This window comes from Leptospira limi, from assembly GCF_026151395.1.
In the GTDB taxonomy this organism is placed as follows: domain Bacteria; phylum Spirochaetota; class Leptospiria; order Leptospirales; family Leptospiraceae; genus Leptospira_A; species Leptospira_A limi.
This window is the reverse complement of sequence record NZ_JAMQPV010000001.1, coordinates 1614802-1672472: the sequence shown is the minus strand read 5'-3', so window position 1 is coordinate 1672472 and position 57671 is coordinate 1614802. Positions and strand designations below refer to the sequence as shown.

The 57671-nt window shown below is 37.6% G+C and carries 51 protein-coding genes (2 of these 51 only partly in view); 21 read left to right on the top strand and 30 right to left on the bottom strand.

Annotated features, from left to right (window positions below):
• The 4 genes in view from ND812_RS07730 to pyrB are tightly spaced (at most 52 nt apart) and all read right to left on the bottom strand, a layout consistent with a single transcriptional unit that may run on beyond the window.
• Positions 1-293, bottom strand: partial view of an adhesin OmpL37 family surface protein gene (locus tag ND812_RS07730; RefSeq protein WP_265358459.1) — the beginning only. Its footprint begins 697 nt before the window's first position; 293 of the gene's 990 nt are visible here — the first part of the coding sequence; its start codon is at positions 291-293; its stop codon lies off the left edge, out of view.
• Positions 294-345: 52 nt separating this feature from the next.
• Positions 346-1572, bottom strand: coding sequence for an LL-diaminopimelate aminotransferase (locus ND812_RS07725; RefSeq protein WP_100726387.1), 1227 nt, complete (start codon positions 1570-1572; stop codon positions 346-348).
• Positions 1556-1924 carry a DUF2203 domain-containing protein gene (locus ND812_RS07720; RefSeq protein ID WP_100718723.1) on the bottom strand — a complete coding sequence of 123 codons (369 nt, stop codon included), beginning with the start codon at positions 1922-1924 and terminating at the stop codon, positions 1556-1558. The genes ND812_RS07725 and ND812_RS07720 overlap by 17 nt, the downstream gene beginning before the upstream one ends.
• A complete protein-coding gene (gene pyrB, locus ND812_RS07715; RefSeq protein ID WP_265374970.1) occupies positions 1917-2849 on the bottom strand; it encodes an aspartate carbamoyltransferase in 933 nt (310 codons plus the stop codon). Before pyrB ends, ND812_RS07720 begins: the two co-directional genes overlap by 8 nt.
• Positions 2850-2915: 66 nt before the next feature.
• Between pyrB and ND812_RS07710 the strand changes: the two genes are divergently transcribed.
• Positions 2916-3329 carry an acyl-CoA thioesterase gene (locus ND812_RS07710; RefSeq protein WP_100718725.1) on the top strand — a complete coding sequence of 138 codons (414 nt, stop codon included), beginning with the start codon at positions 2916-2918 and terminating at the stop codon, positions 3327-3329.
• Here ND812_RS07710 and ND812_RS07705 read toward each other — a convergent pair.
• From ND812_RS07705 to ND812_RS07685, 5 genes are all read right to left on the bottom strand, one after another.
• Entirely contained in the window at positions 3313-3909 is a 597-nt protein-coding gene (locus ND812_RS07705) for a UbiX family flavin prenyltransferase (RefSeq protein ID WP_265374969.1), read from the bottom strand. The genes ND812_RS07710 and ND812_RS07705 overlap by 17 nt on opposite strands.
• Positions 3906-4817 (bottom strand): UbiA-like polyprenyltransferase, encoded by a 912-nt coding sequence (locus ND812_RS07700; RefSeq protein WP_265374968.1) that lies wholly within the window; start codon positions 4815-4817, stop codon positions 3906-3908. The genes ND812_RS07705 and ND812_RS07700 overlap by 4 nt, the downstream gene beginning before the upstream one ends.
• 793 nt (positions 4818-5610) lie before the next feature.
• Positions 5611-6261: an endonuclease III domain-containing protein gene (locus tag ND812_RS07695; protein ID WP_135604815.1), complete on the bottom strand. Its 651-nt coding sequence runs from the start codon at positions 6259-6261 to the stop codon at positions 5611-5613.
• A 23-nt stretch (positions 6262-6284) separates the two neighbouring features.
• Positions 6285-6569 carry a 50S ribosomal protein L28 gene (gene rpmB / locus ND812_RS07690; RefSeq protein ID WP_100718729.1) on the bottom strand — a complete coding sequence of 95 codons (285 nt, stop codon included), beginning with the start codon at positions 6567-6569 and terminating at the stop codon, positions 6285-6287.
• Between the two features lie 18 nt (positions 6570-6587).
• Positions 6588-7352 (bottom strand): LOG family protein, encoded by a 765-nt coding sequence (locus ND812_RS07685; RefSeq protein ID WP_265374967.1) that lies wholly within the window; start codon positions 7350-7352, stop codon positions 6588-6590.
• A 34-nt stretch (positions 7353-7386) separates the two neighbouring features.
• On the opposite strand from ND812_RS07685, the gene ND812_RS07680 reads away from it, so the two are divergent.
• Entirely contained in the window at positions 7387-8235 is an 849-nt protein-coding gene (locus ND812_RS07680; RefSeq protein ID WP_265374966.1) for a hypothetical protein, read from the top strand.
• Here ND812_RS07680 and ND812_RS07675 read toward each other — a convergent pair.
• Positions 8186-8395, bottom strand: coding sequence for a hypothetical protein (locus ND812_RS07675; RefSeq protein WP_100718732.1), 210 nt, complete (start codon positions 8393-8395; stop codon positions 8186-8188). The two genes, ND812_RS07680 and ND812_RS07675, sit on opposite strands and share 50 nt — an antisense overlap.
• 60 nt (positions 8396-8455) lie before the next feature.
• Positions 8456-9352, bottom strand: a complete 897-nt coding sequence (locus tag ND812_RS07670) for an aldose 1-epimerase (protein ID WP_265374965.1) — start codon at positions 9350-9352, stop codon at positions 8456-8458.
• Positions 9353-9407: 55 nt separating this feature from the next.
• Between ND812_RS07670 and sppA the strand changes: the two genes are divergently transcribed.
• The 3 genes from sppA to ND812_RS07655 are packed head-to-tail and all read left to right on the top strand — an operon-like array spanning position 9408 to position 12533.
• Positions 9408-10406: a signal peptide peptidase SppA gene (gene sppA / locus ND812_RS07665; RefSeq protein WP_265358463.1), complete on the top strand. Its 999-nt coding sequence runs from the start codon at positions 9408-9410 to the stop codon at positions 10404-10406.
• Between the two features lie 20 nt (positions 10407-10426).
• The gene (locus ND812_RS07660; RefSeq protein ID WP_265374964.1) at positions 10427-11854 is read left to right on the top strand and encodes an MBOAT family O-acyltransferase; all 1428 of its coding nucleotides are present in this window, start codon (positions 10427-10429) and stop codon (positions 11852-11854) included.
• Entirely contained in the window at positions 11820-12533 is a 714-nt protein-coding gene (locus ND812_RS07655; RefSeq protein WP_265374963.1) for a hypothetical protein, read from the top strand. Before ND812_RS07660 ends, ND812_RS07655 begins: the two co-directional genes overlap by 35 nt.
• Before the next feature lie 62 nt (positions 12534-12595).
• Here the strand turns inward: ND812_RS07655 and ND812_RS07650 are convergent, their stop codons facing one another.
• From ND812_RS07650 to ND812_RS07640, 3 genes are all read right to left on the bottom strand, one after another.
• Complete coding sequence (locus ND812_RS07650; RefSeq protein ID WP_265374962.1) at positions 12596-13036, bottom strand: tetratricopeptide repeat protein; 441 nt, start codon at positions 13034-13036, stop codon at positions 12596-12598.
• Between the two features lie 268 nt (positions 13037-13304).
• Entirely contained in the window at positions 13305-15722 is a 2418-nt protein-coding gene (locus ND812_RS07645) for a penicillin-binding protein 1A (protein ID WP_265358466.1), read from the bottom strand.
• Between the two features lie 5 nt (positions 15723-15727).
• Positions 15728-16681 carry an MBL fold metallo-hydrolase gene (locus ND812_RS07640; protein WP_174705069.1) on the bottom strand — a complete coding sequence of 318 codons (954 nt, stop codon included), beginning with the start codon at positions 16679-16681 and terminating at the stop codon, positions 15728-15730.
• Positions 16682-16739: 58 nt separating this feature from the next.
• Between ND812_RS07640 and ND812_RS07635 the strand changes: the two genes are divergently transcribed.
• From ND812_RS07635 to glyA, 3 genes are read left to right on the top strand one after another with little or no spacing between them, the layout of a single operon-like run.
• The gene (locus ND812_RS07635) at positions 16740-17564 is read left to right on the top strand and encodes a rhomboid family intramembrane serine protease (protein ID WP_265375926.1); all 825 of its coding nucleotides are present in this window, start codon (positions 16740-16742) and stop codon (positions 17562-17564) included.
• Entirely contained in the window at positions 17561-18430 is an 870-nt protein-coding gene (locus ND812_RS07630) for a lipoate--protein ligase family protein (RefSeq protein WP_108959582.1), read from the top strand. The genes ND812_RS07635 and ND812_RS07630 overlap by 4 nt, the downstream gene beginning before the upstream one ends.
• Positions 18427-19677, top strand: coding sequence for a serine hydroxymethyltransferase (gene glyA / locus ND812_RS07625; RefSeq protein ID WP_265374960.1), 1251 nt, complete (start codon positions 18427-18429; stop codon positions 19675-19677). Before ND812_RS07630 ends, glyA begins: the two co-directional genes overlap by 4 nt.
• A 3-nt stretch (positions 19678-19680) precedes the next feature.
• Here the strand turns inward: glyA and ND812_RS07620 are convergent, their stop codons facing one another.
• A complete protein-coding gene (locus ND812_RS07620; RefSeq protein WP_265374959.1) occupies positions 19681-20475 on the bottom strand; it encodes an NRDE family protein in 795 nt (264 codons plus the stop codon).
• A gap of 104 nt (positions 20476-20579) precedes the next feature.
• Here ND812_RS07620 and ND812_RS07615 point away from each other — a divergent pair, with 104 nt between their 5' ends.
• The 3 genes from ND812_RS07615 to ND812_RS07605 are packed head-to-tail and all read left to right on the top strand — an operon-like array spanning position 20580 to position 23297.
• Entirely contained in the window at positions 20580-21191 is a 612-nt protein-coding gene (locus tag ND812_RS07615) for a DUF4254 domain-containing protein (protein WP_265374958.1), read from the top strand.
• Positions 21188-22246, top strand: a complete 1059-nt coding sequence (locus ND812_RS07610) for a glycosyltransferase family 9 protein (RefSeq protein ID WP_322113656.1) — start codon at positions 21188-21190, stop codon at positions 22244-22246. Before ND812_RS07615 ends, ND812_RS07610 begins: the two co-directional genes overlap by 4 nt.
• 46 nt (positions 22247-22292) lie before the next feature.
• On the top strand, positions 22293-23297 hold the full coding sequence (locus ND812_RS07605) for a hypothetical protein (RefSeq protein WP_265374957.1): 1005 nt from the start codon (positions 22293-22295) through the stop codon (positions 23295-23297).
• A 90-nt stretch (positions 23298-23387) separates the two neighbouring features.
• Here ND812_RS07605 and ND812_RS07600 read toward each other — a convergent pair whose 3' ends face one another.
• The gene (locus ND812_RS07600; RefSeq protein ID WP_265374956.1) at positions 23388-24677 is read right to left on the bottom strand and encodes a glycosyltransferase; all 1290 of its coding nucleotides are present in this window, start codon (positions 24675-24677) and stop codon (positions 23388-23390) included.
• A gap of 49 nt (positions 24678-24726) precedes the next feature.
• Between ND812_RS07600 and ND812_RS07595 the strand changes: the two genes are divergently transcribed.
• The 3 genes from ND812_RS07595 to ND812_RS07585 are packed head-to-tail and all read left to right on the top strand — an operon-like array spanning position 24727 to position 29890.
• Positions 24727-26064 carry an O-antigen ligase family protein gene (locus ND812_RS07595; RefSeq protein ID WP_265375924.1) on the top strand — a complete coding sequence of 446 codons (1338 nt, stop codon included), beginning with the start codon at positions 24727-24729 and terminating at the stop codon, positions 26062-26064.
• The gene (locus ND812_RS07590; protein ID WP_265374955.1) at positions 26061-28037 is read left to right on the top strand and encodes a glycoside hydrolase family 5 protein; all 1977 of its coding nucleotides are present in this window, start codon (positions 26061-26063) and stop codon (positions 28035-28037) included. Before ND812_RS07595 ends, ND812_RS07590 begins: the two co-directional genes overlap by 4 nt.
• Entirely contained in the window at positions 28034-29890 is a 1857-nt protein-coding gene (locus ND812_RS07585; protein ID WP_265374954.1) for an adenylate/guanylate cyclase domain-containing protein, read from the top strand. The genes ND812_RS07590 and ND812_RS07585 overlap by 4 nt, the downstream gene beginning before the upstream one ends.
• A 3-nt stretch (positions 29891-29893) precedes the next feature.
• Here the strand turns inward: ND812_RS07585 and ND812_RS07580 are convergent, their stop codons facing one another.
• From ND812_RS07580 to ND812_RS07535, 10 genes are all read right to left on the bottom strand, one after another.
• A complete protein-coding gene (locus tag ND812_RS07580; RefSeq protein WP_265374953.1) occupies positions 29894-30544 on the bottom strand; it encodes a hypothetical protein in 651 nt (216 codons plus the stop codon).
• On the bottom strand, positions 30528-36419 hold the full coding sequence (locus tag ND812_RS07575) for a TIGR04388 family protein (protein ID WP_265374952.1): 5892 nt from the start codon (positions 36417-36419) through the stop codon (positions 30528-30530). The genes ND812_RS07580 and ND812_RS07575 overlap by 17 nt, the downstream gene beginning before the upstream one ends.
• 33 nt (positions 36420-36452) lie before the next feature.
• Positions 36453-39122 carry an AcrB/AcrD/AcrF family protein gene (locus ND812_RS07570; protein ID WP_265374951.1) on the bottom strand — a complete coding sequence of 890 codons (2670 nt, stop codon included), beginning with the start codon at positions 39120-39122 and terminating at the stop codon, positions 36453-36455.
• Positions 39119-42100, bottom strand: coding sequence for an efflux RND transporter permease subunit (locus tag ND812_RS07565; RefSeq protein ID WP_265374950.1), 2982 nt, complete (start codon positions 42098-42100; stop codon positions 39119-39121). The genes ND812_RS07570 and ND812_RS07565 overlap by 4 nt, the downstream gene beginning before the upstream one ends.
• Positions 42097-43494 carry an efflux RND transporter periplasmic adaptor subunit gene (locus ND812_RS07560; RefSeq protein ID WP_265374949.1) on the bottom strand — a complete coding sequence of 466 codons (1398 nt, stop codon included), beginning with the start codon at positions 43492-43494 and terminating at the stop codon, positions 42097-42099. The genes ND812_RS07565 and ND812_RS07560 overlap by 4 nt, the downstream gene beginning before the upstream one ends.
• The gene (locus ND812_RS07555) at positions 43491-44108 is read right to left on the bottom strand and encodes a hypothetical protein (RefSeq protein ID WP_265374948.1); all 618 of its coding nucleotides are present in this window, start codon (positions 44106-44108) and stop codon (positions 43491-43493) included. The genes ND812_RS07560 and ND812_RS07555 overlap by 4 nt, the downstream gene beginning before the upstream one ends.
• On the bottom strand, positions 44105-44518 hold the full coding sequence (locus tag ND812_RS07550) for a hypothetical protein (RefSeq protein ID WP_265374947.1): 414 nt from the start codon (positions 44516-44518) through the stop codon (positions 44105-44107). The genes ND812_RS07555 and ND812_RS07550 overlap by 4 nt, the downstream gene beginning before the upstream one ends.
• Positions 44519-44622: 104 nt before the next feature.
• Positions 44623-45144: a hypothetical protein gene (locus ND812_RS07545; RefSeq protein ID WP_265374946.1), complete on the bottom strand. Its 522-nt coding sequence runs from the start codon at positions 45142-45144 to the stop codon at positions 44623-44625.
• Complete coding sequence (locus tag ND812_RS07540) at positions 45141-46505, bottom strand: Ig-like domain-containing domain (protein ID WP_265374945.1); 1365 nt, start codon at positions 46503-46505, stop codon at positions 45141-45143. Before ND812_RS07540 ends, ND812_RS07545 begins: the two co-directional genes overlap by 4 nt.
• Positions 46492-47988, bottom strand: coding sequence for a TolC family protein (locus tag ND812_RS07535; protein ID WP_265374944.1), 1497 nt, complete (start codon positions 47986-47988; stop codon positions 46492-46494). Before ND812_RS07535 ends, ND812_RS07540 begins: the two co-directional genes overlap by 14 nt.
• A gap of 178 nt (positions 47989-48166) precedes the next feature.
• On the opposite strand from ND812_RS07535, the gene ND812_RS07530 reads away from it, so the two are divergent.
• From ND812_RS07530 to ND812_RS07515, 4 genes are read left to right on the top strand one after another with little or no spacing between them, the layout of a single operon-like run.
• Entirely contained in the window at positions 48167-48889 is a 723-nt protein-coding gene (locus ND812_RS07530; protein ID WP_265374943.1) for a FecR family protein, read from the top strand.
• 2 nt (positions 48890-48891) lie between these two features.
• Complete coding sequence (locus tag ND812_RS07525; RefSeq protein ID WP_265374942.1) at positions 48892-49809, top strand: DUF4384 domain-containing protein; 918 nt, start codon at positions 48892-48894, stop codon at positions 49807-49809.
• A gap of 41 nt (positions 49810-49850) precedes the next feature.
• Positions 49851-50054: a hypothetical protein gene (locus tag ND812_RS07520; protein ID WP_265374941.1), complete on the top strand. Its 204-nt coding sequence runs from the start codon at positions 49851-49853 to the stop codon at positions 50052-50054.
• 3 nt (positions 50055-50057) lie between these two features.
• Entirely contained in the window at positions 50058-51263 is a 1206-nt protein-coding gene (locus ND812_RS07515) for an LIC_12337 family protein (protein WP_265374940.1), read from the top strand.
• A gap of 146 nt (positions 51264-51409) precedes the next feature.
• Here the strand turns inward: ND812_RS07515 and ND812_RS07510 are convergent, their stop codons facing one another.
• Entirely contained in the window at positions 51410-52555 is a 1146-nt protein-coding gene (locus tag ND812_RS07510) for a phosphoesterase (protein ID WP_265374939.1), read from the bottom strand.
• Positions 52556-52673: 118 nt separating this feature from the next.
• On the opposite strand from ND812_RS07510, the gene ND812_RS07505 reads away from it, so the two are divergent.
• The gene (locus ND812_RS07505; protein WP_265374938.1) at positions 52674-54137 is read left to right on the top strand and encodes an ArnT family glycosyltransferase; all 1464 of its coding nucleotides are present in this window, start codon (positions 52674-52676) and stop codon (positions 54135-54137) included.
• On the opposite strand, the gene ND812_RS07500 is transcribed toward ND812_RS07505, so the two are convergent.
• Positions 54134-54538 carry a thiol-disulfide oxidoreductase DCC family protein gene (locus ND812_RS07500; protein ID WP_322113684.1) on the bottom strand — a complete coding sequence of 135 codons (405 nt, stop codon included), beginning with the start codon at positions 54536-54538 and terminating at the stop codon, positions 54134-54136. The genes ND812_RS07505 and ND812_RS07500 overlap by 4 nt on opposite strands.
• Positions 54539-54605: 67 nt before the next feature.
• On the opposite strand from ND812_RS07500, the gene ND812_RS07495 reads away from it, so the two are divergent.
• Positions 54606-56552: a M3 family metallopeptidase gene (locus ND812_RS07495; protein ID WP_265374936.1), complete on the top strand. Its 1947-nt coding sequence runs from the start codon at positions 54606-54608 to the stop codon at positions 56550-56552.
• On the opposite strand, the gene ND812_RS07490 is transcribed toward ND812_RS07495, so the two are convergent.
• Both ND812_RS07490 and ND812_RS07485 read right to left on the bottom strand, forming a co-directional pair.
• On the bottom strand, positions 56523-57098 hold the full coding sequence (locus tag ND812_RS07490) for an SCO family protein (RefSeq protein WP_265374935.1): 576 nt from the start codon (positions 57096-57098) through the stop codon (positions 56523-56525). The two genes, ND812_RS07495 and ND812_RS07490, sit on opposite strands and share 30 nt — an antisense overlap.
• The gene (locus ND812_RS07485; RefSeq protein ID WP_265374934.1) at positions 57095-57580 is read right to left on the bottom strand and encodes a copper chaperone PCu(A)C; all 486 of its coding nucleotides are present in this window, start codon (positions 57578-57580) and stop codon (positions 57095-57097) included. The genes ND812_RS07490 and ND812_RS07485 overlap by 4 nt, the downstream gene beginning before the upstream one ends.
• On the opposite strand from ND812_RS07485, the gene ND812_RS07480 reads away from it, so the two are divergent.
• Positions 57540-57671: the 5' portion of an alpha/beta hydrolase gene (locus ND812_RS07480; protein WP_265374933.1), read on the top strand. 888 nt of this gene lie beyond the right edge of the window; the window shows 132 of its 1020 coding nt (coding positions 1-132); it begins with the start codon at positions 57540-57542; its stop codon lies beyond the right edge, outside the window. The two genes, ND812_RS07485 and ND812_RS07480, sit on opposite strands and share 41 nt — an antisense overlap.

Sequence of the window (57671 nt, the reverse complement as noted above, 5' to 3'; positions counted from 1 at the left end):
CACATGTTTCCACTAAAGTCAGATTGGTTTGCTGCTTTTAGGAGTTTGAAATAATCAAAATCCAAATTCTTTTTGGAAGGATCTGGGGTTTGGGTTGTTCCTGGTTGGGCAGTGCTTTGTGCTTCTTCTTGTGAAGGAGCCAAATTACTGAGTGCCACATTGATAAAATTTAAGTTTTCTTTGTTTTCAAAGATCAAAATCCCCAAATTCGTTTGTTCTGGAGATACTGCATTGATGTGGGAGATATGTCCCACAACCATTGCAAAAAAGAGGATGAATTTCCATTTTCCCATAGCTCTACCTTGTTTTATATATCGGAGCTATGGAAAAAACCAGGACTAAATTTTACATTTTTTGGATGCGTTCGATGGCAGAAATGACGTCTTCCCGTTTTCCAAAGGCAGAAAGACGGAAATACCCTTCCCCAGCCGGTCCAAACCCAGATCCAGGAGTTCCTACCACTTGTGCGTTTCCAAGGAGTTCGTCAAAAAATTCCCAAGATTTAAGTCCCCGTGGGGTTTTTAGCCAAATGTATGGAGCATTCGTTCCGCCAAACACTTTGTAACCTGCCTTAGCAAGACCTTCGCGAATGAGTTTTGCATTTTCCATATAGTAGGAAATTTGTTCTTTGATCTCTACTTGTCCTTGGGTGGAAAACACAGCTTCCGCCCCTTTCTGTGTGACATACGATACACCATTGAATTTGGTTGTGTGGCGTCTGTTCCAAAGCGAATTAAAACTCACCTCTTCTCCTGATTTTGTTTTTCCTTTTAGGTCTTTCGGGATCACAAGGTAGGCACAACGTGTTCCCGTAAACCCTGCAGTTTTGGAGAAGGAACGAAATTCCATTGCCACTTCTTTGGCTCCTGGGATTTCATAAATGGATTTTGGAATCTCTTTGTCTTGGATAAAAGATTCATACGCTGAATCATATAGAATGATACTTCCCATTTTTTTAGCATAGTTCACCCATTCTGTAAGACGGGCCTTCGTTGCGACCATTCCTGTTGGGTTATTCGGATAACAAAGATAAATGATATCTGGTTTTTCTTTTGGAAAATCAGGTTCAAAATTATTTTCTTCCGTCGCTGGCATATAAATGATGTTCGCATAACGTCCATCAGGTCCCACTTCGCCAGTTCTTCCTGCCATTACATTGGTATCCACATATACTGGATACACAGGGTCTACGACGGCAATTTTACTATCGAGGGAAAAAATCTCTTGGATGTTTCCACAATCACATTTAGATCCATCAGAAACAAATACCTCGTCTTCTGCGATTTGGACTCCACGTGCAGTATAATCGTGAGCGATGATTTTTTGGATGAGGAAGGAATACCCTTGTTCCGGTCCATACCCATGGAATCCACCTGCACTTCCCATCTCTTTTGCTGCATCTACCATGGCATTGACAATGGTTGGTGCGAGTGGTAGAGTTACGTCACCAATCCCAAGTCGGATGATTTTTGCATTTTGGTTGGCTTCGGAATAAGCCTTTACACGTCTTCCAATCTCAGGGAATAAATATCCCGCTTTTAATTTTAAATAGTTTTCATTTATCTGAGTCATTTTCTTCTTTATTTTCCTCTATGAGTTTTCTCGATCTAAATCCTTCATGATAACCATGTTCGTATAACACATCTTCTTCGCCCCAAGTCCAACAGTAAAATCCATTGCCATGATCGAAGTCTACGAGCCACAATCCCTTAACATCAATTTTCAAATTTAAGATTTCGTTTGTCCAATGTTTGATGATATCTCCAATTTCTTCTTCTTTGGATTCCAAAACATTTTCTGGTAACATTTTGTTTCGCACATCATCTGCGAGAACACTTGCCTTAACATAGTATTCTTTTGTGATATCACGGACAAGGGGTAAGATTTCCCTCGCTTCTTCCAAAGTCCAAATTTTTTTAGTCAAAATTGACACCAAGACTTAAGCAGAGTAAAACCATTCTGACAACAACTCCATACTTCGCCTGTCGAAAGTATGCTGCATTTGGTAAATCATCCACATCAGTGGATAGTTCATTCACACGAGGGAGTGGATGGAGGATGGTTGTGTCTTTTTTGGAAGCAAGGACAAGTTCCTTATTCACTTTATAGATATCTTTTAGTTTTTCATACTCTCTATGATCAGGGAATCTTTCTTCCTGGATCCTTGTCACATACGCAACATCTGCATCCCAAATTGCTTTGATATCGGTTGTTTCTTCCCAAGTCATAGGAAACCCTTCTAAGTTCTTTTTGTACTTTTCAGGGAGTTTTAATTCTTCGGGACTGATGAGATACAAATGCACTGGATAATGGCGTAAGAGGTTGATGAGCGAATGGATGGTCCGTCCATACTTTAAGTCCCCGATGAAAGCAATGTTTAACCCATCTATTTTCTTCTTTTCCGAAAAGATAGTATATAAATCGAGAAGTGCTTGTGTGGGGTGTTGCCCTGCCCCATCTCCTGCATTGATCACAGGGATGTTCACAGCACCTGCGGCAATCCGAGAAGAACCTTCGACGGGGTGGCGGATCACAGCAATATCACAATAGGCTTCAATCATCTTCATGGTATCATACAAAGTTTCCCCTTTGGAGATAGAGGAAAACTGAAACCCCACCGTAGAGATGAGCCTTCCACCAAGTCTTTCCATAGCAGCTTCAAAACTCATCCGAGTGCGGGTACTTGCCTCAAAAAACAAGGAAGCAAGGAGTTTCCCGTGAAGGATCCCAAACGCCTTTCCCGATTCATGTAGGGCACTCATTCGATTTGTTTTTTCGATTAGGAAATTGAGGTCTTCTTTGGAAAATTGTAAGGTGTCTAAAATGTTTTTGTGGGAGTATTCATACATAGGGCGGAAATCTTTTCTCTAGGGTTTTTGGTATCGAATAAATCGAAAACATATTTTTTGGTATTTATGGTCGAGACAATTCAGAACAAACTGCGGGATATGGAACTAGTCACCCAACACTTGGTCCAACCAGACGATTTAAACTACCATAACAATCTTTTTGGTGGGAAAATGCTCTCCTGGATTGATGAGGGAATGGCGATGTATGTCATGAACAAAATTCGGTACACCAATATCGTCACGATGAGTATGGACAATGTGGTGTTTCGTTCCCCAGCGCGGGCAGGTGACATCATCCAAATTTATGGAAAGATTGTAAAATATGGAAAATCTTCCATCACCTCAAGAACTCTTGCCATTACTAACCACCCCCAAACAGGGAAAATGGCCGCCGTCATCGAAAGTGATATCACCTACGTATGCTTAGGTGAAAATGGAAAACCAACTGCGTATTTTAGAAACTTTACCCCTCCCACTTAGGGAACAGAGTTTGGGGGAGACCGATTAGATTAAAAATCCTCCCCGTGATAAAATCACCAAGGTCATCCAAAGTTTTTGGCATTTGGTAAAATCCAGGGGATGCAGGTAAGAGGATGGCCCCTGCTTCATCTAAAGCTAACATGTTCCTGAGGTGGATGCGGTTGTAGGGAGTTTCTCTCGGGACTACAATGAGACGCCTTCTTTCCTTTAAGGTCACATCGGCGGCTCGTTCGATTAAGTTTTCCGTTAACCCTGCAGACATCGATGCCACTGTTTTCATACTACAGGGGATCACAACCATGGCATCCCAAACATTGGAACCACTGGCTATGTCAGAACCGATATCAAAAAAATTACGAACATGGAATTTGTGTTTGGGTTTTACCTTCCACTTCTCTTCCACAAAAGACAAAATATCTTCAGTGGTTTTCACCATTGTTTCATATTCTTCTGAAAAGATACGTAAGGATGCGGGACTTGCCGTGATGTAGGTTTCCCCTTCGATCTCATACAATGCTTTTAAAAATCGAGCAGCATAAATGCTACCACTTGCACCCGCAAGGCCCACAACGAGTTTCATCGAAAACTAATTCCAGAGGAAATCTTCAGTAAAAACTCATTCCATTTATCAAAGAGGATTGCCAAAAACAAAACCACACTGATCCAGGAATTGATTTGGTAAAAAATGAGAGGGAGATCCTTTTGTTTGTATTGGTAAGAGATTTTATGTTCATACAACACCAAAATCCCAATCACAGAGAGGATTAAAAAATACATAAACCCAAGTTCGGCACTAATCCCTGCGAGGATAAAAAATACAAACGAAAGAGTATGTAAGATAACAGCAATGATACGGGATTTGGTTTCCCCTAATTTGGAAGGAATGCTATGGAGTTTTTCTTTGGCATCAAAATCCATATCCTGAATGGCATATAACACATCAAATGCGGAAATATGAAATAAGAGTCCTAGTGAAAATAAAATGGGAACTACATTCACTGTTTCTGTGATAGCAATCCAAGCACCGAGTGGCGCAAGAGAGATCGCAAAACCGAGAACCAAATGGCAAAACAAGGTAAATCGTTTGGTGAGAGAATACAAAAACAAAATGAAGAGTGCCGGGAAGGAAAGTAGGAAAGCCAGTTTGTTCACAAAAAAACTAGCAAAGATAAAAATGAAAGCGGAAAGCCCGATGAAGAGTAACGCCGATACTTTGGAAATTTTTCCAGCAGGGATTTCTCGGTTTTGTGTGCGGGGATTTTTTTCATCAATTTCTGAATCCACATACCTGTTGAAACCCATGGCAGCACTACGAGCACTGACCATACAAACAAGGATCAAAGCTCCAATCCGCAGCAAATCACCCGTATCGAGACTCGACTCGAGGTAAGCGAGGACAAAGCTGATCCCAGCAAAAGGCAAAGCAAAAAGTGTGTGGGAAAATTTAACCATTTTAGCGTAAAGAAATAGATTTTTGAAGAAGTTCATGGCATCCTTTCTGCACTTAGTTTAGACAGAGATCAGGTTTTTTGGTTCATTCTGTTTCGAATTCTTCCGTTCTTAGAACCAAGGTCACAAAATATGAATATCCGTCTTTCCTTTCTTGGAAGAAACCTTTGGTCTATTTTGACAATTGGATACTTTCTTTCACTTTCTTCCAGTTTCGCCCATGAAAGTCTGGAAGACCGACCTTTACGTATGTTTTTTCACTGTGGGAAGGAACTTTTCACAAAAATGGATGAGGAAGGACGTGGGGGACTCAGTGCCCTACTCGGTTTTGTGGAACGGGAAAAAATGGATTTGGATCTGAAACGAGGAAAAGGGTACATGTTGTACCCTTTTTCACCCAAAGACAAACCATTAGAATTCCCCTTCGATGGATTTAACCTGACAAAAACCATCGAAATGGACCATGGCCCCGTCAAACTCGGTTTAGGTTCCATAGACGGGCTCTTAAATGCGAAAAACACTGATGACTTTGACGGTTGGATCGTATATGTCAGTCCAGAAGAAGAAATCAAAATCCCTCTCATCTCAGTTCAAAACAATCCCGAACTCCCAATCTTTTTACTCGTCGAAGGGAAACCACAGGCAAGTTTTCGTTACATTTCCAATGTCCACCAAGTGGAATGCCCAAAAGACTACGGAAAACTTGGTACTTTAAATTTATACTATCGCAAACGAAACTTAATCCGTTTGGATTACAAAGTAGAATCCATCAATTTAACAGACCGCAATCGGTCTTGGAAACAGAGAAAGGAATCAGAAACAGAAGAAGGCCTTATGAAACCGACTCCGAATAAGAAGGACATAGGGAAGAAAGTGGACAATCCGAACAAAACGTCCGGCGCGCCTGGCAGTACTTACGACCGAGAAATATTAGGTAAAGAGATAGGTTTCGGCAAATTTCCTTAGGGGTAATTTTCATCATCTCCCGTTCAATTTGTACGGGATCAGTTTTTTTTGTGAAACCAAGTCGTTTGGTTAATCGTTTTACGTGGGTATCCACCACAAACCCTTCCACGACTCCATAAATTTCAGCAAGCACCACATTGGCTGTTTTCCGTCCGAAGCCAGGGAGTTTGATTGCTTCCTCCATTGTTTTAGGAATCTCACCACCAAATTCTGCTAACACCATTTTTGCAAAACCTTGTATACTTTTGGCTTTGTTTTTATAAAACCCAGTGGAAAAGATTTTTTTCTCAATCGCAGATAAAGGTGCTTTCGCAAAAGACTCAAGAGTCGGAAAGGTACGAAAGAGTTCGGGGGTGACTTGGTTTACACGTTCATCCGTACACTGTGCACTGAGGATGACAGCGATTGCCAACTCATAAGGTTTTGTAAATGTAAGGGGGGTTTCGACGACACCGAATTCCGCCTCAAGGAGACGGTATACTTCGGTGATATTGGGAGTTTTTTTGGATCGTTTCAATCCAGAACAACGAAATCTGAGATTTAAGTTGCTGGTTGTGCTTTTGGAGTGATTCCTACGTATTTTTTAGGAGTGATTGCGGAGATATCACCGCCGTGGTCTTTGATTGCCACTTTCAAACCTTTTTTACGAAGGGTTCTCAAAGCACGTGTAGAAATCTTAACGCGAACCCAACGGTTCTCGTCTTCCAAGAAGATTTTTTTTGTGATCACATTCACCTTCCAGATACGGCGATTCTTTTTATGAGAATGGGATACGTTGTTCCCTGCCGTTGTTCCTTTTCCGGTTACTACACATGTTCTAGCCATAATTATTACCTTGTTTCGCTATGTTTTTGTACCCTCAGAATGGGTCAATTCGAAACGAATCTTTTCCTGAAAGAATCGAAGTGCTTCAACTGGACTGTCAGCAAATCCAAATAAATGGAGGTCTTCTTCCGAAATCAGCTTCATCTCCGCTAATTTTTTGAAATTGATCACTTCCGTCCAAAATTTAGTTCCATAGAGAAGGATGGGAATCCTACTTTTTTTTCCAGTCTGGACAAGGGTAAGGGTTTCAAATAATTCATCAAAGGTCCCAAATCCACCAGGAAATGCAATCATCCCTCGGCATGTTTTCATAAACCAAAGTTTACGCATAAAAAAGTAATGAAACTCAAACGTAAGTTCTTTGTTCACATACGGATTCGGGTGTTGTTCGTGAGGAAGGACGATGTTTAACGCAACCGATTTTGCCCCTGCTTCTTTGGCACCTCGGTTCCCTGCTTCCATGATCCCAGGTCCACCTCCTGTGCAAATGAGCAAATTCCGATTCGGGACATCCAACTTTAAAACTTCTGCCCATTCTGAAATCAATCGGGAAAATTCTCTGGCTTCTTCGTAGTATGGGCTAAGACCTTCTAAGGGAGAAGGATTTTCGGTTTGGATTTTTTCCTGAGACGGGATCCTCGCAGAACCAAAAACAACAATGGTATCGGTAATTCCATGTTCATTGAACTCCGCCTTGGGATGTAGGTATTCCGAAAGGATCCGTATCGGCCCTGCTTCATTTCCCCATAAAAAACTTTGATTCTCAAAGGCTAAATCATTCATCTTGTTATCATAGATCGACCGATTGGTATAAAAGATGTGGAAATTCCCAAAAACATTTGAACTCTCGATTTCCTTAGAACATCTCCCTATGGTAGAAACCAAATTACAAAAAAGGATTCTCGATTGGGAAGAATCGGGATTTCAGAACTTCTTTCCCTACCAAGTCACTTCATGGAAAACCAAACCAGAAGCATTGTCTCATTCGAGTGTTTCCTTCGATTTTTTGTATGCGTTCTCAATTTTGGATTCGATTTCCTTTTTTTTATTTCCCAAGTCATTTGGAAAAAAGAAGAAGTCTCACTTAACAGACATTTTACGATCAAACATCGAAAATAAAACAAAGCCGAAAACCAAACCAAAGGTTTGGGAATCCATAGAACAATGGTGGAAGGAACCTTTACAATTAGATTTAGGCAATGTAATCATTGTGAATGCCAGTTTGGATATGGATGGGTTCAATAGCCCAATCGAACATCGCCATTTACAAATGGTTTCGGGGGCATCCAAACTGATACTCAGGCTTGGGTATTTAAAGGGAATCCAATACAGATTTCATAAAAAAACGTTTAAAGCACCTTACCCAAAATTTGGTGAGTGTTACATCAAAACTAGAGACACTCATTTGGACAAAAGCTTAGGTAAGGTTTATTTTAGTTTTTTAGGTTATCTATTCGAAAACCAAACTGACGAATACTTGTTACCTTTTTTTGGATTAAAACCACTGGTCCCAACTTCTATCCGATCGCTGATTCCAAATGAAATTTGGAACCAATGGAATGAAGGAGAAACAACAGATTGGATTGAATCCAACTTACATGGAGAAGAATTTGAATTTAGGCCTGTCTACCAGGTTTCCATTTCTTCGCAGCATCATCTAAAATAATGAAACGTGAATTTTTTCCAATCACTACTTCATTGATTTTTTGGTCTTGTAAAGCTCGGTAAACAGAAGTTCTACTAGTGTTTTTTTTCTCTGCGAAATATTTGATTTCCAAAAGGTTTTTACTAATTTGTTTACAAGTATTCACTAGGGCATCTGACATTGGGGAACTATCCTCTTTTTTTTTGTTAGACAGTTTGTTCGATAAAGAGAATATTTTTTTTTAGAATTGATCCAAACGAATCGAAAATTCGATTTTTTTTTCGGAATGTGCTTTGATTAGACTAGGATTTGCACCAGGGAAATGTAAAAAATTGCCAGTGCTTGTCATCGGTTCAATCGCAATTGACCTTCTATCTTGTGGAGTGTATACTTGGTAAAAGTTCCCACCTGAGATAAGTAACTTCTCCTTTTTGTTCATCGAAAAAAGACCAATGTAAGGAGTTTCATTTCCAGTCGCTCCATACAAATCATCCAAACTTTTTCCCATCAGTGGCAACTCACCATTGAGTAACAACTCACCACCTAATACGCGTTCCGGTAAAAGGTAATCTCCCAGTTTGATTTGGTGGAATCCAGATCCGATGAGAAATAGATCATCGATACTTTCTTCTTCGTTCCAACGGAAATAGGGATGGATTCCAAGTGAAAAGGGAAATTCTTCTTCTGATTGGTTCTTTAATTCATAGATGATTTTGAGTTCTGAAGGGGAAAGTTGGTACACTTCCGTCACTTGGATTTTGGAAAGTAAGGTCCCTTCCCAAGTTTCCGGAATGTCCATGGAAAATTTGACAGTGGATTCCAAGTCCCCTTGTGTATCGGAAAGTATGGTTCTTGGTAGGTTATGAAATAGCCCATGGAGTGGGATTCCGTTCCCATCTGTCAACCAATGGATACTGGGATAAAATGGCTCTCTCGCCCATGGATTTGGTTCCAATCGATTGACCCAGGGGAACATCAAAAACGAACCTGAGGCAAAAAATGGATCTGGGGCTTTATGGCCTGCAACAACAGAGACTGTAGAGCCATCTACGGGAGAATGGAGATTCAAATGCAACCATTGCCCCCCTCCAGTGGGTTCTGTCCCAAAACTAGAGTATTTTGTTTTCAGTTGGTGCAAGATTTATCTCCCAAAAATGATTGAAGTCAGAGTTTGCCATCTTAGAAAGGTTTGTATGCCTTTAAGAAAGTTTGGTCTAATTAGTTCCGTCGTTCTTCTTTCGATTCTTTTTACAGAATCATGTGTCATTGGGAATAGTATGAATTTATTCCCTCCAACAGCTAAGTCTGAATTCGAAGAGAAACTCATTGCTGGAAAGGATCAAGAAAAAATCGTAATTATCTCAATCGAAGGGATGATTTCTGATGAAGGAAAAGAATCCTTTTTTGGACCTTCTTCTGATTCGATGGTCGTCCGAGTGAAAGAATCACTCAAACGTGCAGAGAGAGACCCTGATGTCAAAGGTGTGATCTTAAAAATCAACTCTCCTGGTGGAACTGTTACGGCAAGTGACATCATCTACCAAGAAGTGAAAAAATTCAAAGAACGTAAAGGGATCCCTGTTTTTGCAGGATTTATGGATACAGCTGCTAGTGGTGCTTATTACATTGCAATGGCAACAGATTCCATAGGTGCCCACCCAACAACTGTTACAGGTTCTGTTGGTGTGATCATGTCGGGGATCAATGTGAAAGAAGGTTTAGACAAAATTGGAGTGAAAGACCAATCCTTTACCTCTGGTCCAAACAAAGCCCTTGGTTCACCTACAACAGAAATGACTGCGGAACAAAGAAAAATTTTACAGTCAATCATTGATAGTTTGTATGCTCGCTTTTTTGATGTTGTGAAAAAAGGCAGACCTAAAGTTTCTGAATCCAGACTCAAAGAAATTTGTGATGGAAGGATCTTCACAGCGGAACAAGCACAGAAAGAAGGGATGATTGATTTTATCGGTTATTTTGATAATTTTGTAATCGAACTCATGAAACACCCTAAGTATGAAGGCAACCCACAAGGATCACCTCGTATTGTTACTTACCAAAGAGGAAAAGTACCTGTGGAAAATATTTACCAAGCAACTGACGTGAAAGGAAATCCTATTTCATTTGGTATCGCTGATAAACTTCTTGGAACAAATACGAACTCGAAGTTTTTATACCTCTGGGATATCTAAATTTTAAGGTTACCTAATTCATGTTATTCAATTCGATTCCGTATTTAATTTTATTTGCGCTTACCTATTTAATCTATTGGAACATTCCACAAAAGGGGAGAAAACCCCTTCTTGTGGTTTCTTCTCTTATTTTTTACGCCTATTTTAGTTTTCCTTTTTTATTCCACTTCCTTTTAGTCATTCTTGTTAACTATGCGTTTAGCGAATGGATGTTTCGGAAAAAAGAAAAAGGAGAAAATCACAACAGTGTTTTATACACAATTGTCATTTTAAACGTTCTTAATTTAGCGTTCTTTAAGTATTTTTACTTCATTACCGATTCATTATATTCTTTAACGGGGTATCCTAGTTTCAAAGAAATTGCTGGCTCATGGAGCATCTTTTTACCACTGGCGATTAGTTTTTATACCTTCCAGATCATTGCTGTACAAGTGGACATCCACCGCGGAATCATAGAAAAAAGAATGTCCACTGTGGACTACTTCTTGTTCATTTTGTTTTTCCCACAACTCATCGCTGGTCCGATTATGAGGTCACAGGATTTCCTCCCTCAACTCGACCACCCCACCATAGACCAAGACCGAATGAAAAAGGGAATATTCCTCATCATTGGTGGTTTGTTTAAAAAGGTCATCATTGCAGAAAACATCGCACCAATCATTTCTCCTTTGTATCTAGACCCCGCGAAATACGATAGTTTTTCGATTTTCTTTAGTGTCCTTGCCTTCGCGATCCAAGTGTATTGTGACTTTTCTGGGTATACGGATATGGCAAGAGGATCTGCTAATTTACTGGGATATGAGATTCCAGAAAACTTCCAAGGTCCATTTTTTTCACAGTCTTTCCGAGAACTTTGGAGCAGATGGCACATCACATTATCCTCTTGGTTACGTGACTACATTTACATTCCATTAGGTGGAAGTAAAGGGAGCATTTTCCGATCCAATTTGAATTCCTTTATCACCATGTGCCTTGGAGGGTTGTGGCATGGAGCCAATTGGGCCTTTGTCCTTTGGGGTGCGTATTTAGGGGCTCTCATTTGGATCGAAAGGTCTTTATACCTCCACCGTGGCAAAAAGAAATTCATACCAGATACCTTCCCACTTGCAGGAATCATACGAACCATTGTGATCTTCATTGTATTTACATTCTCTGGAGTGTTTTTCCGTGCAGCAGCAAGAGGAGCAGAATCCTTAAATGTTGCTTATGAAATTTTTAAAGGTGTATTGACCCTTCGTAATACTGGAGATACCTTAAGCCGAGTTGATGAACTTCCCACCTTCATTGCCTTAGGACTTATGTTCAACTGGTTCCAATACTCACCGTTTGTGTATGAAAAACTAAAACCCTTTCAAAATATTTTACTCCCCATTTTATCCGTCGTAATCTTACTTTTACTCGGAATTTTTGGAGATGGTGGACAAGATTTTATTTACTTCCAATTCTAAATCAAATTGTAATTCCAATTTGACTTTAGTTCTACACCAAAAGAAGAAATTCCTTCTTCTTTTGGTGTTTTTTTTCCCACTCTTTTGCACACCAAAACTTGGATGGATTCGGACTTTACCGAAAGAATTTCCAAAAGATTCAGACTTACTCCTTGGGTCATACAAAAGGCCTGCTGAAAAAAAATCAGCGATGGGATCAAAAGATTTCCAACTCTTTTGGACGGAATCCATTTACATCGAACCAATTCTCGAATTTAAAAAAATTTGGAGAGAATGGAAGGTATACAAAGACCACTTCCAATTTCGCCAAATCATTGGGAAAGGTTCCATTGAGAAATCAAAGGAATGGGTCCTTTTAACAACAAAAGAATTGAATGTAAAAGAATGTCGATTGGAACAAACTAAAATCCAAATCACTAAACAATTCACAAATCGGATTCCATGCGAGGTCTTTGTTGTCGATTCCACAAAAAAATTCGAACATAAACTACTCTATTATTATGACGGAAAATCTTTATACCCACTTCAATATGAATCTGGTTATACAGAAGCCAATTTTGGGATTGCTTGGGAATCAGACATCCCATATGAAAAAACGAGATTATTGGAAATTGCGATACGTAAGTATGGGAAAAAAGAATTCCAACCCCACGTGTATCATCACGTGAAGTTGGATTGATTCGAAGGAAGAATCAAAAAAGGGTAACCATCTCTAGAAAGAATCATAACAACAAGTTTTGTTTAACGAACAGCCACCACCGCACAAGCCTTTGCAAATTGTTTTGATTCCAATTCAGCTTTGTGTTCGAATTTAGAAATTCCATGTGCACGGAAAGCATCACTTGCTTTTTTTGCATAAGTAGAAGCTTCACAAAAGTTACCAGCTTTTGAATACGCTTGGCTTGCTAAGTATTGGATCGAAGCAAAACTTTTATGGGATTTCATACCGATTGCTTCACGGATTTTAATTGCACGGTCATAATGAGTAGAAGCTAAATCAAACTCTCCCATTCCTTCTTCTTCGTTCGCCATTTTCACAAGTTCATTGGAAATGGCAGCCAAAGTTTCGTTATCGTATTGGCCAATGAGGGAGGCTACATCATCATTCAAAAAAGAAGACTCTCCAGCTTTCACTGAGAAGTTGATCGCTAAGATAATGATGGTTAAGAGTAGTTTTTTCATATTCCCTCCGAACTGCTGTTCATGAGAATAGATGCAACTATCGTGCCAACATGAGATCCCTCTAAAACCGCTTAGATTTGCCTTTTACGAAGATTCGGAATGGTTTGGGCCCTTCAAACTGCTGAAAAATTACGCAGATTGAGTGGTTTGCAAGAAATTGCCTAAAAAAAAAAGGGAAAACAAACCAAATCCCCCTCCTTCCTTTGCCGAAAAAGAAGAGATTTGGTTCTCATACGAAAGGTTTGAAAAGTGGATTTAGAACGGGGACTTACTTCAGTTCGTCGTCAGAGATTTCCAATTCACGTTGTAAGAAGTCATTTAGATCCATCGATCTATAGTGGTCTCTGTCCCCATCACATTGCCGTCCACCAGGTACAGACAAGGTACGGCCTGCAATCGTAATTGGTTTTAAGAATAAATTTCCAGTGAGAGGGCAATTTGGTCCTGGTGAAAGTCCGTTAAACGCACAAGTGGCCCCTTTGACCACATCGGCAGGAATTTCATCCGATTTGCCATTGGGGTAAAAACTTGGATAAGGCCCTTCGTTGTAAAAACGCGAATACATTTTCCCCCAAATCGGTGCCGCTACACCAGCAGCAGTGACTCCCTTTCCAAGAGAAAGAGAGGATTTATCAAAACCCATCCAAACAATGGATGTGTATTTTGGATCAAAACCGGCATACCAAACATTGGTATATGAAGATGTAGAACCTGTTTTTCCGCCAGATTCCCCTTTATAATTTCCTTTGTCTGCAGCACGCAAGGCTTGGGTTGGTGTTCCTCCCATTGCCACACCGATTAACATTTGTTTAATGATATATGCTGTGGCTTCAGGAATGATTTGGATGGTTCCATTTTTGGCTTCTTCAGCCAAAGTTTCTTGGACTTCCTTTTCTTTATTATAAACAACAGTCCCACTTTGGTTTAGCACATAACGAACACTAAATGGAATTACATCTTTTCCTTTGTTTGCAAGGATAGAATACCCAAGAGCCATTTCATAAGGTGTGAGTTCTGCAACTCCCAATGCCAGGGCTGGACCTGTTGGGAACCTAGCTTTATTGGTTTTTGTGACTTTGGAGGCAAAATCAATGACGGAATCGGTCCCAGTTCGCATGAGAACTTGCACCGACACAATGTTTAAGGATAAAGAGAGTGCGCGAGACAGAGGAACCATACCTCGGAAATCACCAGAAATGTCTTGAGGCGAATACCCTTCCCCTTCTTCCGTAATGGTGGTAAGTGGTGCATCCATAATCCCTGTTCCCGATCCAACAGCACGGTTTTGGATAGCAGCTGCATAAACAAATGGTTTGAATGCAGAACCTGTTTGGCGTCTTGCTTGCATCGCACGGTTAAATTGGTTTTTAGGAGAGAACCTTGAACCACCCACCATGGTTTGGATATAACCAGTTTGGTGGTCGATGGTAATGATAGCACCTTCTACGTGTAAGTTGGAAGAAAATACAAGAGAGGATCTTTGGAATTCTTTGACTGCTGCACTTTCGTTTTCGGAAGGGATAAAATCCGTTAACAATTCCAGAGCCGGTGCCATTTCTTTTTCTAAATGCAGACGAAATACTTGCCTGTCATCCAAACTTGTTACATATGGGACACCCACAGGGAATATGGAACCAAACAAATTGTATAAAGAAACAAGACCACGATCGGCACGCCCCGCATAACGGAAGTTTGCACCAAATGCAGATTTGTCTTGTTCGATTAGGCCTTTTCGTAATTCTTCTTCTGCAATTTCTTGTTTTCTCACATCAAGTGTGGTATAAACACGGAGTCCACCTGTGTAAAGAGCCTCCTCTCCCAATTCCTTCTCTAAGATTTGGCGAACCCACTCTGTAAAATAAGGGGCACGGTTGAGTTTAGCACCCCAAGTGGAACGAGATGGTGATTGAGTGATGACAACTGGCCAATACCGTTCCCAAAAATCATCGTGAATTTTCTTTACTTGGTCTTTCGGAATAAAACCATTTTTTGCCATGAGGCCAAGCACCACCATATGCGCTTGTTTGGCTTCTTTCGGGTTTTTGAAAGGGGAATAGGTAACAGGTGCTTTAGGAAGTCTTGCTAAAAGTGCTGCTTCAGCGATACTTAAGTCTCTAACATCTTTTTGGAAATATACATTGGCTGCAGACGACAAACCAGTTGTTCCATGGCCCAAATAAATTAAGTTAAAATAAATTTCTAAGATTTCTTCTTTGGTGTATTCTTGTTCGATTTGTAAGGTGAGAAGTGCTTCGAGGAATTTACGTCCAAAGGTTTTTTTCCTTTGTTGTAAGATGGTTTTTGCTAACTGTTGGGTTAAGGTGGATCCACCTTGGACAATACGGCCGGCAAAAACGTTTTTAATCGCAGCTCTTACAATGGCTAAAAAATCAATACCAAAGTGATTGAAAAAATTATCATCTTCTACTGATAAAAATGCATGGATCACATGAGGTGGAATATCACTGTATTTTAATAATTCTTGTTTGTGGCGGTATAACTCAGCAAACAAAACTCCATTGGTATCATATAATTTAGTTGGAGTAGTTGGTTGGTAAGATGCTAGTTTTTGTAATTCTTTCCCTTTGTTCACTTCGGAAAGAATGTATCCAAAAAAGAGTCCTCCCAGAAGTGCAATACTAAAGAAGGTAGTGATGGTAATTCGAAGTGTTTTTTCTTTGTTCATAGTCATTATAAGTGGAATCTAAGTCCTTCTCTTGCTAAATGAATTTTTAATTTCTTCTCGCCTAACTGCTGCTGGTGGAGTTTTGCGTTTTCATAAATATCATAAATTTTTTCATCAGAGTAACTTGGTTCATGGTGGGTGAGCACTAAGTTTTTCACACGCCAAGAAGAAGCACAATTCACGGACATCGTATAGGCCGTGTGACCCCAATCAAATTTGGAAAAGGATTCATCCAAGGTGTATTGGGTATCTAAAATGAGTAAGTCTGCATCCGCAAAAAAAGGCAAACAGTCATGGATTAGATCCATGTCAGCCCCCGTAAATTCTGCATCCGTAGCAAAGATAAAAATTTTACCAGCACGGTTTGTGAATTTATACGCAAACGAACCACCTGGGTGTTTTAATGGGTAACACTCTACTTTGAGACCCGATGGAAATTCCAATACATCCCCAGGGAAAAAAAGTTTAAACTCTTTTGCAGAACCTGTTCCGTCCAGTGGCACTGGAAAAAATTCTGGTTCTTGTTGTCTTTGTAATCGTTTTTCTAAATCAGCATAAGGAGAATAAAAATGCAAATGGAAGTCTGGGAAATAAATGGGCTTAAAAAAAGGAAGGCCCTGGATATGATCCCAGTGGGTATGTGTGATAAAGAAGGAGACAGTTTTTTTCAATTGATTTGTGAAATATTCGGAAACAAGTTCGTCACCTAAATTCCTAAGTCCCGTCCCCATATCCAAAACATAGGTTTGGCCATCATCATCGGTCACCGAAACACAGGTTGTGTCAGATCCTGTGACAAATTTTAAGTGGTAGGGAAGATTTTGCCAAAACTCATCCACAGATCCCACGGCCCCTGATTGTTTGTAGAGGTCCAGAATCTCGATTATTTTTTTGCGGTAGTCTTGGTTTCGGAGTGGGCTCGCAATGGAACCGCGGACTCCGTAGAGTTGCACAATCACTTCCTCGATGCTAGGAAATCGACTTTCCTTGTCACTCAAGATTTACGACCTTGAATTTATGGCCTCTCGTACCCCAGGATATGAACTCCGATTTGGACCACCTATGGTTCCCGTTGTCCGAACTCTGATTTTAGTCAATGTCATCTTTTTCATTCTGCAACTTTTGGCAAAACTAAGCTTCCACACTCCCTTTGTGGAACTCTATTTGGGTCTCTCACCCGAACTTGTGTTCCGAGGATGGGTTTGGCAACTCGTGAGTTATGCATTTTTACACGGAAGTTTTATGCACATCCTAATCAATATGCTGAGCCTTTGGATGTTTGGTTCAGAACTTGCTGAAATTTGGGGGGAACGTGCCTTTCTCAAATTTTATTTTTTCACTGCCCTACTCGGTGGGATTGGAACCATCACAGCACAATATTTTGGAATCCCACAAGGTGTCGTTGTCGGAGCAAGTGCCAGTATCTACGGACTTCTTGTTGCGTATGGGATGACATGGCCAAACCGCGAACTTTTGGTATTTCTCATTTTTCCCATGCGAGCCAAATACTTTGTGATGATTGTGATGCTTATGGTACTGTTTGCACAAGGAGAACGAGTCGCACACTTTGCTCATTTGGGTGGGGCGATCGGCGGACTCATCCTTATGAAATTGTACACAGGTTGGAAAGGCACAAAATCCTCCCTTCCCACTTGGTCACTTTCTCGTTACCTACAAAAACGTAGGTTTATGCGGTACCAAGAAGAAATGGCAAAACGAGAAAATGCCAAAACCAAAGTGGATGAACTCCTGGAAAAAATTTCGAAAAACGGAATGGAGTCTTTATCCCGAAAAGAACGTAAGTTTTTAAACGAAGCCTCACAAAAATACTTCAACGAGTGACAAAAAAAGTTTTTTTCTTTCCCCCTACTCCTCCAAGATCGCCTTACTACAATTTGGCGATTGAAGAATCCGTTGCCATCCAAATGGTAAGTTCTGGGATCACAGCAGGGATCAGGTTATGGAAAAATCCGGATTCCATCATCCTTGGGCTTTCTGAAAATCCTTACCGCAATATCAAAGAAAATGTAGTGAAAACCTATGAGAATGAAGTAAGGTCATTTGGATTTGGGAAAAAACCAAAACCAAACTTCTGTTACATCGCTAGGCGTGCCTCGGGGGGAGGGACAGTTTTCCATTCCCTTTCTGGGAATATCAATTATTCGCTTTATTTTAACTTAGAGGAACGAAAGGAATTATTCCCTGTCAAAGAAAGTTACGACCGTATTTTAGGAATCATTTCCAAATCCCTCTCCCACCAAAACATCAACTCTTTTGCCAAAGGCAAATCAGACCTTGTGTTAGAAAAAGATGGAGTTTTTAAAAAAATCTCAGGAAACGCACAGTTTCGAAAACGAAATTGTATTGTTCAACATGGAACTCTCATTTTAGAAGAAAGTCTCATTGAACGTGTCTCCGAAGTATTACACCACCCACCCGAAGAACCAGATTACCGAAAGGAAAGAGGCCATAAGGATTTTTTAACCTCCATTCCTGGTTTTTTTTCCGAAGAAAAGTGGGCCATCGATTTGGTTAGGGAAGTATTTTTGTATTTAGAAGAGCCACTTCCCTCCGATTTTTCAAACATTTCCTTCTTTGGAAGGGACTTTTCTACTTTTCGGAAACAAGTGCTCAGAGAATCTGAATTTATTCGCAAGAAGAAATACCAAAATCCAGAATACACACTCCACAGAGAAATTCCGACATGAGTTATTTACAAAAACAAGACCCTGAAGTTTATGCTGCCCTAAAAAAAGAAGACGAAAGACAAGAACATTCCCTCGAAATGATTGCGAGTGAAAACTTTGTTTCTCGCCCTGTTCTCGAAGCTTACCACTCTACACTGACCAATAAATATGCGGAAGGTTATCCTGGAAAACGATACTACAATGGCTGTGAAAATGCTGATAAAGTAGAAGAACTCGCTATTGAAAGAGCCAAAAAAATGTTTGGTGCCGAATATGCAAATGTACAACCACATAGCGGTGCTCAGGCGAATATGGCGGTATTTCTTGCCACTCTAGAACCGGGTGATAGTTTCCTTGGAATGAATTTGGCACACGGTGGCCACCTAACACATGGTAGTGCAGTCAACATCAGTGGTAAATATTTTAAACCAATCCCTTACGGTGTGGATGAAAAAACAGAAACTATCAACTACGATGAAGTGGCAAAACTAGCAAAAGAACACAAACCAAAACTCATCGTTGTTGGTGCATCTGCTTACCCTCGCATTATCGATTTTAACAAATTCAGAGAAATTGCAAATGACATTGGTGCCAAAATCATGGCAGACATTGCACATATCTCTGGTTTGGTGGTAGCTGGTGAACACCCAAGTCCTATTGGTGTTTGTGATTTTGTAACTACTACAACTCATAAAACATTACGTGGACCTCGTGGTGGTCTCATTTTGTCTTCTTCTGAAAACGAAAAAGTTCTCAATTCTCGAGTGTTCCCGGGAATCCAAGGTGGACCTCTCATGCACGTGATTGCTGCGAAAGCAGTAGCCTTTGGAGAAGCACTCCAACCAGAATTCAAAACCTACATCAAACAAGTTGTGAAAAACGCGAAAGTCCTTGCAGAAGTTTTCCAAAAACGAGGGTTTCGTGTGGTATCAGGTGGAACAGACAACCATATTGTTTTACTAGATGTGTCTGTAAAAGGTCTCACAGGAAAAGATGCAGCGGATGGACTTGATCATATCGGTGTGACTGTGAACAAAAACGCAATCCCATTTGATAAAAACCCTCCTGCTGTTGCTTCAGGGATCCGACTCGGAACTCCCGCTCTCACCACAAGAGGCCTCAAAGAAAAAGAAATCGAAGCCGTTGGCAATTTGATTTGTGATTACTTAGATCATTTTGGTGATGCGACTTGGGAATCAAAGGTAAAAGCAGCTGTCAAAGAAATCACAGATGCTTTCCCTATGAAACATTTCCGATTGGAAGACTAAAACCTACCTAACCAAAACATTTCTCCGTTCCGTATATCCATCGGATAACGGATCGGAGAACGTTCTCTCAACAATCTCGACAGATTCTTTTCCATAAAATACTAAAGTGGAAGCTCTTGTTCCATATTGAGGAGTTTTGATGCGAACAGAGGAAAGACCCCTTTCCCGTTCGAGCCCAATCCCTGTATCTGGTAAGGACTCGTCCTCTCTGACAAGTTCTGCATCATTTAACGAACGAAAAAGTTCCCATTCGATTTCGGATTTGGAAATATTTTTCTCCTGCCATCTCGTTACCAATGGTTTCATTTGGGACAAAAGTTTTTCTGTTTTTGGCCAATGGGTATCCCAACTGGCATTACTCACCGCATGAAACCCAAACTCCACTTTTTGGGTGGTAAATGGATCTCCACCGAGCGCGAACGCCTCCTTCCCATCAAAGAGAAATAAATTGAATCCTTCATACTGGTTCTGGTTGGCCTTCACTTCGTTTGCATAAAGGGATGAAGATACAGAGTCTCTTGATTCTAAAAAACGAATCACAAGTTCCCCTCTGGATTTTGGGTTGGGATGGTGGGGTTTTCGGAAATTACGAACATTTGTGAGGAAAGCAACTTTCCCATCTTTGTTCCCACCAAGCCAAGTCCCACCCGCTTTTAGATCTTTACCGGCAATGATGGTGGGTTCGGTTTTCCAAACATGTAACCCCTCGGTGGGACGTTCAAAAAATTCATCACGGTTGGAGGCAACTACCAAAGGAAAATCTGGGTGGATGCCATAGGCAATACCAACTAAACACATCTTTTTTCAAAAGATCTTTTGCTTTGGCAAAAGAAAGCGAAAAACCTAAGAAATATTTGGATTGAACCCCAAAAACCATATGAAAACGTGAATTGCATTACGATATGAAAGCATTGGAAGCCATAAAAGCCGTCTCTATTTTCCAAGAATCTGTTTTGGATTGGCATAAAAAAGAAGCCCCCCATCCCAATCCCTATCCTGAGGGAACTTTAGAGTTCACACTATACCAAAAAAACCACATCGATACCATCCAATGGCACATCGAAGATGAAATCCGTAGGCCAGACATTGCTTTAGAAGACGTTGTGGCTCTCAAACGGAAAATCGACAAACTAAACCAAGACCGAACTGATATGGTAGAAAGGTTGGATGATTTTGTCATCGAGATGTTTCACACGGTGAGACCAAAACCAGATGCAAGACTCAATTCCGAATCCCCTGCTTGGTTACTCGATCGAATGAGTATCCTAGAATTAAAAATTTACCATATGGAAGAACAGGTAAATCGGAAAGATTCATCTGCCACCAAAGAACACATTGAAAAATGCCAAGCTAAGTTAACTGTATTACTCGACCAAAGAGAAGACTTAAAACAATGTTTAGAGGAATTGTTTGATGATTATGCCAAAGGGATCAAACGAGTCAAAGTATACCGACAAATGAAGATGTATAATGACCAAAATCTAAATCCATCTTTATATAAGAATCAAAAATGACAAACCTTCTTGTACTTCGGTTTTCAGCGATGGGAGATGTTGCTTTAATGACACCAGCTCTCATTGCAATCGCCGCAAAATACTCCAACATTCAATTAACAGTTGTTACAAGAGGAAACTTCGCACCATTTTTTTACAATATCCCCAACCTAAATGTTTTAGGTATCAATCTAAAAAAATACAAAGGAATCCTCGGTTTATGGAGGATGTACAGAGACATAGATAAACTCGGTCCTTTTGGTTCTGTAATTGACCTTCATGGTTCTTTACGTTCCAGACTCATTGCCTTTTTTTTCCGATTAAAAGGTGTGCCTTATTCTAAGATCATCAAAGGTCGTAGAGAAAAATTAGCACAAACAAGACGTTATAATAAAAAATTAAACCAACTCCCCCATACAGTGGAACGTTACTTAAATGTATTTCGAAAATCAGGATTTGATGCACCAATTCGAAAAGGTCCATGGTTAAATGTAGATGGTGAATCCAAAATATTCGCCAAAGATTATTTTAAATCCATTGGCATCGATAAAAAAGATGGGCAGTGGTTTGGATTTGCACCTTTTGCTGGACACGCACTAAAAGAGTGGAGTTTTGAGAAATGCAAACGCCTTGTGGAAGTTTTGGTTTCTGAATTTCCAGATTGCCATGTATTTTTATTCGGTGGTCGCGATGAAGCCAAGGAATTGGAAATCTTAAAAAACAACCTAACACAAGTTCATATCGTGCAAGGTGGTCATTTAGGGATTCGCGGGGAACTTGGGATTATGGACCGTCTAGATGTAATGATTGGAATGGACAGTTCTAACGTACACATTGCAGCCTTATTAAAAAAACCAGTCATTGGTATTTACGGAACCACTCATCCGTTATCTGGATTTGGACCATTTGCACAAGAAGATTCAGGAGTCTTACAAGTTGACTTACCATGTAGGCCATGTTCCATTTATGGGAATACAAAATGTTGGCGGGGTGATCACGCATGTATGGAACTCATCGATCCATTGGACGTTGTGAGAAGGATTCGCCTCATCCAAAATGTAAACACTCTCTGGTAATTGGGTTTCTTTAAATCATAAAGAACGAAAGGGAAGGAAAAAAACTGTGAATCGAAAGTTATTCCGTTTGAGTTTGGCATTTATCCTTCCTTTTCTCATTATCTCCATTTTGTTTACCCCTCTTTTTTCCCAAGAATTTGATTCCCAATTCCAAGAAGTCGACCTTCCATCACCTAACAAAAATGACTTCGAAGAACAAATCAAATGCCAAGAAGGTATCTGTAAACAAATCAAGTTCACAGAAGATGGGAAATACTTAGATGAAGTTTGGACAGAACTTGGAAAAGGTGGAGGGAAAGTTGTTGTAGATTTTTTAGATTTCCCCATGTCATTCAGTGAATCACGAATGGAGCCCATCGCAGAATACCTTCGTGAAATAGCAAAACGAGATGGTCATGTCAGTTTTGAACCGTTTTACATCGCCACAAGAGGGATCGGTTTTACAGACATTCCTGTTGTAAAAGATTTATTTGGATTATCGTATAACATATACAGACGGATTCGATCTTTTGTCAAATTCGGAAGGATGGGATCTTATAACGCAAAAGTACTGTATCATCCAACAAACGGAAAAGTATTACAAGTTTTCTTTTTTCATAAAAATTATGGGAACCTTTGTGAAACCGTATATTCCACTTGTGACCGCATCGAATACATAGATGATGAAATATTCGACAAACAACTTTCTTTACGGTTAAAAGAAACAAGGCAACGGAATATTGAAATCCGATTTGGCCAAACACCTGCTATTTTACCAACAGCTAAACTTGATCTAGGGAATTTACTAGATTCAAATCGATCTGCAAGGCTTTATAAATGGCTCATCATATCCAAAAAAACTGAAACCAAAACCGTTAAAAAAAATAGGTTCCTCACACTGGAACTCGCAATCAAAACAATCGACTATACACTTAGTGTGTATGAATTAGTAGAAACGATCCAAATGTATATTCCAGCAAGATCCAAACAAGCTGAAGTCATTTACGAAGATACGGAAGAAGGAAAACAAGTGCGTTCCGTCGTTTTTTACCCACTCCCGAACCAAGATTAGTTTCCATTTTGGTCTTTAAATTCCATTCCAATAAGTCCATCATCATTCAGGCAGTGAAAGGAAAACGAGATTCTATCCTTAAAGGAATTGTTATTGCATAAAATCAAAAAACAAATCGAAAATCGTAGTCTTTTTCACTTTACCTTTCATTGCTTCAATGACTTTTCCATACACTTCTTCCATTGCATCCACACATTTTTCCATTTCATGCCCAGAAGCAACGTGAATGGAATGTTTGGAAAACTTTGAATACAAACTTGGATTGCGAACGATCTCAAGTGCACCTTGTGCAATTCCTTTTGCATCAAATGATTTTGCGATGAAACCATTTTCACCGTGGCGGATGAGTTCAGGAAGTGCAAATGCATCAACACCAACAGCAGGAAGACCGCATGCAATCGCTTCCAATACAACCAAACCTTGTGTTTCCATAGTGGAAGCAGTTAAAAACACATCATACTGTGGGTATACTTCGTGTAAAACTGCATTCGGAATAAATCCCTTGAATTCAACAGAATGATCAATGCCGAGGTGTTCTGCTTGGCGTTGTAAGGATGGTATGGCTGGTCCTTCTCCAATGATGGTTAATGTAGCTTTAGGAAATTGTTCATGAATGAGTTTGAATGCATTGATGACGATATCACAATTTTTTTCATACGAAATTCGTCCTACATGCAAAAACTTCGGTGCTTCACCACTCAAATATTCTTTTGGTTTTCCTTGGAATCGTTTTAAGTCCATTCCATTGGAAACAACTGTGATCGGGCGAGTGATGCCATATTCAATCAACTGTTCTTTGATCAAATGACTAGGTGAGATGACCACATCACATCGATTATAGATATCATTACAAATTTTTAGAATAATTTTTTTTCGAATGTTGAAATTATCAAATTTTACAATTTTATCCAACTCTTCTACGTTTAACTTTTTTTTAAATTTGTTGGCTTTAAAAAATAATTTGTCAAGTTTGAAGAGTCGGTAAAAAGAAACATACATCTCCTGTTCTGCCATCAGTGTGTGATAGGTTCCAATAGTAGGAACCCCAAATCGTTCCGCTGCATTCACCGCATAAAGACCGAGAAGTCCCGGTGTATGAATATGGATGAGATCGGGTTTAAAATCTTCAATGATCCTTTTGATTTTTCCAGGAGAAGGTAAAACCACCTTAATATCTGGGTAACTTGGCAAATACCCCGATCGAAATCGAATCACTTGGATATTGTCAGTCATCCGATCAAAGTCCCCATCCCCATACTTGGGAGCACAAATGCAAAATTGGTGGCCTCTGAGAGCCAAAAGCTCTGAAAAATTCTTAATGGAAACAGCAACCCCATCGGTTTTTGGCAAAAAAGTGTCGGAAAAATATAAAACTCGCAACTGTTACCTCTTTACAAATGAGAGAAAAGGATTACTCTCATCCAAAGTTATGATTTACCGACTCTATCGTTCGTTTCTTGCCCTGTCCATCATTTCCTGTGCCCTTTCTGTTTCTCTTAGCCAACTTTTCTTATTGTTATCTTTTGTTTTTTTCCTTTTCCTCGAGGAAAAACCCAAACTCTCAAGCCAAATAGTCAAAATTCTTTTTATTTTTTACCTCTGGCAAATTGTAACTGTTTTGTATCATTTCGCTGGTGATGGTTTTGATGTCAACTCCATCAAACACGCATTCCGCGACGAAATGAAAGATATCTTTTTAGTAACTGCTTTTGTATCAGTGCAAGGAATCAAAAAAGAAGATAGGACTTATTTGTATAAATCGTTCTTTATCTTTTCTATTCTAATTGTTGTCTCTGGATTTATTTCTATCTTTTCGATGACTCGTTTATCTAGGCTTATCTCCGATTTGTATAAAACATCTAGTTCTTGGCCTTACCAACACCATTACGGTAACATTGGAAAACTAAATATTTATCTTCCTATTGGACTCATGAATACCCATTTGACTTTTGGTGGACTACTTGCATTTATTTTCCCAGGTTTTGTATTTCGTTTATACGATTCTTGGTATAATAAATCATCAAAAACCAAAATCACAATCGATGCGGTATTACTTCTTCTTGTCTCCATTGTATTTTTATTTAATAATGCAAGGTCTTCTTTATTCGGTGCACTCGTAAGTGTATTGTTTGGAATCTATATCCTTATTTTTATCGACAAAGACATTTCCAAAAAAGTAATCAAACGAACCAGTTTCGCCATTTTTGCTTTTTTGATTCTCCTTTTTATCGGATACCTAAGCACAAATGCGGTCAAACGAGTCGTCGACCCATTGTTTGGCGGAGAAAAACATACGGATTCAGGTAGAACATTTATTTGGGATTCAACGTTTCCACTGATTGAGGCAAATCCTGTTTTTGGGATTGGTTCAGGAAATTACCAAAAGGAAATCGAAGTTTCTAGAAAATCGAAAGAAAAAGAAAACCGAGAACTCGCTTTTTTTTATGAAGTAACACAAAGAGGCCATGCGCATAACGATTACTTTCATTTAACAGCTGTATTTGGATTCCCACAGACCGTATTTTATTTATTTTTGTTTGGTAGCATTTTATACACTCTTCTAAACCAAAACATACCAAAACAAATTCGATTTATGACCTATGGTCTTGTTGGATTTTTCTTTTCAGGTTTATTACAATGTTACTTCCAAGACGATGAAGTTCTGATTGTATTTTATTTTTTACTAGGATATCTAAACATATACGCAGAAGAAAAATTGAATTTATTACAATCTAAAGGAAACGAAGAAAGTAGGACCAATACATGACATTAAAAAAATTATCTCCCCAAGGTGAATGGTTTGTTGATGAATTTGGAAGAAAAGTAATCCTTCGGGGTGTAAACTTAGGTGGCGATACAAAAGTTCCTTACCCAAATGGAGGAACTCAATTTCCAACCGATTTTTCAGATCACGAGGAGGTGAGTTTTATAGGACGACCTTTTCCTTTAAATGAAGCCGATACCCATTTTACCAGATTAAAACTTTGGGGATTTAATGCCTTACGTTTGTTAACCACATGGGAAGCAGTGGAACACAAAGGTCCAAACCAATATGATGAAGCTTACTTAGATTATTTTACAGAAATTGTTCGTTTAGCTGGTGAATACGGATTTTATGTTTTTATCGATTTTCACCAAGATGTTTGGTCAAGAATGACTGGTGGAGATGGTGCTCCCGGTTGGATCTTTGAAAAGATAGGAATCGATTACAAAAAACTATCGGAAGCAGATACGGCAATTGTAATGCAACGTGCGTATGATTATTCCAATCCAGGCATTCGGCAAGAAAACAATTATCCTACGATGTGTTGGTCACAAAATTACCGTTATGCTGGCAATGGAATTTTGTGGACTTTATTTTTTGGAGGCAGGGACTTTGCTCCCAATTTCCTCATTGATGGGAAAAATGTCCAAGATTACTTACAAGACCACTACCTTGGTTGTATGATTCAAATCGCTGAACGAATCAAACAATTTGATTTTGTATTGGGTTTTGATTCTTTAAACGAACCAGGCAAGGGATTTATTGGTCGTGCCATGAATGATCGTGGACTTATCAATAAAGAAGAAGACCCATCCAAACCTGGACTTGCTTGGTCCCCGATTGATGCATTATTCTCTTCCCATGGCCATTCCATTGACTTACCTTACCTGACTCTTAAAGTTTGGAAAGGTGGTTTTGTTCCTACAAAAACAGTTACGGTTAACCAAAACCAAACTTCGATTTGGTTACCTGAATCACCAGGGGATCCTTTTCAATTAGAAGGAGCTTATACCATCACTAAAGATGGAACTCCTTTTATCGAAAAAAATGATTTTTTCCAAAAGGTGAATGGGAAAGAAATTGATTTTGATAGAGACTATCTGATTCCATTTATGCGATCTGTTGGGAAAACTATCCAAGCCATTCGGAGTGATTGGATGGTTTTCATTGAAAGAGAAGCTTCCGACGCATTCACTCACCCCCACTTAAATGGAGAAGTTCCAAAACTTTCAGTGAACGCTGCACATTGGTATGATATCCTAACCCTTTTATTCAAAACGTTTTTGTATCCGATCGCAATTGATACACTTACCAAACGACCCGTATTTTGGAAGTCAGGGATAGAGGCAATGTATATACGCCAACTAACAAGAATTAAAAATACAGCCGATTCAGTTCCAGGTAAAATTCCAAGTCTTGTAGGCGAATTTGGAATCCCATTTGATTTGCAAGGGGGGAAAGCATACAAGGAATGGAAAAAAGGCAATCATTCTCCTAAAATCTGGAAACGCCATGTCATGGCATTGGATGCAATGTACAATGCCATGGACAAACTATTTTTATCAAACACACTCTGGAACTATACCGCTTCCAATCAGAATGATTTGATGGTAGGTGATGGTTGGAACCAAGAAGACCTAAGTATCTTCTCCCTTGACCAGATCATCCCTGGCTCAGACCCAGATGTCTATGGTGGAGGTGGAAGGGCTATTGAAGGATTTTGTCGACCTTATGCTGCCAGAATCCAAGGGACTCCAACCAAAATGGAATACAAATTAGATGCAAGAGAATTCATTTTGGAATGGGATTCAGATGTTTCCATAAAAAATCCAACTTTGATCAAAATACCTAGATTCGTTTACCCAAATGGCGTACACCTTGTACTTTCCAATGCGGAAAAAATTTCCGAAACAAATGGAGAATTAACAGTCAAAGGAAATGGAGGGAAATCCTCGGTTACGATTAGGCCATTATGATTGATTTAAATACCATCATTCAAAAATACCCATGGGAAGATTCGTGGAAATCAAAAGGGAAACCGATTGATTGTCTCTGGGAATTTGATTTGTCCGTCACACGCGAAGAAATTTGGCCATTTCTCATTGATACCTCTTCTTTTAACAAACGTATAGGTCTCCCAAAATTCCAATACGTAGAAAAGGATGGTAAACTCATAGGTAAAACGAAACAAGCCGGTTTTCATCTTGAATGGGAAGAAGTTCCTTGGGAATGGGAATACCTAAAAGAATTAGGAAATGCTAGAATTTATTCACGAGGTTTTGCCCATTACATTCGAACTAAAATCATAGTCGAACCGTTAGGTGAATCGCGTTCCAAAGTTTATGTTTATTTAGGTGCTATACCAAGAAATTTTTTCACTCGAAAAATTTTGAACATAGCTCTCCCAAGACTTAAGGATTCCTTCCAAAACGGATTCCACCAAATTGAAAGTGAAATCAAACGTGGAAAACCAAAATTCAATCTGAATTCATCAAAGGAATCAACATTCATTCCGGATGCCCAATGGATTCACCAAGAAAAATTAGATAAACAAATTCCTGTTTTAATCCAAAAAGGAATTTCTAAGGATACAATCACCAAGGTATTTGAATGGATTAAATTATCATCTGATAATGATCTTGATCGAATCCGGATCAAACATGTAAGCCGTATCCTTGACCTCGATCCAGATGAAATCCTTTATTTATTTTTGCAAGGATGCCGGCTTGGTATTTTTACTTTAAGTTGGGATATTGTTTGTCCCCACTGCAGAGGTGTTAGAACTTCACTCACTAAATTGGGCGATATGCCAGAAAAAGACCAATGTGACGTTTGTGAAATTGATTTTGACACGACAGGAGTCAACTCGATAGAAGTTACCTTTCATATCCATCCAAGTGTACGTATTGTAGAAAAACAAATTTATTGTGCAGCAGAACCAGCAACCAAACAACATATTTTACTGACTAAAAGAATTGGAGCAAGGAAATCATTTTCAGCTAATTTACTCATTGGTTCCGGTGTGTATCGTTTACGAAAAAAAGGTGAAAAAAAATACAAACTTGTAGATTCCAAACAATCCTACCACCAAACAGATATACTATGGTTACCTGAAACAAATGAAGAAGAAATCAAAGTAAGTCCGAAACCAAACTTAGTGTTTGAAAATGAATCCGAACATGATGTTACCATTATTTTAGAAGAAAGAAGTGAAGACCAATTTAGCTTACGACCAACCGAAATATTTGATTACCAAGAATTTCGCGATTTATTTTCAGAAGAAGCAATCGCCACCAATCTACAGTTAGATATTGGTATCAAAACCATTTTGTTTACCGATATCGTTGGCTCGACTAAGTTCTATGAAACCGAAGGTGATCACGGCGCATTTTTGCAGGTTCGGGAACATTTTATCAAAACAAACCAAATCATTCAAAATTTCAGAGGTGTCGTTGTAAAAACGATTGGTGATGCAGTGATGGCAAGTTTTTCATCACCTCTCCAAGCATTAAAGGCAGCAAAGGAAATGCAAGAATGGTTCCATCCAGAAAACAAACATACGCCTGTTCGCATTCGGATTTCCATACATACTGGAAATTGTTTGGCTGTAAATTTAAATAGCAATATTGATTACTTCGGCAACACGGTGAATTACACCGCAAAACTGCAGTCAGTTGCAAATTCAGGCGAAATATCATTCAGCGAAACCATTTTTAGGGACAAAGAAATTCGGGACTACTTACGCCAAGGAGAAATCAAACTAAAGAAAGTGGAATTCCCACTTCCCTGGGCCAATCGTACTGACTTTGTCTATGTCTGGAAAGTGTGACGATTAACGTTTCTCTGGGATTGGTGGTACTTTGGTGGAAACAAAACCATTGGTAACTTGAGGTTTATCATTAATCACTTTTATAAGCGTAATTTCTTTATACTTATTGCCAATACTTTCGTCTTCTCTAATGAAATCGCCATTTTCCAACGTTAGTGTTAAGATATAATCTCTAATATTTGTATCATATCCCGCATAACAACTAATGCTCACTATTTCCATCTCAACTTTTTCACAAAATTCATCTTCACAGGAATGATGGTAATACCATTGGTCATTTCTACGTTGTAATTTTCCATGCCCGGACAAATCGTTTGGGACACGATCGGGACCGCCTCGCAGAACTCTAATATTTCCAAATTGATCAATGAGATAGCGAAACGACTGTATATCGCTACTATACCAATCTCCATTATAGAATATTTTATCTAATCTAGATTTTTTTAAATATTCCATATATTGATAACATAGTAAGTTTTCTTTTATCTGAATACAACCATCTGCAATCTTTTGAAATGGAGTCTTTTTGATACATCCTTTCTCCAGTTCCATATAAAATGGGTTATCATTTTCAACTTCCAATTCTACTTTTTCCTTACATTGCAGAATGAAATTTAGCATTACAATTATTAAAATTCTAATTAGAACTTTCATACAATTCTCGTGATTGTGGCTTTAATTCATAAAATTCAGAGCGAGTTAAGTAATCCGATTCACTATTGGGAAGTTTGAAATTTTTCATTTTTATTTTTATTTCAGTAGCAGAAAAATTTTCTCCCAATAATTTACTATGATATATTTCTTTAATCCTTGCATTCGTCTCTACCCTGATCCAACGATTTTGTACACCTTTTCCCCCAGCTGATTCCGAGATCAGGTATTCCGTCACTCCTAAGTTAGGATTGAATTTTTTTCCGATGATGATATAGATATGATCTGATTTCATCGCATCTCGTTTTGTTCCTTCAACTGTTTCCATTTTCCTCGTGATTCCAATGGTACCAACCTTTAGATCTGGGATGACACCTTTCGCCTTATGAGATTTCAATTCACTTTCCGTTGTGAGTCTTTCTGAGATTAAGTTTGAAAAACTACCAGCTTGTCGGAAGTATTCCACTCCATTTTTGTGAACATAACCAGCCTTATATTCAGAAGCCATACGTTCCATTTCTTCGGGAGTTAAGTATACATCTGAATTTAAATTTGCAAAACTCCCTTTCTCCGTTAATCCCGCACCAAATAACACGGCACCTATGTACCGGATACAATCTGTCTCCGAAATTTTTCGAAAACCATTTTCATCTACTGTATTTACAGCAGATACGTCTTCTTTTCCATCAATTAATTGGGATTGATTGTATTTTATTTTGTTCATCAGATTGTCACCAAGGAGTTTGGCTACATTTGCGGAATGTAAGGATACAAGTTCATTTGTAGAAAGGTCAACATCTTGTGAATATTTACAGATTTCATCTCCCAATCGTTTTACATACGCCTCACTTGATTCCTTCTTTGGATCAAATTCGATGTTCACCTTGGAGAGAGCGTCACTGGAACTCACATATTCCACAACCTCGGACCCGATGGGACGAACTGAACGAGATTCGCGTAACCGTTTGTATTCATTGAAGGACCTTTCGACTGCTTTAGACATAGGAACATCTTTTCCACCACGTTTTACTTTGATTGCCGCTTCGATTTCTGTTGTATCCACTCCTGCTTGTTTCAATTCGTAGAGTTTTTTTTCTGTATCTAACCTTGAGTCTTTCTTATAATCATCGATGATACTTGTTTTTAATTTGGAAATTCGATCTATTTCTTTTGCTGATAAGGGTACTTTTGAATTTCCAACTTTCTGGTTGGATGGCTCTGGGGTAAACGAATCAGAATACCTGCTAACAGATTCACCAAACCAAAACAATCCTTTTTGAATTGGGTCGGTGAAACGACGAAGGATAGACCGATCTGAATTGGATTCAAAATTCATTTTGCCTATATCCGATCCAACTTGGAGGAAACTACTCCCTCCACTTATTCTATTTCGCAGTAAATTAAGAGTACCAAATCCACCTAACAATAAACTACCGAATAACCCAATCTGACTAGCTATATCGGAAAGAGGACTATCACCTTCATTTTCAATCACATTCCCATTTTGATCGGTAATATCACTTGTGTCTTGCGCCATATTGATGTTCTGATTGGCAAAATTGAATTCTTCCAGTTGGAATCCATCATTTGAATTCGTTCCGAGATTCACTCCTTGTAGGGTTGAAGTATGCGAAAGACCATTTTGATCAATATTGGATATGGCTCCGAGTTTTGAGTTTGGATCAGTAAATCCTAAACTACCACTGAGTCCGGAACCTTTTAGATCATATATCATAGAGAAATTCCAATTATTCCTTGGACCTTCACCTGACGGATTATAATTGAGGCCAAATTTATAACTCTGATTGGATGTAAAGTCTGTCACAAATTGAAGACCCTTTGCAATTGCCTGTGAAAATTGTAAGGAAGAGTTTCCTCTTTCAGACAAGGAATAACTTACATTATTGATTGAATTCCCGATGCCGACAGTACCTCCCCATCCATTTTGTTCTGAGTAGGTGACTCCAATACCTGGCATCATTCCTTTGAACAAACCTGATTGAATTTTCCCAAATTTATCTGTCAGACCTAACAATGAACCATTGATTAAGCCAGCTGTTGCACCTTTTTTACCTTCATGACTTCCAGCTGCAGTTTGTAAGATAGTCGAAGTGATCACTTGGCCAACTCGTGCTGTAGCTGGAATTACACCCTTCGTTAAAACATTTGCGAACTTTCCAACTTTTGAAAGTGCGGATTTGGCGCTCCCCCAAACCCCATTTGCACCCATCGTTATCGCAATTGATGCGGCATTAACAACCGTTTGTCTAATTGCTGAATTTTGTGCTTTCCCTTCCAATTTTTTCTTTTGGTATTTCCCATAAGCAGCATCCAATGATTGCCTTACAAATGATTCGTCAATTCCATATGCTTTAGATAATTCTTTAGCAATCAATGTTTTTCCAATATCTGTCGCTACCGCATTCTTATTTTTCAGATCTAAATTTGAACTTTGGTATTTGGTCCAATTAGCTTGTAAACCAATTGTTTGCAAGGTATAACCAAAGTTATTAATCGAATCTGAATTTCGATTTGTGTTACCTGAATTTATAAATTTATGAGCGTCTGACATTATGCTATAAATTTGGTCTTCCGGTATCCCGATAGCGACGACTGCTGTTTTTAGAATCCCTCCAAAGGCACCAGTAATTTTTGTTCCAATATCTGAAAGGATATTTTTTGACATGGCTTTATCTGCTTTTTTTGCTTTCTGTTTCCCTCGAATGTCTCCAACTAAATTTGAAATTGTTTCAATTGGCATACCCGTTGCTCGGGCAATAGAAATCGAAGCACTAGATTCTATTAATTGATCCTCATTTCTTTTGATTTCTTCCAATCTTGTTTTCGAACCGGAAATTTGTTGGTTTAGTTTGTTATATTTTTTCTCGCCAGCTAATTCTTTTGTCAGTGCCATTATACCAGACATAGCCAAATTGATTGGGACAGATCCCAAGCCATTCGTTAGTGTATCAATGCCTTGGATTGTATAAGAAATTGTATTTCTAACCACCGTTTCGATAGATTGTATTGGATTTTTGATGGAAACATATTGTTCACGAGCTTTAATTTTCCTTTCCGAAAGTCGACCCCTCATAAAATCAATTGCCATGGATGCCAATTGGATTTGGTTTTCATCTCCACCAGTTGCTTTGATCCAAACTTTTGCAATTTCAGTATTAATCGATGATTCTACTTTCCCTTTTAACGAAGCCTTCACTCCCGCAACACCACCAGTTAAATACGCGATTGCCATGTCTTGTACAAAAGAGTCTATATTCTCTTGTGATTCTTTTTTCGTTACATATTTTTTATAATTATTTTCATTCAATGATTCAATAGCGTTTAAATTTGTAATTAGCTGATTTTGGTCTTTTTTTAATGACTTAGTCACAAATGTATCAGCAATTTGATTTTTTCTATTTTGTAGGGCCTCCCAATCTTCTTCTGTCCATTCGGTAAAAAAATCTTTTCGATCGACACCTTGGATTTTACCAATAGAACTCAATGAAATTTGTTTACTCACAACGGACATGGAGGCTTCATATTCGCCTTCCTGATTTCTAGAACCTAACATACCATTGTAGATTTCTTTACTAATTGTGATATTTCCATTTTTCCCTGGATCCGAAACCACATATTCCTTTTTTAACAATCCACTACATTGTGATATAGTTGGATCTTCATAACATTTCCCAAAATTACTCTTTTCTTCATCTGTTAAGTTTTTATAATCCGCGCTACCAACTATTATCATTTCTTCTTTTGATAATTTTCGATCACCGATGACCTCAGTGTTTAAACCATACACATATTGGTTAATCAGTTTGTTTTGTTCCTTCTTTTGGAATTCCTCAAGTTCATGATTCATTTGGACAACACTTGCGTATTGATTGACTCCAATTACGGTTCTTTGAAATGTTTCAATCAAAGAACTTTGTCCAAATTTAACTTCAGATAAATCATTCCCTAAAAGAGATTCGTTTCTAAATTCTAATAGTTTACCTTGGTCTTGGATCGTTTTAAAGTTTGATTCAAATTGTAATGGTTCGAAATTGGAAACATTTGTTGTTACATCCCCTTTTTCATAGAATTCACTCCAGGATTTCCAACCGTTCTCATTTTCAAGTTCTAACTTTTGTAACCAATTTTCTTTAGTAGTCTCTAAGTTAATTCGATTTTTCTGGTATTCAAGTTTTGCTTCCTCAATGAGTCCTTCTCGAGCATTAGTCCAGTTTTTAAAACTGTCAGAATATTCCTTCACTCTTGATTCCCAATGAGTGATCGCAGGTAACAATTTATCCGTAAAACTTTTGTTTTGCTGGTTTAATTGTGAAAAATTAGAATCCCAATACAAAGAAGTATTATAGGATGTATCATCATACATTTCAAACAAAACCGAATAACCGATAGCACCCATTTGGTATGAAAATGTCCCTGGAGTAAAAATTGTTAAATTTCGTTCTGCTTGCCAAAATCCATATTTACTTTTCCCATCTAAGATCAAATTCCCTTCTACATGATATGCTTGTTCGAATGGAACACCTACACCCATAATCGAAAAGTTATTTAAAAAATGAAAAGCATCTGTATACAGATTAGCATTGATCAGATTTTGAACCCTTCGGCCATCACCCAACTTTGCATTAATAATATCTGTGAGTTGATTATAATCAGCATTATGGATGGAACGAAAAAATGATTGTAATTCAGAATCTTGAATCCCTGCAAATGCTCCAACATCTCCGGGAATGTAACCCCAATTTTCATACTTAACGTCACTTGACAATTGATTGTAATTTTGATTTCTCAAAAACCATTCTGCCTCACTTAAATTAAAACTGGACTTTGAGTTGTTTAAATTGATTTGTAAGCCGGTTTGGTATGTATAAATTCGATCTTTATAATAGGTTTGTTCGACGAATGCTTTATTCGATTCATCTGCTAAAAAATCCCGCATTTTAGTTGCCACATTCGTAAACAACAAATCAGGATCTTTTTCATTGGAAGAAAGGACTTCTGAAATGTCTGTTATTAACTTTGAAAATATTTTTCCCGCTTCGTTGTAACTTCCGTCATAGTTTCGATACAAACATCCAGTTGTTATTTCACAAGATCCTTCTATTCCATCCTTCATTTGTTGGATCATAGAAGACAACGCCGTATAAACCGTTTGCCTATATTCATCAATCGCATTTAAATTACCAATGAATTGATTTTCTGTCTCCTGAAGGTTTGATATGTATTTGAGATAATCTTCATCAAGTGCTTCTAATGAAGATGCAAAAGAGTCCAATCCTTCCTGTTTTGTTTTTTCCCATTGGTATTCCCATTCATTAGCTGCCTTTAGGATTTTTTCCCGATTTTCATGTAACAACAACTCTTCCTGAGTGTATGATTCATAAATAGATTCTTGGCCAATTCTTTGGAAATAAAGGGCATCAACTTTACCAGTTTCTAATTTTTCTAAAAAACTGTTTTTGTTAAAAAAGTAATCATTTACTAGATTACGTTCCCATTCTGTGTAAAAAACTGATGCTTCTGAAAACAAGGATCGCCTTCTCTCATCCACATAACCTTCATTTGTAACAAAAGCATCCTCACCTGTTTCTTTTCGTAAAATTTCGTCGATCTGATAATTTGCCTCTGCCTGCCAGGAGACAATCGCATCTGTCAAAACTGACTCAACACCTTCTTCCCAATCTTGCAAAGAAGAGGAGAAATACAACCTTCCATATAAGTCTGCATATTCATTTGCCTGATAACTTGGGATCTTCCAGGAATCTTGCAATGTTTGGGAAAATATAACATTTGAACTCAATAAATAATAACTAAGGATACAGATAGATATGGCTCTTAACCAAATGTGATACGATAACATAAAGAACCTCAGATTTAAGAGGTAAACTTTTCTTTATCTGGTTCTGAATATTTTTAAATTGTTTTTGGACTTATCAAATATGATTCCAAAAACTTGGAACAAAAACATTGACTGAAATAAATATACGCCTGATTTCCATGGATAAAAATAAGAACCAAATAACAATCCAATGTACGGAAGAGTTAGATAAAATGGCAGGATAATCTTCTTACGAGAATTCATCCGAAAAAAGACAAACAAGAATGGGATAAAGCATAATTGATCATAATTTCTCGTAAAAAATTGAGTTTGCCATTTGCAAAGAATTACGAATGCAAACACAAAAGATAAAAAATCGATCCTGTATTTTTTACGGAAGAAGAAAGGCATTAAGAATGATAGCAAAAAAATAAAACGATATTTTTTAGTTCCATCATTTGTTTCAGTTCGTTCTACTAATTGGGTCTCATCTTTGGCAAGCAATGTATGAATCCCATCTTCTATTGAAATCCAATTTATATTTTCACCTTTGACAAAGATTTCCATACTTGTCTCTGCATTTTTATGGAAAATTTTCCCCAAATTTTGGTGAGTTGAATATTGCCTTAGTGATTCTGGATACTGTATTTGTCCATTACCAACTACTATTGGCTGTTTTTTGAAATTCTCTTTTGAAATCGAATGATCCGCAATTAATTTTACATCAACTAACTTGCCACTATATAACATTTTACTAACAACATTCGGTTGTAATAAAAGATTTGTTTCGCGAATCGTAGGATCAAGATCCACACTCATTTGGGTTAAATGGTTTGCATCGGCTTTAAACTCGATACCTTCCGTTGAAGGTTGGAATCCCAATATCACTTCTGTTACTTTTTTTTGTATCTGAATCCAAGGAATGATCTTCAAAACAGAGGATTCTAATAATTTTGGATCCTTGTTTGTGAATCTTAGAATTGTTGGTTCAAAGCCATCAATTTCTTCTAAAAAATGGAAATAGCCCATTTCAGATGGTAAGTTCTTAAATTGAAGGGAATGAACACCTTCATTAAATTTCATATAAAAATCGGAACGAACATTTTTATGAGTAACGACAAGTAAGTTAGTTAATTGTTTCTGAAGGATTGATTCTTCCACTTGTCTTGTAATTCGGTTCCTTTCTGATTCGGCTACATACGAGGGAAACTCCAATCTTGCCAATTTTACATTATCTAACTGAGGCTTGGAGGATACGTGATTAAAAAGCGCTGGAAGAGAATACAAAAAGGTTAAAAACAAGATAGATAATGATAAGACGCTAACAGTATTGAAACGAGTAAGTTCCTTCTTTAATATTAATTCATTCAGTTTTTGAATTTGCATATCTCGAAAGGATAGATTTCGTTTTCCTACTAATCGCCAAAAAATGAAAAATAAATATGAAAGGATTGGATACAAAACCAGGGCAAATAAAAAGATTAAAACTAAATTTAAAATTGAAATAGGAACTAACTGCGAGTAAACCGCAATCAGGAAGATAATACTTGCAGAGAACAATTGTTTTTTGTGAACGATAATCCTTCGAAAGTTCATGAATGGCAATATTACTTTCAAAAGTAACAAAAAAACAAACCCTGAGTATCCAATGGGTATCTTCAAACATCTGAAACTAAAGAATAACAACACAAGAAACAATATAAATGAGAAAATGTGAATGATGTTTGAAATCCATTGCCTTCTCAAAATACCAAAATATAGGAAATAAAAAACTTCGATTACAAGATAAAAATAGAAAATGACCTTTATGTTATCTAAGAATTCCTCTTGGCTCGAGAACACAATTTGCCAATCAGGAAATTCCAAAAGAATCGAATGTAAAAGAAACGACAATTGGATGAGTTGGAAAGGATTGTTTGCAAAGATTAGAATTGATTCAAAACTAGAACCATTGATCCTTGTATGATTTTTTCCATAGACTTTTGTTATACTCGTCGAAGCAATTTTTCCAAGTGGAAGATATACATTCCTTTGGTTCAAAATTAAAACCTTCTCCCAATCGGACGGTTCAACTGAGTATTCATTTACAAAATATTGATCTTGTCTCGGATCGTAGGTAACCGAATCTAAATGATGGCGCAAACTATCATAAATTTCCGACAGAGAAGGAGTAACACCATTCAGTATTCGATTATGATCTACTTTGATTTGGATTTCTGTTTCAGACTCTGGTTGGTAGGTAATTTTTTTAACATCCGTTAAATTTTGGATTTTTCGCAAAAACTCATCTGGTGATGGCACCTTATTTTTTGAAATTCTACGAAGGAGGATAAAATTGGAATCATTCCCAGAATCAAAAATAAACCTTGGAAACAAAACTCCTTTGGGAAATAAATTTTGATTTAAAATGTATAAATTTCGAATCGTTTGTATGAATTCTTCCTTTTGTATTCCCTCACTGAGTTTTAAATGAAGGGAAACACTTCCAAATTCAGAAACTGATTTGAGTTCTAAATAACCGCTAACAGATTTTAGTATCATTTCCCAAGGTTTTGTAAGGGACTCTTCTACTTGGTTCGTTGTTTTCCCTGGCCAATTTTGTGTTATAACCAATGTATGTTGGTCAAATGTTTCTCTATTTTCACTTAATACGATTTCTCTACATGTCATTAGGGAAATCAAAATGACAGAGCCAAAAAACAAAATCCATTGGTAAGAAAACCGTGCAACAAAGGAGAAACTCATTTAGGGAAGCCAAAAAATTTGGTGAATATTTTTGGATAAAGATAAAAAACAAATAGATAGGAATTGAGAATACCTATACACATTGTCACTGCGATCGCACGGACAAATTCTGATCCAGGGAAAACAATGAACACAACTGGTAACAAACCAAAAAACGTACTCCCAAAATTCAGTAAAATTGGTTTTCGTAACCAATCAAAAACTGATTTGATTCTACTGCAATTATCATGAATCTCTTTTGTTAATTCCCATCTTTCACCAAAAAGAGAAATGCTATCAATTGACAATCCAATCAAAATAACGAGACCCATATAATGCCCAAAATGAATCTCAGGAATTAATGAAATTAAACACACGATTACAGATAAAAAATAACAAAAGCTAATTGATAGATATAAGAATGGTCGGTAAAAAGATTCGTAAATTCCAACTAACGCCAAATAGATCAAAAGAAAGGAACAAACCAATAATATGAGTAAAGTAGCATAGAAATCGAATGTTTCTTTTTTTGCTGAATTGATATAATAATCTAGTCCCTCTTTTTTTTTTGCATGGAAACTTTTTTCAATCCCTAAATTGCCCCTCCATTCCAGATAAAATTTTCCCGATTCTCTTTGATAAACGGAATAAGATTTTTGCTCTTTCATTTGGAAGAGTGATTCAGGGAAAATCTGTTCTTTGGCGAGCGTTTTAAAAATAGGTAAAGAAGAGAAAGGATGAATCATGGGAGCATCATTCCTGTTCGCAATTGATAAATACAATGGCAATGAATTGTTTTTGCCTAAAAGACCCAAGTATTTTGGAGAATTACGGTAAAGTAGATTTCTTTCTAAATCATCTATGTCTGGTTGGACTTCTGAACTTGGCACAATTTTGGATTTCCAAACTTTCATCGTGATGGGTAATGGCAAAAATTGAAAATCACCACCTAACTTCTCTTTTGGATTGGAATGAAGAACTTCGTTGGCATAACGATTCAATTGGTCCCAATCTTCATGTAGTAAAACAATTTTATTAACAGGTAGAAACGGTAATGAATGAGATAATTCGGAATGGATTTCAGACACTTCCACTTGCCAGCGATTTGGGCTTATCAATTGGATCACTTCGGTGAGCCACTTTTCAGAATCATCAAAATCAAACCATTTAATGACAAAAGGGACAGCCTTGACATTCGGATCCAATTGATCCAAGTGAACGTTTTGAGGTAAGATCAGGATATTTTGAAGCAAATGGTTTCCATTCAATCGATTCAGAATTTCTTTTATGAGGAATTTTTCTTCCCTAAACTGAATTGTTGATTTTGGTATTACGTGGATCCGTTTTCCAATCGGTTTAGGTTTTGGAAAGATATGGAATTGTTCTTGGCTCCGATCCGAAACAAAGATAAAAAATAGAAATGCTATACAAAAAAACATGATCAAATTTTTCAAAGCTGGGAACGGAAATGAATCCAATAAATGTTGGGACTTATCCTTCTCTTGATGAATTGGATTGTCATTAAATATTGGTTTAAAAGTAAGAAATAATAAAGGAACTATTGTAACAGATGTTACTAAACTGGAAAAAATTAGTAAAACAATGCTTAGGCCAATATCATAAAAAAAATCCCTCCATTCATGTGCATATAATAATAAAGGGAAAATCACAACCATTGTTGTTAATCCAGAACAAAACAAGGAAATAAATACATTTCTTAGACCCTCCGTGACACATCTTACATTCACTGTTTCCTTATGGTGTTGTGATTGGATGGAGTAATAGATCAAATTATTCGCATCGAATAACATTCCGATTCCTACGGATATACCACTGATACTCAGTAAGTTGACCGAAATGGAAAATAGATTCATTAGATGGAAAAAACAAACGAGAGAGACGATGATAGAGAATAACAAACACAAAACAGGGAACCATTCTTTATACAAATAATAAGAAAATATAAGGGCACATAGTAAACTTGCGAATAAAAAGAATGAAAATTGGTATAACTGTTTTGTTAATTCCATAGAACTGTCTGAGTATACAATAGGGTGAATCGATTGATCGTAATCGTTTAATATCAGATGAATTTTATTTGAAAGATAAATTGGATCTTGAGATCTTTCCGCATAAATGGCAAAATATACGGATTCATTTCCACCATGTTCCACAATTTGATTCAGAGAAGATTGATGCATTGTTGTATCCGCAATTGCTTCTAATGGAATGTATTTTTTACCTCCCAAATGGATTGGAAATTTTTGAATTTCATCCAACGAGGAAATCTCAGGCCCATATTTAATTTCTGTTTCCCTACCAACGTCATATAGTTTACCAAGTGATCCTGCCTGGATGGCAGAGTTAATTTGCAACTCTATATCCTTTATTTTGATAGGATGTAAGTTTAATAACTCTTCCCTCAAACGAACCAATCCAAAGGATTCAGAATCTCCAATTTTTTTGACTTCAGTCACTCCAGAAATTCTCTCTAGATTGTATTTTAGCTGATTGATTAAAAATGAGAAATTTTCCTTTGTTAAATTAGTTCGTTTGGAAACAGTAAATTCAAAAAATGGATTTTGGTTTTCACTTCCCATTTGGACTTTGGGAGTTCCAACCCCAAGAGGTAATTCATCTTTTGTTTCAAACAATAATTGAAATAATTCTTCTTTAAATTCCCAAATAGATACTTCCGATTGTAATAAAATTTCGACCTTAGAATGTCCATGTTCCGAATGTGTTCTGATCTGTTTGACCGCTTTCAGTGATGAAATCCGTTTGGACATTGGTAAACTCAATGTCTTATCAACTTCTTCAGCGGAATGATGGGGGAATGCTGTTGTTATATTGTATTGTAATGGAGTTAGGTTTGGCAATAATTGGAACCGAAAATGATCCATTTGAAAATAAATACCAATGAACATTAAGATGATCCAAACCCAACACAATCGATTGTGTTTTTCAAAAAATTGGATTAAGTTGCTTACAAAGATCATTTAGCATTGATTTGAAAAAAATCTTCTTCACTGATTCCCACAAGGACTTCCATTTCAGTATGATTGAGAGGTTTACATTCCACATATCTTTTTTCTATGGATTCGCCAGATTTGACCATCAGATAATAACCCGAAGAAGAATCGCCTAACACAGAGTTTGTTGGAACAAGAAGACTATCTTTCAATCCTTCTGTTTCCACTTGGACAAGACCAAACATCCCAGGCAGAAGAGATAGTTGATTTTTCTGTAACTTTGCTCTAACTCCGATTCCATGGGAACGAGCATCCAAATAACTGCTTATTTTATCAATTTTGCCAATGGTAATTTGAGAACCTTCTAGGCTCGGGCGAAATGTAATCTCCTTTCCGAGTTTCATTTGCCTTAGATCAGATTCACCAATTTGATAGGATACAGACAAATCTCCATTTTCAATTAGTGTAATCGCTGGAAGATGATTGGTAAGTTCCCCTTCTTTAAGATGGACTTTGAAAATAGATCCTGATTTAGGAGCATATAATTTAAATTCTGAAATCATTTGTTGATTCGTTTTTATTTGATTTTCTAGAATTTTCGCGTTGGTAACACTTAAATCATATTCTGTTTTCTCAATCAGAGAGTTTTGACGTTTCCATATCTTAATCCTTTCGCTCAAAGAATTTGTATCTTCTGGAGAATCCAAACGAAGTGTAGAAAATAAACTTTCTCTATCTCGGATTAAATTTTTATAATGAGCATATTTTGTATCTACATCCAATTTCCAACGATCAAGCTCTGATAAAGAAACAAAACCTTCCTTCCACATTGTTTCTTTTTTTTCTTTTGTGATTTTGGCTGTTTCCCATTCGGCTCTCGCAACTTCTACTAATTCCGTTTTTTTATCAATTTCTCGGATTTTAACTTCGATTAGATTTTCCGCTTGTTTCCATTTTTCCAATGCGATGATCTGATGAGCCTTTGCAACTTCTAAAGAAATCGATAATTTTTCTCCTTCTAAACGGAGTAAATCATCATCTAACTGTAACAACAATTCTCCTTTTTTAACGGATTGGCCATCGGCAACATGAAGGAACTTAATCCTGCCAATATGTTTGGTCTGCAATTGGATTTCCTTTGTTGCTTCCACTGTTGCTGGAAATTCCAATGTAATTCGTTTTTGAACCACATGAGGTTTTTGAAACAAAGGGACTTCCTTTGGATTCCCAATCGCATAAACATTTTGATCTGCTTGGAACCAATCCTTGTGATATAAGATTGTTGTTACCAAAGGGAACCTGCTACGAATGTTCTCATTGGAAAACAAGGTAAAAAGAATGGAAATTCCTGTGGAAATAAGTAAGTAGAAGATAAAGTATTTAAGTTTTGATTTTAATAGATTTAAAATTTTGTCTTTCATACACTTACGATCCAAAACATCATTCCTGACCATAAGAGTGGGATCCCATAACCAAAACTCTTCGTAACGTTTGGATTTGTATCGGTTACCAAATGTATCGATTGTGAAAACAACCTTCCATTTGCTCCTATAAAAACAAGAAAGAGAACACTCCAAAAACAAAACAGATATAAGGAATAAAAATGAGAATCATTAAAGAAACTTAATATAAGATTCCCAATGTACAAACAGAGAATGAGGAAAAAAAACAACTGAGTCATTTTTTTAGAAAGTAGAGTTAGTTGATTTGATTCGTTAGTATTTCTAAATTTTGAAAAAAGAAAAACTAAAATAATGGAAAAACATAAATAAAACGAAAACAGAAAGTAGATAGATACAATTTGAAACGGATATAGTTGCCAAAAAGAGACATTTCCATACCGACTAACCATCTCAATTTCTATCTGGATGTTGGTTAATTTCAGTTTGTCCCAGGAATACAAACAATGGAGGAAATACAAGATGGTATAGATGAGAAAAAAAGACCAATCTTTTGACCACAAAAGATTCCAAATAGAAATACTTACGTTTGCAATACGACGAGTTTGTAATTGAAATAGGTGTAGAATCTTCATTTTTTTGCTATCTCCTGGTTCATTCTATCTAGATAGTTCTGAAATTGTTTGATTTGGGCCAAAAATAATGATTTGTGTTTCGTTTTTAATTGTTTTTCCTTCCATTGAAGATACAACAAACAAGCCTCAGGTGAAACAGCCATAAGTTCCAATAATTGTCTTTCCTCTTCTACCCCTACTTGTTTTTTCTCTCTGGAAAGTAAGATCACTTTAAAATAATACATGATCAGTTCTGGAGTTTTTTTCTCGTTATCTTTCCATTCCGCCAAAAACTCATTCCATTCACTCAAATAAAAAAGGGACTTTAAATATAAACTTTCTTCTTCAATCGAAAGTTTCCTTTCCTTTTTTCTGTCAGATAAGATAGCTTGAACGACCGTTAAATGCCCAGTATTATAGGCGTCCTTCACGATTTTAAATTCCTTTATATCCACTACGGGTCCTTTTTCACAACCAAAGGAAGAAAAAAAAACAATGAAAACCAACAACCAAATTCTTCTAACATTTTTTACAATCACGGGTTACCTTCAAGTATTGGAAATAATGGTATGTCCGACTTGGAATTCCATTCCCAATCGAATTGTTCGATTTGTTTTTCATTTAAGTGGTAAAGGATAATTCTGATTGAATGATTTGGATTCCCTGTCTGATAAGGAAACCTAACAAAGAGAACCAACGGAATCCCAAGTCCATTTGCGATCTCAGACCAGTAAGTAAACCGAGGGATGTTGTCTCCATTCTTAGGCAAAATTTGTTTTTGGAATTCAGTTAAATGATTGTTACAACTCGGATCGTTTTTGAACTCATGTATTTCATCACGATGGAAAACGGAATACCCATTTCGCTCTAATGATTCCGAAATTTGAAGGATCACTTCCTTTTCCATTAGGTAATGATCAGAATAAAAGGAAGAAACTGTGGGTACCAAAAGTATCGATTTCCCATTAGGAAGTGGAAATTTTTGGTACCTCACAGTTTCATGAAAGAGGGAGCAGGAAACAGAAAAAAGTAGAACGATTGAGATGAAGGTTTTCATTTTGCCTCCATTTGAATGACAAAAGGGGCACTCATTTTTTTTCCATTCGCAGAACGAACGTCTGCATCTAATCTAAATTCATAATAAGGATAAAAATTAGGTGCATTCGATGAACTTGCCAAATTAAAATCCCCACCGGTTGTATTATTTCCAAACAAGGTTCCATTGCATGTTGCCTCACTTTCTGCAAAGGAATATGTGATTTCCTTACATCCAAATGGATAATCTGATTGGCAATGGTTCCATTCCCAAGTCGATAAACGTATGTTACTTGATGGTGGTGATATTTTTGTCAACCGGCTGGAAGCAATAACAGAAATAGGATCCATATATTCATCAAAAAATAGTTTGAAATTGTCTGTATTTACATCAGCACATGCAGATGAACTCGCCACACCACCAGTTCCATCGTCTCCTCCTCTAAATTGGTATTGGTGTGGAGAAAGAAATGACAAACCTTTACTCCAAAAACATAGGTTAGAATCCCAACGACTCATCACGGTACTTCCCAGTTCTTGGATTCCAATTCCACACAATTGGGAAGCGAGCCCAAAACCAATGACTTCAGGAGTCTTTGCCCCTTCGTTCGTATAAAAATCCATACGGATTGGTTTTTCTATTTTTGTTCCATCCAATGCAGAAACTCCAGAAGCCAAATTGATTTGGTATCTTGTTTGGCTTTGTAAGGGTGTATCCCATTGCACTTGGACTTGGGAGGGGGTGGTCCATTCCAAGTGGTAGGATGTATTTGGTTCCAATCGGAATCCCAGAGAAACATCGGTTTGGTTCATGGGTTTTGAAAATACAATGGTGATGGGTGGGATTTGCGTACCACCCGAACAGGCAGCATTCACTTCCTCTAAAATACGATCTGTGGGTGTCCCACCCGTCAAACATTCGTCATACGTTCCTACTGATATCAAAATCGAATCAATAGTAGGTGGAACCAGTGAGTCTTCCGCTTGGATTCCGAATGGTATTGAATATACACGATCCAAATCTTTTCCTTTTTTGTTTTCACATTGTTTGGTGAGGCGGATCACATACCCACCAGGCAATAATTCTTGGTTCGGAATGAATTTTAATGAAATATCGGTTGTTTCGAAATTCCCTTTTGTGTTTGGATCAAGAGAAAAAGCAGTCACACAGGATTGTATTTCCATGGGTTGGTTCCAAAGGATAAAGATATTTGTTTTAGGGGAGACCGATTGTTCTCCAGAACTAGGAGTAAAGGATACCACCTTTGGAGTCTCATCATTTACAAACGTAGCTAACCAATCTTTGGAAGAACCCATCTTTGCCTGGCAATGAGGGAAAACAACAAATAGTAAAAGATACCTACTCCATTTAACGCATTTCATTCGGATCCTCTAAATAAAATGGGGTAAGTTTACCTTTGTTTGGTTCCCTTTTTTCCAAATTTTGAATTGGTATTTGTTCCTTCCAATCAGACAAAAGTTGATTGAATTCACTTTTATATTTACGGTGGTGCAAATGGTAATAACGATTGGAGAAAGGATCTTCTCCAAGTAAAATGACTAACTCTAAAGCTGTTGCGATGTAATTAAAATAATGATCAACAGTCTGTTCAAATGCGACAAAAACTTCTTCTTCGGTTTTTAAATATTCAAGTTGCGTAATCTGATTTAATTTTATCTCTTCACTTTTTTGTTTTAATGTTAAAAATACAGATCTTAAAAAATGCAAATACAATGTATACTTTTCGTATTCTTCCACTAACTTAACTTCTGTGGATTTAGAAACATTCCTTAAATAAAGTTCAGTTTGTTCTCGATCTGCTTGAGACTGAAGTAAATTAAATCTGGAATCGTATCGTTTTTTATCACGATTTACATCATCGAATAAATTGAATGAACCACTTTGAAATGCATTTTCCCCTGGTCCTACCGCTTGGGGACCATACCCAGGAATTCGTTGGATTCCATTCCCTTCTGACTGCATACCATTCTGTGCATTGGAAATAAAACTAGAACCTCCCAAATTGGCTTGGAATCCGATACTCACACCATAAATTTCGTTCTGGAGTGGAAATCCTTGGTTTCCATTCTTTCCCAAATAACCACCTAACACAAGCTTTGGTTTCCAATCGTTTTTTAAAGATTCCTCTTCCAAATGGGCAAGTTCCATTTGGTAACGATTTTTCTTTCTCATGGGATGGTTCGCATCTACTTCAATTGCTGAAGAGGTTGGTGGGAATATTTCAATCCTTTCTGTTATTCCAGGTTCCAATTCCAAATTTTCACTTGGGTCAAGAAACATTGATGATTTTAATTCTAAGTAAGAACTTTCTCTTAATGCTTGGGAATGAATTCGTTTGGCATAAAAATCCACCTCCCACTGTTTTAATGATTTTGTCTCTAACGCTTGTAATAGATTGGTTTGGATTTCTAGATTTCGTTTCCTATTTTCTAATTGGTAACGTTCTAATCTTTGGTCATACATCGATTGGATGAGAATTCGTTTATTTGCATTGAGGTAAGCCAGGGAGATGTTTTGGAAGATTTTTTCACGTAAGATTTTTTTCTCCTCCAAATGAATGAGTTGTTTGATTTCTATTTTCTGTTTTTCTCGTTCAATTTCACCACCATCATATAATAATTGTTGGATTTGGATCCTAACATCGCGATACTCTTGGTCTAATTGTTCGCGGTTCCTTGAAAAAATTCCAAAATAATGAACTCCTAATTTAGGTAGGTATTGTTTCCATTTTTCACTTAGTAAAATTGGGAATAATTCTGATTTTGTTTTTTCTAATTTGAACTGTGCATTCCGTTCGAGACCTACCCAAATACAATCTTCCCATAAAAAGAAACCTTCAGCCATTAAGGATCCGATTCCCAAAGAAAGATACATTGTAAAAAGGAAGAGAACGCGCCACATATCAAAAGATAGGTGGTATTAAATCATTCTGGTTCTAAAATGAATGATTTGTAGGGAAATTTTTGATTTTTTTTTCTGATTTTTGGCTTGTAAGGTTGCGCTCTCCCATTATAAAAGTGGCATGATCCGTTTGATTCCCTTATTTTTGTTTTTAATCACGACCACTACCGTATTTGCTGAAGAAGTAGGAGTCGTTAGTTTCATCCAAGGAAACAATTACCTCTCAGGTCCCCGTTTTAAAAAAGCAAAAGAACCGGTTAAATTAGGGAGTGTCCTAAAAAAAGGGGATTCCATCACAACGGAAGATGGAACTTGCGAAATCCAATTGGCAACACAAGCAACCATTCGTTTGGCAAAATTTTCCACACTTCGCATCGACGATTTATTGAATCCAAAAACCAAATCCACCACACTCAATTTGGTCGGTGGTAAATTATTTGTAAAAGCACACAAACCACCAGGTGGGGGTCCAAGCAATACCCAACTCAGCGTAATCAATCCGAGTTTTGTTGCGGGTGTACGTGGAACAGAATTCCTTGTCGCAACTCCAAGTCAAGGTGGGGAAGACGAAGACTTAAAGGAAGTAGAAACTGGTGTGTATGTGAATGAAGGTACGGTTGCCGTAAGTCCCGACAAAAAAGGCAAACAAACGCTAGTGGGCCAAAACGAAGAAGTAGTTGTTTCTGGCAAAGAATTGAAAAAACAAATTTTAGATGAATTTGTAAAAGAAAAAATGCGGATCTTCGAACAATTCAAAGCCATCAAAGAAGAGAACTACCAACGCATCAAAGAACAATACGAAAAAAATGATCAAATCATGAACGACTACAAAGGACAAGGTTAATCATGAAACGATTTTTGGTAATTTTCTCAATAGCCGTTTTATCTGTATTCTCAGCGGATCGGATTGCCACAACTCCGGTTTACAAAATTGCAATAGAGGCCTACCCTTCCACAGAAGAAAGTCGGGCTTTACGAGATTTTATCAAAGAACAAATCCAATCCACTGGGCGTGGGCAAATCATGGTTACCTTTCCATCAAGTGAAACAAAAACCTGGGAATTTGACAAACGGGGAGAAGCGACAACCGAAACAAAGGCCAATTTACAATCCTTGGCCCATGTTGAAAAATTGATTCTCGTTTCTCAGGAAGATGGACAAGCATTGGTTTCCTTTGTGGATGTTTTACACGAAACTTTGGAATACCGAAATGCCCTCCCTGAATCTTTATCCAAAACATTAGTGGCAGACTTTCTAAGTTACCTAGACAAAAAAAACATCTACCTTGCTCTCTCCCACACTGGATCAAGTACAACTTCCCAAGTCAAAATCAACTCACTCAAATCTAGTTATGTTGCAGGGGAACCAATTCGTTTTGAAATCGAAACTGCCGAAGACAATTATGTGTATGTTGTTCTAGTTCCTGAAAACCAAAAAGGGGAACCTGTGTTACTCTTTCCCAATCCCATCCAAAGTGATAACTTTGTGAAAAAGGGAGAAAGGATCACAATCCCTGACAAACGTATTTCATTCAAAGCGGCACCAACTCCTTCGAAAGATAGGATTAGAGCGTTTGTCACACGAGAGGAATGGAAAGAATACCAACTCCGTGGCAAAAAAGAAGATTCCTTCTACCGGTTATTACCACCAGCTGTCACTGGCACAAAAACATTAGCTCGTTCCCTCACACCACCACCAACCATCACATCACCGATCGAACAAAGTTTGGTGAATGAGTGGGAATACCAAATCTTATCTCGCTAAAATTCTTGCAAATTACCCTCATACCTTTTGTTATATAAGGTATGAGAAACTTTCGAAAACCACTCGTCACCATCTTACTCTTTAGTTCTCTCGTCTCTTGTTCACTCTTTCAAAAAGAGGACAACAAAGACAAAGATGCCATCAGTGCACTCTTGTTATCCCTTTGGGCTTATAACCAAGCGGCAGGTTGTTCCGGACCAAAGTCTGGTTTCACCATTTGTATTCCCAAAGGCATTGCGGATTAAGTGATGAAAAAGTTTATCTTCCTCCTACTCTTTTTAGGAATCAGTTTCCAGGTTTCAGACTACCATTACCAAACTCGCAAATCGGAAAAAACCCTGCTCTCTGAATTATTAGGGACTTCTATTCATCTTGGATTTGGTTCTGAAAAACTTTGGTCAGCCACAAGTGCAGATAACTGGGGTTTTGTGAGACAATCTGCCACCTGGGCAAGAGGGAATTCTGGAATCATTGATAACTTAATTTTGGCATTAAAGAATGCTGGTTATTTTAATAACCCAAGTGCCTCCCGTACGGATGTTCTCAGTAATGTCAACTTGAGTGGTTTTGGATCTGCTACTCTTACAATCAAAATCAACACTCCAACAGCTAACGTTGCCTCTACTGCATATGCAGGGAATAAAACCTTTAACCATTTTCTAGAAATCAAAAAAACGGGAGCGTCCACTCCTTCTTTACAACTCTTCTTTGATGACCCAAACACAACCTTGGGCAATGATGGAGCTCTCATTTACTACCGGTTAGTTGATTTTGGAAATCCTCAGTTTGCCAATGTAGGTGATGTGATCACCGAAAGTTATACGGGAAATGATTCTATTTATGGAACCAAATTCCAAACATATACGTGGCGGAATGGTCCAGAAAACTCCTCTTGGATTAGCAAACACGGGAGAGTGGTATTAACAGAGGTGGATTCAGGCAGGCAACTTTGTTTTCGTTCTGTTGTGCGTTTGAGTTTTACCAAATTAAAAGAGATCAATCCATCAAATGCAACTGCTCTCGACCAATTAAAAACAGCATGTGGAGGGAATGATCAAATTTATTATGTATTAGCGTATATGCAAAAATTTGATTCCCCTTTCCAAACAACTGCTAAAGCGAGTTTCACAACCAATGCGACACGTTATGAAACAATTTGTAACCTATCTGCTTCCTCATTTCCAGGAGCAAAACTTTCCTATGGTATTTTTAATATCAATGGGTATGTAACCGACCAATTGAATGCAAACCAAGTTCCTGCAGATTATCCGAGTCCAACCGTTGGTGGTTCCGATTTTATGTCTGTTGATGAAGCATTTAATAGAACGTATGTAGCCGCTGGTGCGAGTATTTCTGGCCAGACAACCTTGGGTGTAGTGAAACAATATGAAGAAACATCAAAAACATATCTAGATGCTTTTGATGGGTCTGCTCAAAATCTTACATTCAAATAAGGAAAAAAAGAAACTCTGGAACCATTGATTGGAATCTTTCGATTCGTAGATTCCAATCCTTAGGGAAGGGTTCCGATAACAATCATACGATTTATCTCATTTGAAAAAAATCGTGGAAGGTAGAGGAATCCTAGATTGTATCAGTTTTAATTCGTTCTAAACATTGCATTCGAAAGGATTGAACCTGTGAGTGCAATGAGTTCCACACGGACATAAGGATCCGATTCCAACATTTGGTAGGTAGCAGAACTCGTATCGGGACTCACTTGTAAGATTTCTCCCTTTTGTCCAATGAAACGAATTTCCAAATACCGTTCCTTCGAAGTCACCTGGATTTGGATTTTGTCATTCATTTGGATTTGAGGGACCATTGGATCACTCGCACCTTGGAAGAATTTTTTCACACAATAAAAAGAACCTGATTGTAATGCCTCTACAACAGAGGTTTGGTCTTTGGCACCGGCATTTGTGACAATGTAACGTAAAAAACTTTCCCCTTTCCTTCCTCGTTGTCCACCTAAGGTTTGGATCCAGTTTTTCCAAAATGGTTGGTCAAATTTTTGTACAATCGTTTCTGGGAAATAATGCAAGTCATCACTTGCCATACAGTGAACATTTTTACCAGAACTGAGAAGTGTATCTAATATTTTCGCATCATCGCCAAACGGAGAGTATACTTCTACCGCTTGGAATCCATCTAGAGCAGACATCTCTTCCTTGGAATACGAATCAAATAGTTTGGGATGCGGTAGGATTACATACCCACCTAACTTTTTCATACGATCCATAACCCAATTTAAGTTTTCTCTGGATGCATAGATAGGGAAATAATCATAAAATGCTTTTTGAATTCCAATCGCGAGTATATGACGTTTTTTCACATTCTGACCCCATTCCAATCCTCGGATATAGGATGGGTCTTCTGTATTTGAAACCTGTCCATAATCAGTGACTGCGATATTGGAAAAACCTTCCTTCGCATATTCCGCTTTGATTTCTTGAATTGTATGTCTCTCGGGAGTGAACCAAACTTCTTCAGAATGTGTATGTAGGGAAATTTTTTCACCTGTATTTCCATTCCAATGGGTGTATGGGTTTATGATCTTAGATCCAGAAAATGGTGCATCGGAATGTTGGGAAGATTTTCGAAGGAGTAGAACCACTGCAAGTTGGTAGAAGAAGAGAATCCCTAACATTGCCAAGGCAAACAAAGGGTAACGGTACTTCCAGAGGGAAGGCCTTGTGACTTTCGCTTCGATCTCAAGGACAGGACCTGGGATGTGCAGTAACATAGGAAAAGTGTATGAAATCTATTTTCCAATTTGATTCCAGTTTTGTTACAAAATGGATACAAAGGTTGTTTCAGAAATTTGGTTTTGACATGGGTGAGAGGGTTTTCCTTCTAGGAATGTGCAATTTTTCACTCCAAAACGAACCTTTTTCCTCTTATTTTTAGTTCTCTCCGTCTACTTGTTTTGGGGGAATTCTTCCCCTCTGATTGACCAAGATGAAGCAGCCTATGCGGGTTTTGCAAGGACCATGGCGGAAACGGGAGATTATCTCAATATGGATTTCCCCTATTCCGAACCTCATAGAAAACCACCTCTTCATTTTTGGATCACATCCTTTTTATTCCAAACATTTGGAACCAATGAATTTGTTCTAAGGTTATTTCCCACAATTTGTATTCTTGGCACAGCAGCATTAACTTACCACTTAGCATATGTTATGTTTAATAGCAGGACAGCTTTGTATGCATTTAGTATTTTGAGTTTTTCTCTCTATTTTCCACTCAATGGAAAAATCGCACTTGTAGATTCCTTATTGGTTTTTTTTGGAATGTTGGGATTTGTAAACCTTCATCATTTTATTAGGTCAGCAAAATGGATTTACGCTTTTCTATTTTGGTGTTCTGTAAGTATCGGTGTTCTCATCAAAGGACCACCTATCCTTATATTTTTAGGAGGGACTTGTTTTCTTTTACTCTTTTTTGCAAAAACAAGACCAATCATTTGGAAACTCCATCCTTGGATCGGATTACCTTTAGCCCTAGTTCCCATTTTTCTTTGGGGATACTATTCTTGGCAAAAAGATGGAGGGGTTCTCATACGATGGATGGTCGATTGGTACATCTTACGTAGAGCCACAAATCCAGTCTTTGGACAATCTGGACCACCTGGCACCTATTTGGTGTTATTTGTCATTACACTTTTCCCTTGGACAAGGGTTTATCTTTCTTTTTTAAAAGAAATGTTTTGGCGATTTGTGTCTCATTTGCATGCAAAGGAAATCAAGGATTCTATTTTTTCTTCCTTTCGCAATGGGATCCTTTTACCACTCTCTCCTCGCTCTTATTTAATGATTGGTCTCGTGTTCTCTTGGATCTTCTATGAGTTTCTTTCGAGTAAACTCCCCTCCTATCCTTTGGCTGCTTACCCCATCCTTTCCATCTTACTTGCCGAACAATTATCGAAAAAACACAATCAAATTTACTTATACAGGTTGTACTTAACAACTTCGATCGTTATGATGCTCTTGATTGGATTCTTTGTGTTACCAAAATTCAATGGAATGAGAACGGAAACTATAGTTTTAGCAGAAACCATCAAAGAGAGAATTCAAACAAATGAAACCTTATATTCGTATGGTGGACTTGGAATTCCCAGTTTTGCCTTTTATTTCCATAGACCTATAAAGGAAATTGATTGGAACGAATTCATGAAGGTAAGTGGAACCATTCTTATGACCGAATCAGATCGAATTCTCTTTGATTCCATGGGATTCAAAATGAAACAAATGGGACAACCCATCTCCCTTTATGCGTATGATCGAAACAAAACGCTAAAACTAGTATTGATGAAAAAAGAGCATTAGTCTAAAAATCTTTGTTTCAATTCGGGTGTTGGTACCATACAAGTTTCTGCTTTACCAAACCACTGGTACCGGTGTTTGGCGATAAACCGATAAAACAAATTGCGAAGTGTTCTTGGCACGACCCAAAACAAAACTCCCAATCTCCAAGGGAAATTCAATTCGTTTGTGATCCCAAGAATGGCATCTGATTCTAAGTAGAGTGTGCCTTCTTTCCAATACAGAATGCTATCGGGGAGAGAAATTCTAGCAGATTCGGGAATGAGTTCTAAAAATGTTTTGGACCCAATCGCGGAAAAAGAAAGGGATTCTCTATTGTTGTGTTTCAATAAAAATTGAACCGAACCCATACAAAGATGGCACACTCCATCAAAGAAAACAATTTTCCTTTTTTCCACTGGCAGACATTCCCCTTAACTCCAAACTGGGTGATAAGCATTCGAAATCGAGTCTAATTCCCAAGAGGTGCCGATGTTTCCAGAATTTCATTCCGACAATTTATTACAAAAAGAATCGACCATTTTAAAGAAAATGGAGTCGAACAAAGAATTCATCCAATCTCTTCTTAAAAAAAGTCCTCTCACTTTTCAAAATTTTCTGAAACCATACCAAAGGATACAAACAGAACTTGGAGATTTGGTTACTGAAGTCTCTCATATCAACTCCGTTAAAAATAACGAAGAAAGCCAAACAATCTACAGTCGATTGTTGCCGAAACTAAGTGAATATTATACTGACTTAGGACAAAATGAAGAAATCTATGCGGCCCTACTCAATATCCACTCCACTGACAAATCTCTGAACGAAGAACAGACAAAAGTTTTAGAAAATGAAATTCGAGATTTCCAATTGTCAGGAGTTCGACTCAATCCAACGACAAAGGAAGAACTGAAAAATATTCGTATCCAGTTATCAGATCTAACCAATCAATTTTCTCAAAATGTCTTAAACGCAACGAATGCCTTTGCTTTGTATTTAAAAGAAGAGGATGTAAAAGGAATTCCAGAAAGTGACAAAGTTTCAGCCAAACAAGAAGACGGAACTTATAAATTCACACTGCATTTTCCATCTTACATTGCTTATATGACCTATGGGGAAAACAGAAAGATCAGAAAAGAACTTTATGATGCATATTGCACAAGGGCGCCAGAAAACGGTTCACTCATCGAAACGATTTTAAATCTAAGAGACAAAGAAGCAAAACTACTTGGGTATGAAACATATGCACATTTGAGTTTGGCTACAAAAGTTGCGAACACTCCAGAAGAAGTGATTTCCTTTCTCGATCACTTAGCAGAAAAAGCGAAACCAATTGCAGAAAAAGAATACACTGAGATCAAAACTTTCGCCAAAAAAATGGGAGAATCCCAAATTGAACCTTGGGATCTCACATACTATTCAGAAAAATTGAAAAAAGAATCCTTTTCGTATGACGAAGAAATTTATAGACCATTTTTGGAAAAAGAAACCGTCATCCAAGGAACATTCCAATTTTTAGAACAACTACTTGGAGTTAGGTTCCAAGAAGTGAAAACGAATGTTTGGGAACCATCTGTCCTTTGTTATGACTTAATTGTGGAAGGGGAAACTCGTTCCAGGTTATATTTAGACTTGGAAGTGCGAAGTGATAAAAAAGGTGGGGCATGGATGCACAATTGGAAACCTCATTTCCAAGACGAATCTGGCAAAACAGAACTACCCATTGCCTTTGTCGTCGCTAGCTTTCCAAAAGCCACAACCACTCAACCAAGTTTACTCAGACCAAGTGATGTTGTGACATTATTCCATGAATTAGGCCATGCACTCCATCATTTACTCTCCAAAGTGAATGAAGCATTTGTGAGTGGAGTGAATGGTGTAGAATGGGATGCAGTCGAGTTTCCATCTCAATTTCTCGAAAACTTTGTCTATGAGCCAAAGGTATTACAACTGTTTGCGAAACATTACCAAACAAAAGAACCGATTCCCAATTCTTATATCGAGACGATGGTGAAAGCAAAGAACTTTATGTCTGCCATGGGAGTTGTGAGACAAATCGAATTTGCAAAATTTGATATGTTGGTTCATAAAGAAAAACCAACTGAAGCACGAGTACAAGAAATATTAAACCAAGTTAGAAAGGAAATTGCTGTTGTAATCCCTCCTTCCTATAATAAATTCCAAAACTCGTTCACTCATATCTTTGCTGGCGGTTATGCTGCTGGTTATTATTCCTATAAATGGGCGGAACTACTGTCAGCGAATGCATTTTATTCATTTGTAGATAAAGGTGTGTTTGATTTGGAACATGCTTCCCATTTCAGAAAAACTGTTTTGGAAAAAGGTGGTTCAGCAAATGCCATGAATCTTTTCCGTGATTTTTATGGAAAAGATCCAGACATCCAAGCGTTACTTCGATTGAACGGAATTGCTGCTTAAAGCCAAAATCGTTTTGGAAATTACCTCTTTCCCATCGGTTGACTTGATGAGTTTTCGAGTTTTCCGTTGGGAATCTAAAACATAAAGATACGTCGAATGATCAAAAGCCAATCCATCTTTTGTTTTTTCCACATAAGCTGCATATTGTTTTAACAAACGATTGGTAGTACTCGGATCAAAACTATAACCAATTGCATTGGGAATATAAAATTGAACATACTTCGTTGCGGTTTCTGTAGAATCTCTTTCTGGATCAATTGAAACAAATACAACACGGAAATTTTTCGTTTCCCGTTCAGAGAAATGTTCTGTCGCAGATTTGATTTTTGCTAGTGTATTCGGACAAAAATCAGGACAATATGTATAACCAAAAAAAACGAGTAAAACAGGCTCTCTAAAATTTTTAAAATTCACATTTGTTCCCGATTTATCCATAGCTTCAATATTCCCACCTATGGGAAGTTCTGTGAGCTCAATTGCCGACCCACATTGAAGAATATGAGTAAAAAGGAATATTGCAAAACTAAATGTTAAAATTTTCTTCATAACGATTTTTTCTCCACAAGGTGTTTTTGAACCAACCCATTTGAAAAATGAATTTGAATCAAAAGTTCACCACTTGATTTTTCTTTCTCATATAACATAAGGTGTGTGCCGTTTCGTTTAAGTTCAATAGATTCCTTTGGTTTCAATACGATTGGATAGTCTAGTTTTCTCATCCTCATGATCCCTTCTTTGTCCATATTCATCGTATGGAATTCTACAGTTTTGTATTGGTTACTCGAAACAGAAAGGATGGAAACATTAGAATCAGTTGGATTTTGGATGGTTCCATAAACAGCCGTTGTTTTTGCTACATCAGGTACTATGGGAGTCCAGAAAGTATGTTCTCCATTCGTTTTGTGACAGAAAATGAACAAATTGACTTGAATTAGAAACAGAATTCCTAAATTTGTAGTATTTACCTTTCGTAACAAGAGAACCTCGATGAGATTAATAATCAAATGGGTGACCGCAATCACTCTCATTCTTTCTTCCTTTCTAGTATCCACTTACAACTGGTCTACTGGTGAATACAATTATGATTCCACTCGAAAATTCGAAAATTTCGAAAGCTTT

What these genes read in the sequence shown, in the direction of transcription:
- ND812_RS07650 (WP_265374962.1), bottom strand. Translation starts at nt 13,036, where the DNA reads ATGAAAAAACTACTCTTAACCATCATTATCTTAGCGATCAACTTCTCA.
- ND812_RS07675 (WP_100718732.1), bottom strand. Translation starts at nt 8,395, where the DNA reads ATGTCAGATGCCCTAGTGAATACTTGTAAACAAATTAGTAAAAACCTT.
- ND812_RS07585 (WP_265374954.1), top strand. Translation starts at nt 28,034, where the DNA reads ATGATTGATTTAAATACCATCATTCAAAAATACCCATGGGAAGATTCG.
- ND812_RS07515 (WP_265374940.1), top strand. Translation starts at nt 50,058, where the DNA reads ATGAAAAAGTTTATCTTCCTCCTACTCTTTTTAGGAATCAGTTTCCAG.
- ND812_RS07660 (WP_265374964.1), top strand. Translation starts at nt 10,427, where the DNA reads ATGTTATTCAATTCGATTCCGTATTTAATTTTATTTGCGCTTACCTAT.
- ND812_RS07580 (WP_265374953.1), bottom strand. Translation starts at nt 30,544, where the DNA reads ATGAAAGTTCTAATTAGAATTTTAATAATTGTAATGCTAAATTTCATT.
- ND812_RS07700 (WP_265374968.1), bottom strand. Translation starts at nt 4,817, where the DNA reads ATGAACTTCTTCAAAAATCTATTTCTTTACGCTAAAATGGTTAAATTT.
- ND812_RS07530 (WP_265374943.1), top strand. Translation starts at nt 48,167, where the DNA reads ATGATCCGTTTGATTCCCTTATTTTTGTTTTTAATCACGACCACTACC.
- ND812_RS07705 (WP_265374969.1), bottom strand. Translation starts at nt 3,909, where the DNA reads ATGAAACTCGTTGTGGGCCTTGCGGGTGCAAGTGGTAGCATTTATGCT.
- sppA (WP_265358463.1), top strand. Translation starts at nt 9,408, where the DNA reads ATGCCTTTAAGAAAGTTTGGTCTAATTAGTTCCGTCGTTCTTCTTTCG.
- ND812_RS07540 (WP_265374945.1), bottom strand. Translation starts at nt 46,505, where the DNA reads ATGAAATGCGTTAAATGGAGTAGGTATCTTTTACTATTTGTTGTTTTC.
- ND812_RS07590 (WP_265374955.1), top strand. Translation starts at nt 26,061, where the DNA reads ATGACATTAAAAAAATTATCTCCCCAAGGTGAATGGTTTGTTGATGAA.
- rpmB (WP_100718729.1), bottom strand. Translation starts at nt 6,569, where the DNA reads ATGGCTAGAACATGTGTAGTAACCGGAAAAGGAACAACGGCAGGGAAC.
- ND812_RS07535 (WP_265374944.1), bottom strand. Translation starts at nt 47,988, where the DNA reads ATGGCTGAAGGTTTCTTTTTATGGGAAGATTGTATTTGGGTAGGTCTC.
- ND812_RS07560 (WP_265374949.1), bottom strand. Translation starts at nt 43,494, where the DNA reads ATGAAAGACAAAATTTTAAATCTATTAAAATCAAAACTTAAATACTTT.
- pyrB (WP_265374970.1), bottom strand. Translation starts at nt 2,849, where the DNA reads ATGTATGAATACTCCCACAAAAACATTTTAGACACCTTACAATTTTCC.
- ND812_RS07495 (WP_265374936.1), top strand. Translation starts at nt 54,606, where the DNA reads ATGTTTCCAGAATTTCATTCCGACAATTTATTACAAAAAGAATCGACC.
- ND812_RS07555 (WP_265374948.1), bottom strand. Translation starts at nt 44,108, where the DNA reads ATGAAGATTCTACACCTATTTCAATTACAAACTCGTCGTATTGCAAAC.
- ND812_RS07565 (WP_265374950.1), bottom strand. Translation starts at nt 42,100, where the DNA reads ATGATCTTTGTAAGCAACTTAATCCAATTTTTTGAAAAACACAATCGA.
- ND812_RS07610 (WP_322113656.1), top strand. Translation starts at nt 21,188, where the DNA reads ATGACAAACCTTCTTGTACTTCGGTTTTCAGCGATGGGAGATGTTGCT.
- ND812_RS07520 (WP_265374941.1), top strand. Translation starts at nt 49,851, where the DNA reads ATGAGAAACTTTCGAAAACCACTCGTCACCATCTTACTCTTTAGTTCT.
- ND812_RS07615 (WP_265374958.1), top strand. Translation starts at nt 20,580, where the DNA reads ATGAAAGCATTGGAAGCCATAAAAGCCGTCTCTATTTTCCAAGAATCT.
- ND812_RS07490 (WP_265374935.1), bottom strand. Translation starts at nt 57,098, where the DNA reads ATGAAGAAAATTTTAACATTTAGTTTTGCAATATTCCTTTTTACTCAT.
- ND812_RS07620 (WP_265374959.1), bottom strand. Translation starts at nt 20,475, where the DNA reads ATGTGTTTAGTTGGTATTGCCTATGGCATCCACCCAGATTTTCCTTTG.
- ND812_RS07510 (WP_265374939.1), bottom strand. Translation starts at nt 52,555, where the DNA reads ATGTTACTGCACATCCCAGGTCCTGTCCTTGAGATCGAAGCGAAAGTC.
- ND812_RS07710 (WP_100718725.1), top strand. Translation starts at nt 2,916, where the DNA reads ATGGTCGAGACAATTCAGAACAAACTGCGGGATATGGAACTAGTCACC.
- ND812_RS07570 (WP_265374951.1), bottom strand. Translation starts at nt 39,122, where the DNA reads ATGAGTTTCTCCTTTGTTGCACGGTTTTCTTACCAATGGATTTTGTTT.
- ND812_RS07525 (WP_265374942.1), top strand. Translation starts at nt 48,892, where the DNA reads ATGAAACGATTTTTGGTAATTTTCTCAATAGCCGTTTTATCTGTATTC.
- ND812_RS07645 (WP_265358466.1), bottom strand. Translation starts at nt 15,722, where the DNA reads ATGAACAAAGAAAAAACACTTCGAATTACCATCACTACCTTCTTTAGT.
- ND812_RS07595 (WP_265375924.1), top strand. Translation starts at nt 24,727, where the DNA reads ATGATTTACCGACTCTATCGTTCGTTTCTTGCCCTGTCCATCATTTCC.
- glyA (WP_265374960.1), top strand. Translation starts at nt 18,427, where the DNA reads ATGAGTTATTTACAAAAACAAGACCCTGAAGTTTATGCTGCCCTAAAA.
- ND812_RS07635 (WP_265375926.1), top strand. Translation starts at nt 16,740, where the DNA reads ATGGCCTCTCGTACCCCAGGATATGAACTCCGATTTGGACCACCTATG.
- ND812_RS07575 (WP_265374952.1), bottom strand. Translation starts at nt 36,419, where the DNA reads ATGTTATCGTATCACATTTGGTTAAGAGCCATATCTATCTGTATCCTT.
- ND812_RS07485 (WP_265374934.1), bottom strand. Translation starts at nt 57,580, where the DNA reads ATGAGAGTGATTGCGGTCACCCATTTGATTATTAATCTCATCGAGGTT.
- ND812_RS07685 (WP_265374967.1), bottom strand. Translation starts at nt 7,352, where the DNA reads ATGAATGATTTAGCCTTTGAGAATCAAAGTTTTTTATGGGGAAATGAA.
- ND812_RS07655 (WP_265374963.1), top strand. Translation starts at nt 11,820, where the DNA reads ATGGTGGACAAGATTTTATTTACTTCCAATTCTAAATCAAATTGTAAT.
- ND812_RS07545 (WP_265374946.1), bottom strand. Translation starts at nt 45,144, where the DNA reads ATGAAAACCTTCATCTCAATCGTTCTACTTTTTTCTGTTTCCTGCTCC.
- ND812_RS07680 (WP_265374966.1), top strand. Translation starts at nt 7,387, where the DNA reads ATGTGGAAATTCCCAAAAACATTTGAACTCTCGATTTCCTTAGAACAT.
- ND812_RS07725 (WP_100726387.1), bottom strand. Translation starts at nt 1,572, where the DNA reads ATGACTCAGATAAATGAAAACTATTTAAAATTAAAAGCGGGATATTTA.